General features: G+C 58.1%; 48 protein-coding genes and 1 tRNA gene. 23 read left to right on the forward strand and 26 right to left on the reverse strand.

The window, feature by feature from the left end; genetic code table 11:
- Window positions 1–137: 137 nt before the first annotated feature.
- The 6 genes from IM299_RS15585 to IM299_RS15610 all read left to right on the forward strand — a co-directional run bounded on the left by IM299_RS15585 (window position 138) and on the right by IM299_RS15610 (window position 4,447).
- A tRNA-Arg gene (locus IM299_RS15585) sits at window positions 138–214 on the forward strand.
- 126 nt (window positions 215–340) lie between these two features.
- Window positions 341–907, forward strand: a complete 567-nt coding sequence (gene yqaB / locus IM299_RS15590; protein ID WP_047364386.1) for a fructose-1-phosphate/6-phosphogluconate phosphatase — start codon at window positions 341–343, stop codon at window positions 905–907.
- A complete protein-coding gene (locus tag IM299_RS15595; protein WP_047364384.1) occupies window positions 904–1,332 on the forward strand; it encodes a YqaA family protein in 429 nt (142 codons plus the stop codon). Before yqaB ends, IM299_RS15595 begins: the two co-directional genes overlap by 4 nt.
- Before the next feature lie 83 nt (window positions 1,333–1,415).
- Window positions 1,416–2,960: a glutamate--cysteine ligase gene (gene gshA / locus IM299_RS15600; protein WP_193357777.1), complete on the forward strand. Its 1,545-nt coding sequence runs from the start codon at window positions 1,416–1,418 to the stop codon at window positions 2,958–2,960.
- Window positions 2,961–3,113: 153 nt separating this feature from the next.
- Window positions 3,114–3,629, forward strand: a complete 516-nt coding sequence (gene luxS / locus IM299_RS15605) for an S-ribosylhomocysteine lyase (RefSeq protein ID WP_008499539.1) — start codon at window positions 3,114–3,116, stop codon at window positions 3,627–3,629.
- Window positions 3,630–3,682: 53 nt separating this feature from the next.
- Window positions 3,683–4,447 (forward strand): helix-turn-helix domain-containing protein, encoded by a 765-nt coding sequence (locus IM299_RS15610; RefSeq protein ID WP_060572370.1) that lies wholly within the window; start codon window positions 3,683–3,685, stop codon window positions 4,445–4,447.
- Here IM299_RS15610 and leuA read toward each other — a convergent pair.
- From leuA to IM299_RS15675, 13 genes are all read right to left on the reverse strand, one after another.
- Complete coding sequence (gene leuA, locus IM299_RS15615; protein ID WP_193357778.1) at window positions 4,434–6,089, reverse strand: 2-isopropylmalate synthase; 1,656 nt, start codon at window positions 6,087–6,089, stop codon at window positions 4,434–4,436. The two genes, IM299_RS15610 and leuA, sit on opposite strands and share 14 nt — an antisense overlap.
- 96 nt (window positions 6,090–6,185) lie before the next feature.
- Window positions 6,186–7,733, reverse strand: coding sequence for a multidrug efflux MFS transporter permease subunit EmrB (gene emrB / locus IM299_RS15620; protein WP_028014182.1), 1,548 nt, complete (start codon window positions 7,731–7,733; stop codon window positions 6,186–6,188).
- A gap of 16 nt (window positions 7,734–7,749) precedes the next feature.
- On the reverse strand, window positions 7,750–8,922 hold the full coding sequence (gene emrA, locus IM299_RS15625; protein WP_021241959.1) for a multidrug efflux MFS transporter periplasmic adaptor subunit EmrA: 1,173 nt from the start codon (window positions 8,920–8,922) through the stop codon (window positions 7,750–7,752).
- A gap of 128 nt (window positions 8,923–9,050) precedes the next feature.
- The gene (mprA, locus tag IM299_RS15630) at window positions 9,051–9,581 is read right to left on the reverse strand and encodes a transcriptional repressor MprA (RefSeq protein WP_041911975.1); all 531 of its coding nucleotides are present in this window, start codon (window positions 9,579–9,581) and stop codon (window positions 9,051–9,053) included.
- A gap of 315 nt (window positions 9,582–9,896) precedes the next feature.
- Window positions 9,897–11,081, reverse strand: coding sequence for an MFS transporter (locus IM299_RS15635; RefSeq protein WP_028014180.1), 1,185 nt, complete (start codon window positions 11,079–11,081; stop codon window positions 9,897–9,899).
- Between the two features lie 172 nt (window positions 11,082–11,253).
- Window positions 11,254–12,249 carry a glycine betaine/L-proline ABC transporter substrate-binding protein ProX gene (gene proX, locus IM299_RS15640; RefSeq protein WP_193357779.1) on the reverse strand — a complete coding sequence of 332 codons (996 nt, stop codon included), beginning with the start codon at window positions 12,247–12,249 and terminating at the stop codon, window positions 11,254–11,256.
- A gap of 9 nt (window positions 12,250–12,258) precedes the next feature.
- Window positions 12,259–13,323: a glycine betaine/L-proline ABC transporter permease ProW gene (gene proW, locus IM299_RS15645; RefSeq protein WP_028014178.1), complete on the reverse strand. Its 1,065-nt coding sequence runs from the start codon at window positions 13,321–13,323 to the stop codon at window positions 12,259–12,261.
- A complete protein-coding gene (gene proV, locus IM299_RS15650; RefSeq protein WP_028014177.1) occupies window positions 13,316–14,518 on the reverse strand; it encodes a glycine betaine/L-proline ABC transporter ATP-binding protein ProV in 1,203 nt (400 codons plus the stop codon). Before proV ends, proW begins: the two co-directional genes overlap by 8 nt.
- Before the next feature lie 332 nt (window positions 14,519–14,850).
- Window positions 14,851–15,810 (reverse strand): class 1b ribonucleoside-diphosphate reductase subunit beta, encoded by a 960-nt coding sequence (gene nrdF / locus IM299_RS15655; protein WP_048957989.1) that lies wholly within the window; start codon window positions 15,808–15,810, stop codon window positions 14,851–14,853.
- A gap of 9 nt (window positions 15,811–15,819) precedes the next feature.
- A complete protein-coding gene (nrdE, locus tag IM299_RS15660) occupies window positions 15,820–17,964 on the reverse strand; it encodes a class 1b ribonucleoside-diphosphate reductase subunit alpha (protein ID WP_193357780.1) in 2,145 nt (714 codons plus the stop codon).
- Window positions 17,937–18,347: a class Ib ribonucleoside-diphosphate reductase assembly flavoprotein NrdI gene (gene nrdI, locus IM299_RS15665; RefSeq protein ID WP_041908531.1), complete on the reverse strand. Its 411-nt coding sequence runs from the start codon at window positions 18,345–18,347 to the stop codon at window positions 17,937–17,939. The genes nrdE and nrdI overlap by 28 nt, the downstream gene beginning before the upstream one ends.
- Entirely contained in the window at window positions 18,344–18,583 is a 240-nt protein-coding gene (gene nrdH, locus IM299_RS15670) for a glutaredoxin-like protein NrdH (RefSeq protein ID WP_041908533.1), read from the reverse strand. The genes nrdI and nrdH overlap by 4 nt, the downstream gene beginning before the upstream one ends.
- A 243-nt stretch (window positions 18,584–18,826) precedes the next feature.
- A complete protein-coding gene (locus IM299_RS15675) occupies window positions 18,827–19,153 on the reverse strand; it encodes a DUF883 domain-containing protein (RefSeq protein WP_023308924.1) in 327 nt (108 codons plus the stop codon).
- 160 nt (window positions 19,154–19,313) lie between these two features.
- Between IM299_RS15675 and IM299_RS15680 the strand changes: the two genes are divergently transcribed.
- A complete protein-coding gene (locus IM299_RS15680) occupies window positions 19,314–19,658 on the forward strand; it encodes a DUF2002 family protein (protein WP_023308923.1) in 345 nt (114 codons plus the stop codon).
- A 32-nt stretch (window positions 19,659–19,690) separates the two neighbouring features.
- Here the strand turns inward: IM299_RS15680 and alaE are convergent, their stop codons facing one another.
- The gene (alaE, locus tag IM299_RS15685; protein ID WP_028014172.1) at window positions 19,691–20,140 is read right to left on the reverse strand and encodes an L-alanine exporter AlaE; all 450 of its coding nucleotides are present in this window, start codon (window positions 20,138–20,140) and stop codon (window positions 19,691–19,693) included.
- Window positions 20,141–20,633: 493 nt separating this feature from the next.
- Between alaE and stpA the strand changes: the two genes are divergently transcribed.
- Window positions 20,634–21,038, forward strand: coding sequence for a DNA-binding protein StpA (gene stpA / locus IM299_RS15690; RefSeq protein WP_041908535.1), 405 nt, complete (start codon window positions 20,634–20,636; stop codon window positions 21,036–21,038).
- 38 nt (window positions 21,039–21,076) lie between these two features.
- Here stpA and IM299_RS15695 read toward each other — a convergent pair whose 3' ends face one another.
- Window positions 21,077–21,256 carry a hypothetical protein gene (locus IM299_RS15695; RefSeq protein WP_028014170.1) on the reverse strand — a complete coding sequence of 60 codons (180 nt, stop codon included), beginning with the start codon at window positions 21,254–21,256 and terminating at the stop codon, window positions 21,077–21,079.
- Window positions 21,257–21,335: 79 nt separating this feature from the next.
- Window positions 21,336–21,857, reverse strand: a complete 522-nt coding sequence (locus IM299_RS15700; RefSeq protein WP_193357781.1) for a rhodanese family protein — start codon at window positions 21,855–21,857, stop codon at window positions 21,336–21,338.
- A 179-nt stretch (window positions 21,858–22,036) separates the two neighbouring features.
- Between IM299_RS15700 and IM299_RS15705 the strand changes: the two genes are divergently transcribed.
- Entirely contained in the window at window positions 22,037–22,195 is a 159-nt protein-coding gene (locus IM299_RS15705) for a YqaE/Pmp3 family membrane protein (RefSeq protein ID WP_032644909.1), read from the forward strand.
- Here IM299_RS15705 and IM299_RS15710 read toward each other — a convergent pair.
- Entirely contained in the window at window positions 22,192–23,121 is a 930-nt protein-coding gene (locus IM299_RS15710) for a LysR substrate-binding domain-containing protein (protein ID WP_028014168.1), read from the reverse strand. The two genes, IM299_RS15705 and IM299_RS15710, sit on opposite strands and share 4 nt — an antisense overlap.
- 319 nt (window positions 23,122–23,440) lie before the next feature.
- On the opposite strand from IM299_RS15710, the gene IM299_RS15715 reads away from it, so the two are divergent.
- The 6 genes from IM299_RS15715 (at window position 23,441) to IM299_RS15740 (ending at window position 31,036) form a co-directional block, all read left to right on the forward strand.
- Window positions 23,441–24,046 (forward strand): ankyrin repeat domain-containing protein, encoded by a 606-nt coding sequence (locus tag IM299_RS15715; protein ID WP_041908539.1) that lies wholly within the window; start codon window positions 23,441–23,443, stop codon window positions 24,044–24,046.
- 107 nt (window positions 24,047–24,153) lie between these two features.
- Window positions 24,154–25,695 carry an acyl-CoA synthetase FdrA gene (gene fdrA / locus IM299_RS15720; RefSeq protein ID WP_193357782.1) on the forward strand — a complete coding sequence of 514 codons (1,542 nt, stop codon included), beginning with the start codon at window positions 24,154–24,156 and terminating at the stop codon, window positions 25,693–25,695.
- Window positions 25,695–27,110: a DUF1116 domain-containing protein gene (locus tag IM299_RS15725; protein WP_048959576.1), complete on the forward strand. Its 1,416-nt coding sequence runs from the start codon at window positions 25,695–25,697 to the stop codon at window positions 27,108–27,110. Before fdrA ends, IM299_RS15725 begins: the two co-directional genes overlap by 1 nt.
- An 11-nt stretch (window positions 27,111–27,121) precedes the next feature.
- Window positions 27,122–28,702: a xanthine permease gene (locus tag IM299_RS15730; protein WP_193357783.1), complete on the forward strand. Its 1,581-nt coding sequence runs from the start codon at window positions 27,122–27,124 to the stop codon at window positions 28,700–28,702.
- Entirely contained in the window at window positions 28,699–29,655 is a 957-nt protein-coding gene (locus IM299_RS15735) for a carbamate kinase family protein (protein ID WP_193357784.1), read from the forward strand. Before IM299_RS15730 ends, IM299_RS15735 begins: the two co-directional genes overlap by 4 nt.
- A gap of 1 nt (window position 29,656) precedes the next feature.
- Window positions 29,657–31,036, forward strand: coding sequence for an amidohydrolase family protein (locus IM299_RS15740; protein WP_193357785.1), 1,380 nt, complete (start codon window positions 29,657–29,659; stop codon window positions 31,034–31,036).
- An 18-nt stretch (window positions 31,037–31,054) separates the two neighbouring features.
- Here IM299_RS15740 and IM299_RS15745 read toward each other — a convergent pair whose 3' ends face one another.
- Window positions 31,055–31,975 (reverse strand): LysR substrate-binding domain-containing protein, encoded by a 921-nt coding sequence (locus IM299_RS15745; protein WP_028014161.1) that lies wholly within the window; start codon window positions 31,973–31,975, stop codon window positions 31,055–31,057.
- Between the two features lie 215 nt (window positions 31,976–32,190).
- On the opposite strand from IM299_RS15745, the gene IM299_RS15750 reads away from it, so the two are divergent.
- The 5 genes from IM299_RS15750 to IM299_RS15770 all read left to right on the forward strand — a co-directional run bounded on the left by IM299_RS15750 (window position 32,191) and on the right by IM299_RS15770 (window position 36,973).
- Window positions 32,191–33,522 (forward strand): MFS transporter, encoded by a 1,332-nt coding sequence (locus tag IM299_RS15750; protein WP_193357786.1) that lies wholly within the window; start codon window positions 32,191–32,193, stop codon window positions 33,520–33,522.
- 36 nt (window positions 33,523–33,558) lie between these two features.
- Window positions 33,559–34,308 (forward strand): SDR family NAD(P)-dependent oxidoreductase, encoded by a 750-nt coding sequence (locus IM299_RS15755; protein WP_003862216.1) that lies wholly within the window; start codon window positions 33,559–33,561, stop codon window positions 34,306–34,308.
- 12 nt (window positions 34,309–34,320) lie between these two features.
- The gene (locus tag IM299_RS15760) at window positions 34,321–35,166 is read left to right on the forward strand and encodes a transketolase (protein ID WP_193357787.1); all 846 of its coding nucleotides are present in this window, start codon (window positions 34,321–34,323) and stop codon (window positions 35,164–35,166) included.
- Window positions 35,166–36,164 carry a transketolase family protein gene (locus tag IM299_RS15765; protein ID WP_193357788.1) on the forward strand — a complete coding sequence of 333 codons (999 nt, stop codon included), beginning with the start codon at window positions 35,166–35,168 and terminating at the stop codon, window positions 36,162–36,164. The genes IM299_RS15760 and IM299_RS15765 overlap by 1 nt, the downstream gene beginning before the upstream one ends.
- A 74-nt stretch (window positions 36,165–36,238) precedes the next feature.
- Window positions 36,239–36,973, forward strand: coding sequence for a bifunctional 2-polyprenyl-6-hydroxyphenol methylase/3-demethylubiquinol 3-O-methyltransferase UbiG (locus IM299_RS15770; RefSeq protein WP_059353949.1), 735 nt, complete (start codon window positions 36,239–36,241; stop codon window positions 36,971–36,973).
- Here IM299_RS15770 and IM299_RS15775 read toward each other — a convergent pair.
- The gene (locus IM299_RS15775; protein WP_028014155.1) at window positions 36,967–37,569 is read right to left on the reverse strand and encodes a short chain dehydrogenase; all 603 of its coding nucleotides are present in this window, start codon (window positions 37,567–37,569) and stop codon (window positions 36,967–36,969) included. The two genes, IM299_RS15770 and IM299_RS15775, sit on opposite strands and share 7 nt — an antisense overlap.
- A gap of 97 nt (window positions 37,570–37,666) precedes the next feature.
- On the opposite strand from IM299_RS15775, the gene IM299_RS15780 reads away from it, so the two are divergent.
- Window positions 37,667–38,554 (forward strand): LysR family transcriptional regulator, encoded by an 888-nt coding sequence (locus tag IM299_RS15780; RefSeq protein ID WP_193357789.1) that lies wholly within the window; start codon window positions 37,667–37,669, stop codon window positions 38,552–38,554.
- 20 nt (window positions 38,555–38,574) lie between these two features.
- Window positions 38,575–39,756, forward strand: a complete 1,182-nt coding sequence (locus tag IM299_RS15785) for a PLP-dependent aminotransferase family protein (protein WP_193357790.1) — start codon at window positions 38,575–38,577, stop codon at window positions 39,754–39,756.
- Window positions 39,757–39,801: 45 nt separating this feature from the next.
- Here the strand turns inward: IM299_RS15785 and IM299_RS15790 are convergent, their stop codons facing one another.
- Window positions 39,802–40,221, reverse strand: a complete 420-nt coding sequence (locus IM299_RS15790) for a nuclear transport factor 2 family protein (protein WP_193357791.1) — start codon at window positions 40,219–40,221, stop codon at window positions 39,802–39,804.
- A gap of 96 nt (window positions 40,222–40,317) precedes the next feature.
- Between IM299_RS15790 and IM299_RS15795 the strand changes: the two genes are divergently transcribed.
- Complete coding sequence (locus IM299_RS15795; RefSeq protein ID WP_193357792.1) at window positions 40,318–41,049, forward strand: helix-turn-helix domain-containing protein; 732 nt, start codon at window positions 40,318–40,320, stop codon at window positions 41,047–41,049.
- A 1-nt stretch (window position 41,050) separates the two neighbouring features.
- Here IM299_RS15795 and IM299_RS15800 read toward each other — a convergent pair whose 3' ends face one another.
- The 6 genes from IM299_RS15800 to IM299_RS15825 all read right to left on the reverse strand — a co-directional run bounded on the left by IM299_RS15800 (window position 41,051) and on the right by IM299_RS15825 (window position 56,974).
- A complete protein-coding gene (locus IM299_RS15800; protein WP_047367527.1) occupies window positions 41,051–41,398 on the reverse strand; it encodes a HigA family addiction module antitoxin in 348 nt (115 codons plus the stop codon).
- A 10-nt stretch (window positions 41,399–41,408) separates the two neighbouring features.
- Window positions 41,409–41,708, reverse strand: a complete 300-nt coding sequence (locus IM299_RS15805; protein ID WP_048957972.1) for a type II toxin-antitoxin system RelE/ParE family toxin — start codon at window positions 41,706–41,708, stop codon at window positions 41,409–41,411.
- A 303-nt stretch (window positions 41,709–42,011) separates the two neighbouring features.
- Window positions 42,012–43,181, reverse strand: coding sequence for an HlyD family efflux transporter periplasmic adaptor subunit (locus IM299_RS15810; RefSeq protein WP_088204896.1), 1,170 nt, complete (start codon window positions 43,179–43,181; stop codon window positions 42,012–42,014).
- 10 nt (window positions 43,182–43,191) lie between these two features.
- Window positions 43,192–45,387: a type I secretion system permease/ATPase gene (locus IM299_RS15815; RefSeq protein WP_028014148.1), complete on the reverse strand. Its 2,196-nt coding sequence runs from the start codon at window positions 45,385–45,387 to the stop codon at window positions 43,192–43,194.
- Entirely contained in the window at window positions 45,384–46,787 is a 1,404-nt protein-coding gene (locus IM299_RS15820; protein ID WP_041908566.1) for a TolC family outer membrane protein, read from the reverse strand. The genes IM299_RS15815 and IM299_RS15820 overlap by 4 nt, the downstream gene beginning before the upstream one ends.
- A gap of 80 nt (window positions 46,788–46,867) precedes the next feature.
- Window positions 46,868–56,974: a BapA/Bap/LapF family large adhesin gene (locus IM299_RS15825; RefSeq protein ID WP_193357793.1), complete on the reverse strand. Its 10,107-nt coding sequence runs from the start codon at window positions 56,972–56,974 to the stop codon at window positions 46,868–46,870.
- Window positions 56,975–57,671: the final 697 nt, after the last annotated feature.

Here is a 57,671-nt window from a genome sequence, read left to right on the forward strand (position 1 = left end):
CCGTAGCTCAGCTGGATAGAGTACTCGGCTACGAACCGAGCGGTCGGAGGTTCGAATCCTCCCGGATGCACCATCTATTACTTCATATTGCTTTCGAAGTGATATGAATATCGAGCAGTACAGTAGTAAATCCTGATGCATCCGTAGCTCAGCTGGATAGAGTACTCGGCTACGAACCGAGCGGTCGGAGGTTCGAATCCTCCCGGATGCACCATCTCTTCTAGTGATCCCCTTCGATGTTTAGTTCTTAATCACTCTCATTGTTATCACTTCGCAATCAGCGACAAAAATCCCCTTTTACGATAAAGTAATGCTTTGTTAATCGTTTAGCGAGAGCACGATGTACGCACAGTATGACGGTTTGATCTTCGACATGGACGGCACCCTCCTGGATACCGAACCCACGCATCGTCAGGCCTGGACCGACGTCCTGGGCCGTTACGGTATGCGTTTCGATTTACAGGCGATGATTGCCCTCAACGGATCGCCCACCTGGCGTATCGCACAGGCCGTGATTGAGCTGAATCAGGCCGATCTCGACCCGCATCAGCTCGCGCGTGAAAAAACCGATGCGGTAAAAGCCATACTGTTAGACACCGTGCAGCCTCTACCACTCATTGACGTCGTCAAGGAGTGGCACGGGCGTCGTCCTATGTCTGTCGGCACGGGCAGCGAGAGCGCGATTGCTGAAGCGCTACTCAACCACCTTGGCCTGCGCCACTATTTTTCTGCCGTCGTTGCTGCCGATCATGTTAAGCATCACAAACCCGCACCGGATACCTTCCTGCTCTGCGCAGAATTAATGGGTGTTCCACCCGCAAAATGCGTGGTGTTTGAAGATGCTGATTTTGGCATTCAGGCCGCGCGTGATGCCGGAATGGCGGCGGTGGACGTTCGCTTACTGTGAGTGACGCGCTGTCACTTGCCTCATTATTCGCCAGCAGTTTTTTAAGCTCCACGCTGTTACCGGGCAATTCGGAAGTGGTGCTGGTGGCGATGCTATTGTCCGGCGTAAGTCAGCCCTGGTTGCTGGTCTTAATAGCAACAATGGGTAATAGCCTTGGAGGGCTGACTAACGTTATTCTTGGGCGTTTCTTTCCGCTGCGCGAAAAATCGCGCTGGCAGGAAAAGGCAGTCGGCTGGCTAAAACGCTATGGCGCTGCCACGCTGTTATTAAGCTGGATGCCTGTAATAGGCGATTTACTGTGTCTGCTGGCGGGATGGATGCGCATCTCCTGGGGACCGGTGCTCTTTTTTTTGTGCCTTGGCAAGGCGTTGCGCTATGTTCTCGTGGCGTGGGCAACACTACAGGGTATGACGTGGTGGCACTAATTGGTGGAATGAATACGCGACCTTCAATCGTCAACCATTACAATTATGCTGAGTAACATTACTTTGACAGGCGGGAGGTCAATTTGATCCCGGACGTATCTCAGGCGCTGGCCTGGCTGGAAAACCACCCTCAGGCTCTGAAGGGTATTCAGCGTGGTCTTGAGCGTGAAACGCTGCGCGTTAACGCGGACGGTAGCTTAGCGACGACGGGTCACCCGAAGGCGTTAGGCTCGGCGCTGACACATAAATGGATCACAACCGATTTCGCTGAAGCGCTGCTGGAGTTCATTACGCCGGTGGACGGCGATATTGATCATATGCTGACGATCCTGCGCGACATCCATCGCTACACCGCGCGCAATCTCGGCGATGAGCGTATGTGGCCGCTCAGCATGCCGTGCTATATCGAGCAGGGCCAGGAGATTGAGCTGGCGCAGTACGGCACGTCAAACATTGGTCGGCTGAAAACGCTCTATCGCGAAGGTCTTAAAAATCGCTACGGCGCGCTGATGCAGACGATCTCTGGCGTGCATTACAATTTCTCTTTGCCGATGGCGTTCTGGCAGGCGAAGGGGGGAGAAACGGATAAAGAAGCGATCTCCGCCGGTTATTTCCGTCTGATCCGCAACTATTACCGTTTTGGCTGGGTGATTCCGTATCTGTTTGGCGCGTCGCCTGCCATTTGTTCATCGTTCCTGCAGGGGAAACCGACCACGCTGCCGTTCGAAAAAACCGAGTGCGGCATGTACTATCTCCCGTACGCGACTTCTCTGCGCATGAGCGATCTGGGCTATACCAATAAATCGCAAAGCAATCTCGGTATTACGTTTAACGAATTGCACGAATATGTGGCAGGATTGAAGCGGGCGATTAAAACTCCGTCGGAAGAGTACGCGAAAATCGGCCTCGAAAAAGACGGAAAGCGCCTGCAAATCAACAGCAACGTATTGCAGATTGAAAACGAACTGTATGCGCCAATTCGTCCGAAGCGCGTGACGCGCAGCGGTGAAACGCCGTCGGATGCGCTGCAGCGCGGCGGCATTGAATACATTGAAGTGCGCTCGCTGGACATCAACCCGTTCTCACCGATTGGCGTTGACGAGCAGCAGGTTCGCTTCCTGGATCTGTTTATGGTCTGGTGCGCGCTGGCGGATGCGCCGGAAATGAGTTCAGACGAACTGCTTTGTACGCGCACGAACTGGAACCGCGTGATTCTGGAAGGCCGTAAACCGGGTCTGACGCTGGGTATTGGCTGCGAAACGGCGCAGTTCCCGCTGGCTAAGGTTGGTAAGGATCTGTTCCGTGACCTGAAGCGTGTTGCCCGCACCCTGGACAGCATCGACGGCGGCGACGCGTATCAACAGATTTGCGACCAGCTGGTGGAATGCTTTGATAACCCGGAACTGACGTTCTCTGCGCGCATTTTGCGCACCATGATCGAGCAGGGGATTGGCGGCACGGGGCGTTCACTCTCAGCGGAGTATCGTGAGATGCTGATGCAGGAGCCGTTAGAGATCCTGAGCGAAGCGGATTTTGTCGCGGAGCGCGACGCGTCCCTGGTGCGTCAGAAAGAGGTTGAAGCGGCGGATACGGAGCCGTTTGAGGCGTTTCTGGCGAAGCAGGCTTAAGCAGAAAAGAAAAAGGCCACATCGCTGTGGCCAAAATATACATCTCTGAATTCAGGGATGATGATAACAAATGCGCGTCTTTCATATACTCAGACGTGCATTCTGTAGAAGAGTTCAGTTTATTTTAAAAAAAATCACTATCGGAGGTGACGTATGCCGTTATTAGATAGCTTTACTGTCGACCATACCCGTATGGAAGCACCTGCAGTCCGCGTGGCGAAGACCATGCACACCCCGCACGGCGACACGATCACCGTCTTCGATCTGCGCTTCTGCGTGCCGAATAAAGAAGTGATGCCGGAGAAAGGCATTCACACCCTGGAACACCTGTTCGCCGGTTTCATGCGTGACCACCTGAACGGCAACGGCGTTGAGATCATCGACATCTCTCCGATGGGCTGCCGTACCGGCTTCTACATGAGCCTGATTGGTCAGCCTGAAGAGAAACGCGTCGCCGATGCGTGGAAAGCGGCGATGGAAGACGTGCTGAAAGTGAAAGAGCAGAACCAGATCCCTGAGCTGAACGTTTACCAGTGCGGCACTTACCAGATGCACTCTCTGGAAGAAGCCCAGGAAATTGCCCGTCACATCATCGAGCGTGACGTTCGCGTGAACAGCAATGAAGAGCTGGCCCTGCCAAAAGAAAAACTGCAGGAACTGCACATCTAGTATTGTGCCTGTGGATGCCCGGTGGCGCTTCGCTGGCCGGGCCTACAATCCTCATGACGACAACCACCACCTTCTCCTTTACCCATCGCCCGCTTGTGCCGTTTTCGCATGATTATGCTCATGGCGATAGCGAGCCGTGGCATGAGCACGACTGCGCGCAGTTGCTGCACAGCCTGACGGGCGTCGTGCGGGTCGATACCGCATCCGGCTGCTGGGTAGTGCCGCCCGGGCGCGGCGTCTGGCTACCGGCGGGGACACAGCACTCGCTTCGCATCACCGGCAACGTTGCAGCCCGCACGCTGTTTATCGATCCGCTGGCGCGAGCCGATCTCCCGGCGACCTGTCAGATCGTGCAGATCTCCCCGCTGCTGCGCGAGCTGATCCTCACCTCCCTGACGCTACCGGAGTCGTACTCGCCGGGAAGCCGTGACGAGCGCGTGTATGAGCTCATTCTGGATGAAATTCGCATCATGCCGGTGCTGCCGTTTCACCTGCCGGAACCGGAAAGTGAAGCGTTACGCCAGCTGTGTCGGCAGATCCGTCAGTTACCAGGTGAAAGCTGGAGCGGTCAACAGAGCGCGAGTTTGCTCGGAATGAGCGAGCGTACGCTGAACCGCCATTTTCAGCAGCAGACCGGGTTAAGCTACGGCGAGTGGGTGAGAAGGGCGCGCCTGCTGGAAGCCTTAGTGCGGCTGGCGCAGGGCCAGCCGGTGCTGCGCGTGGCGCTGGATCTGGGATACGGCAGCCACAGCGCCTTTACGGCGATGTTCCGCAGGGCGATGGGTATCTCTCCCAGCGATTACTTTAAGAACGACTGACCGCGTTAAACAGCGCCTGAAGCGACGCGCGCGCCACGTCGCTGTCAATGCCCACGCCCCAGCTGCTGGTGCCGTCCTGGAACAGGCAGCGGATATAGGCCACCGAGCGGCTGTCGCTGCGTTCGCCCAGCGTATGTTCGTGATAATCCTTAATCACAAACGGCGCGTTGACCCAGCGGCTCAGGCCCTGCGCGGCAGCGGAGAGCAGACCGTTGCCCTGACCCTCCAGCTGGCGCGTTCCCCCCTGCGTGACAACGCTTGCCGTCAGCCGCAGCTGGCCGTCCTGCTGGCCGTCGCTGCGGTAGGATTGCAGCGCCAGCTGCGGCGTCGTTACAAGCCCGTAGCGGGTGCGGAAAAGCTGCCACAGTGCGTTCTGCGTCATTTCTTTCCCGTGGCGATCCGTTTCCTGCTGCACGTGCTGGCTAAAATCCTGCTGCAGGGCGCGGGGCAGCTTCAGGCCGTGGTTTTGCTCAATAAGCCAGGCGCTGCCGCTTTTTCCTGACTGGCTGTTCACGCGGATCACCGCTTCGTAGGTGCAGCCTATGTCCTGCGGATCGACGGGCAGATAGGGCATCTCCCAGCGATCGCTAGGCCTGCGGGCATCAAAGCCTTTCTTAATGGCGTCCTGGTGCGAGCCGGAGAAGGCGGTATAGGCCAGCCGTCCTGCCCACGGATGGCGCGGATGGACAGGCAACTGGTTGCAGGTCTCTACCGTTTCGACCACCCGATTCATATCGCTAAAGTCCAGATTGGGACTAATGCCCTGGCTGTAGAGGTTCATCGCCAGCGTTACCAGGCAAACGTTGCCCGTGCGTTCGCCGTTGCCAAAAAGGCAGCCCTCTACGCGGTCGGCCCCGGCCATCACCGCCAGCTCCGCGCTGGCGACGCCCGTTCCGCGGTCGTTATGCGGATGCACGCTGATGCACACGTCGCGGCGGCGGCTGAAGTGGCGACAGAAATACTCGATCTGGTCGGCATAGACGTTCGGCGTACTGACCTCGACGGTAGCGGGTAAATTGATCACCATTGGCCGTTCATCGCATGGCTGCCAGATCTCCGCCACGGCTTCACAAATCTCCAGTGCAAACTCCGGCTCGGTAAAGCAGAAGGTTTCCGGGGAGTACTCGTACTGCCAGCGGGTTTCAGGGTTCTCTTCACAAAGCTGGCGGATAAGCCGCGTGGCGCGGGTGGCCAGCTCGACGATCTGCGCTTTCTCCATACCGAACACCAGGCGGCGGAACAGCGGAGCGGTGGCGTTATACAGGTGGACGGTGGCCTGCTTCGCGCCGCGCAGGGATTCAAAAGTACGATGGATAAGATCTTCCCGCGCCTGTGTTAACACCTGAATCGTGACGTCATCCGGAATGCGGTTCTCTTCGATAAGCTGGCGGACAAAGTTGAAGTCGGTCTGCGAGGCGGACGGGAAGGCGACCTCAATCTCTTTAAATCCGCAGCCCAGCAGCAAATCCCAGAACTGCAGCTTGCGCGCGCTGTCCATCGGCTCGGCAAGCGCCTGGTTGCCGTCGCGTAAGTCTGTCGAAAGCCAGCGCGGCGCGCGGGTGATGGTCTGCTCCGGCCAGCGGCGGTCGGGCAATGAAACGGTGGGATAAGGCTGGTATTTGTCGGCGGGTGTGTTCAGCATGATGCGCTCCTGTTGTCTTTTCACTATCGTGAATTGATTTCAGGAGCGCTGCTTTATCGAAACTGACAATCGCTGTCGCGTTCTGGACAACGCGAATTAGTGCGCCCCTCCGCCGCCGCCACCGGCGCCAAACGGCGGTCTGGCAAACCACACCAGCCCCAGCAGGACGATGAAGATCCCCGCTGATATCCAGAAAATCTCGTTTGCCGAGATAATCAGCCCCTGGTTGGTGATCTGCTGGGCAATCCAGCCGGATGCCTGCTGCTCCGTCATCCCCATGCCCTGAAGCTGACTGTACATCTGCTGGGCATTCGGATTGTACGGGTTCACCGCTTCGGTCAGCTGGGCGTGGTGCATCGATTCACGGTTGGTCCACAGGGTGGTGGTGATCGACGTCCCGATGGAACCCGCTAGCGTACGGGTGAAGTTCGACAGGCTTGATGCCGCCGCCAGACGCTCAGGCGGCAGGCCAGAGAGCGTAATGGTGGTCAGCGGCATAAAGAAGCACGCTACCGCAAAGCCCTGAATGAACTGCGGCCACGCCGAGGCGCCAAAGTCCATTCCCGGCTCAAAGGTATACGCGCGCCAGTAGAAGCACACGGCGTACATAATGAAGCTGAACGTCACCAGCCGACGCATGTCGAGCTTGTGGGCGAAGCGGCCAATAATCGGCGACAGCAGAACCGGGATCACCCCAACGGGCGCTGAGGCCAGACCCGCCCAGGTCGCGGTATAGCCATACACCTCCTGCAACAGCTGCGGCAGCAGAACAATCGCGCCGAAGTAGAGCATATAGGCGAGGCTGATACACAGGCAGCCGATGGTGAAGTTTCGCGATTTGAAGAGCGAGAGATCGACAATCGGGTTGTCGTCCGTCAGCTCCCAGACAATCAGGAAGCTTATCGACACCACCGCGACAATGGTCAGGATGATGATCTCCTGCGAGTTGAACCAGTCGAGCTCTTTACCGCGGTCGAGCATGATTTGCAGACTGCCGATACCCAGGATCAGCAGCGCCAGCCCGATGCTGTCGATACGGCGCTGTTCGGTGCGCGTCTCTCGTCCCCGCAGCGACTGCAGCGTCATCAATACCACGACGGCGCCAATCGGTACGTTGATAAAGAAGATCCAGCCCCAGTGGTAGTTATCGCTGATGTACCCGCCCAGAATCGGTCCGCAGATAGGCGCGACGATAACGGTCATTGACCACAGCGCCAGCGCGACCGAACGCTTTGCTGGGGGGTAGTTGCTCAGCAGCAAACTCTGCGACAGCGGGATCAGCGGCCCGGCGACAATCCCCTGAATGACGCGGAAGAAAATCAGCATCGTCAGGCTGCTGGACATGCCGCACGCCCAGGAGGCAAGAACAAACGCTACCGTGGACCAGAGGAACAGCTTCACCTCACCGACGCGCTTCGCCAGCCAGCCGGTGATAGGGATGGAGATGGCGTTTGCCACCCCAAACGAAGTAATGACCCAGGTCCCCTGGCTCAGCGACGAGCCAAGGTTGCCGGCGATGGTTGGGATCGCCACGTTTGCGATGGTGGAGTCCAGCACCTGCATGAATGTCGCCAGCGACAGCGCAATGGTCATAATGACCAGCTGCGCGCCTTCCAGCGGTTTTTGCGGCTTTTGCTGTTGCATAACGCTCACCTTCGGTTTAACCGGCGTTTGCCTTCACGATGTCATCGATCAGTTTGTTGACCGGATCGAGGCTAATTTCACGGGCGTTACTTTCATAAACCGGGCTGCTACGCACCTGGCTTGCCAGGATCTGACCGTCGCGGTTCGCGGTATCGACCGTCACAAGCGTTGAGAGGCCGATACGCAGCGGGTGATCCGCCAGCTGTTTGGCATCCAGCTCGATACGCACGGGCAGACGCTGAACCACTTTAATCCAGTTACCGGTGGCGTTTTGCGCAGGCAGCAGGGAGAAGGCGCTGCCGGTCCCCATATCCAGACCCACCACTTTCCCGGTGTACTTCACGTCATCGCCGTAGATATCGCTGACCACGGTTGCGGTCTGGCCGATACGCATATGGGCGAGCTGCGTCTCTTTAAAGTTGGCGTCTACCCACAGGTTGTCCGCCGGCACGACCGCCATCAGCGGCGTGGTCGGGCTAATCTGCGCCCCTGGCTGGACGGAACGGCGGGAGACGTAGCCGGTCATCGGGCTGACGATTTTGGTACGCTGCAGGGCAAGCCATGCGTTGCGTACTTCAGTCGCCGCCTGTTGTACGGCGGGCTGGTTTTCGAGGCTGGTGCCGAGCACCATCGCCTGGTTGGCGTTGTACTGTTGAATCGCCACGTCCAGCTGTGCCTGGGCACTGGCAACCGCGTCGCGCGCGTGCTGCAGCTCTTCACGGCCAATCAGGTTAGCGGTGCCGAGCGGTACACGGCGGTTCAGGTCGCTCTGCGCCTGCGCGAGTGCGGTTTTCTGCACGTCGATGTTGGCCTGCAGCTGTTTACTGTTGATCATCAGCTGGCGGGTCTGACGGACGCTGGAGGCCAGCGCGGTCTGGGCTTTCTCAAAGGCCTGCTGGGCGTCGGTTGGATCGAGGGTCACCAACACATCGCCTTTTTGCACAAAGTCGGTATTGTCAGCCCAGACTTTCGTCACGCTGCCCGACACCTGCGCCATAATCTGTACCTGGTTCCCTGCCACGTATGCGTCGTCAGTCTCTTCTGCATGACGCAATACTAAAAACCAATAGATCCCATATGCCACGGCAATAATAATAAAGAGCAAGGTCAACAGAAGAAGGGCACTTTTACGTTTGCCTTTCTTATTGGCCGGTTGCTGCGGGGTAGTGCTCTCCGCATTTGCGCTCATTGTTGTTCTCCACGATCTTCTTATTTTCACATCGGCTGAGCCGACCTGTTGTCAGAAAGGCCAGCAGTGTGACGTGCTGGCCTGTCGGTTTTCTTATATAAATCTGGATTGTTGAGCGTGTCGTCGCGTTAGCGCAGCGCCTCAAGAACAGCGCCTTCTTCATCCATCTGGTCCAGACGGGTGAGCAGCTTGCGAGTGATGTGCTCAAGCTGATCGCGCTCGGAAGTACTGAGGGCAGACCAGAGTTTGTGCAGGCAATTGTGCTGAGGTGGCAGCACCTCACGCAGGAACTGGTGACCTTTATCGGTCAATTGCAGATGCAGGCAGCGGCGATCGTTATCGCTTTCACGGCGCTCAATCCAGCCGCGCTTTTCCAGCTCATCGGCAATACGGGTCGCATTGGTACGGGACGATCCCAGCGCGCAGCTCAGCTCAGAAGGCTGAATGCTATGGTTTTCCTGAGACTCCAGCGTAATCAACGCCATAAACAACGTCTCGTTAATCCCTTGAGCTTTCAGCATTTTATTACGATTTTCCAGCAGCTTACCCTGCATGTGCATGCACAGGCGGGTCAACAGGATTTCCTGATACGGGAAGTCCTCATGACGACTGGCGCGGAATTTAAGCATTTGTTCAATGGGCGTAAACGAACTATCCATTTTGGGCATAACCTCATTAATTACAGCCGATATAGTAACGATGGTGACAAATAATGTAAATGAATTATTTGTGCGGTTATATCCGCCAAACGAATGCCACCATCAAAGAGCGCCGGGTAAGTCCGTGACCCGGTGAGCACAGAAAGCGTAGGGTATAAACCCGCTGAAGAGAGGATGTGGGGACGGGGGTCTGAACTATTCATGCCAATTGTAGATATGTCACCCACATTAAAATTTCTGGGATAAATGATTACGTTTACATTAACAGACTGCCGGGCCCCTTTACACCCTAAGAGGCCCAAAGCAATGTAAAACTTAATGAATTGCTTCCTGACGATGATAGCCGCGCCACCATACAACCAGGTTAAGCGCGGCGACGAGTGCCCCTATCCCGCACACGCCTGACCAGCCGGCATGCTGCCACGCCGACGCTGATATTAACGAACCCGCCGCACCACCAATGAAGTAGCTGGTCATGTATCCGGCCGTGAGGCGGTTACGCGCCTCGGGCTTCACGCGGTAAATCACGGTCTGGTTGGTGATGTGAACACCCTGTACGGTGAGATCGAGCACCAGAATACCGACGATCAGCGCCAGCACCGAGACGTGCCCATACCAGATGGCCGCCCAGGAGAGCAGGAGCAAAATCAGTCCGGCTGTCGTGGTCATGTGCGATTTGCCTTTATCAGCCAGCCCGCCTGCCGGGCGAGCGCCCAGTGCACCGGCAGCACCGGCCAGACCGAACAGACCAATCACCCCTTCGGAATAATTGAACGGCGGTGCGGCCAGCAGAAACGCCATCGACGTCCAGAGAATGCTGAAGTTGGCGAAGGTTAAACACCCCAGCAGAGCGCGGGTGCGCAGCAGTTTATCCTGCGTGAACAGGCTAAACACGGAGGCCAGAAGCTGCGGGTAATTCAGGTGGTTCTCCTGCTTCACCTTCGGCAGCCCGCGCCACAGCGCCAGCGCCATCACCACCATCAATACGCTCGCCACCCAGTAAACGGTGCGCCAGCCGCCGAGGCTTGCCAGCAGCCCGGCAACGGTTCGCGCCAGCAGAATGCCCAGCAGCAGGCCGCTCATGATAGTGCCGACCACTTTGCCGCGTTTTTCCGGCGAGGCGAGCGTTGCGGCGAGAGGCACCAGGATTTGCGCCACGACGGAGAAAAGCCCCGTTAGCGCGGTACCGACGATCATCATCGTCAGCGACTGGCTGCTGGCGGTGATCAGCATGCCGCCTGCCGCCAGAAGCGTCATAGAGACGATAAGCATCCGGCGCTCAAACATATCGCCCAATGGCACCAGGAACAGCAGCCCTGCCGCATAGCCTAGCTGCGCAGCGGTGACGATAAAGCCGGCGGAGCTGGCTGAAAGATCGAAGGCGCGCGCGATAGTATCAAGCAGAGGTTGTGCGTAATAGTTGCTGGCGACTGCCAGACCCGTTGCCACGGACATTAAAAGGATGAGTGCGGGGCTAAGCCCCTGAGATGTTTTTGTCATTAGTTTCAGGAATCGTGAGTTAAGTGATTATTTTTCCGGAAACCATAATAGCTAATGATTGTGAATGTTGGGGGATTGTTATGTGTGGGTTTGTGCGGTTAATCCCCTCACCCTAACCCACACCCCAGAGGGGGGTACGGTCCGGGGTGAGGGGTAAGGTTGTGCTGTGTTTTTACCTCTGCGCCGCAAGCGCCTCTTTCACCCAGCCATCAAACTGCTGCTGGTGGGCTTTGATCCAGCCATCCACGTGGCCTTTGACATCCGCCTCAGAGGATTTGCCCGCATGCATCATCGCATTCTGGGCGTTGATGTCCGCCAGCGGCAGCTTCATCACCGAGAACAGCTTCGCCGCAGCCGGGTTTTTCTCCGCCCAGGCTTTGTTCGCCACGATGTGCATGGTGTTCACCGGGAAGCCATAGTTCATGCCATTCGGCAGTTTGGTGTCGATATCTTTCTGCTCGCCCGGCAGAGAGGAGAACGGCACCTGCAGCCACACCACGTCTTTACCCGGCTTCAGCACGTCGCTCACCCAGTATGGCGTCCAGGTGTAGTAGATCACCGGCTTGCCTTCCTTAAAGCGGGCAATGGTATCGGCCATCATCGCGGAGTAGTTGCCGTGGCTCACGTCGACGGTTTTCGCCAGATCGAAGGCTTTGTTCTGGTGGTTAATCACCGCTTCACAGCCCCAGCCCGGCGAGCAGCCCATCATGTCGGCTTTACCGTCACCGTTGGTGTCGAACAGTCTGGCGATCTTCGGATCTTTCAGCTGCGCAATATTGGTGATGTGATACTGGTCGGCGGTTTTCTTGTCGATCAGATAACCCTGCGCCGCGCCGGTCACGAAGGTGCCTTCGCGATAGAATTTCTTATCGCCACCTGCGGCGGCATACATGTCGTCGTGCAGCGGCTGCCAGTTCACGGCGGTAAAGGTGGCATCACCGGAGGCAATCGAGGTGTAGCCCACGTTGTAATCCACTTCGCTCGGCGTGTTAACCGTGTAGCCGAGCTTCTCCAGCGCGCGGCTGACGAGCAGGGTCTGGAAGCTCTCTTCTGAAATGGTGCTCTGCACCGGCTGCACGGTAATGCCTTTGCCCGGCAGGTCAGCGGCAAACGCGCTGGTGGAGACAAGGGTGGCAAACGCTGTGGCAAAAAGTACGTTATGTCGCATCGTTGTTCCTTATTTTGTAAATGGGCGGGTCAGTAACCCGACAGGGCCGGTGGTGTACCAGCGACGGTTGCCGCGACTGCGTGAATCACGACCGACAGCCTGGGTCAGGCGGTCAAGGATAATGGCGAGGATCACAATCCCGACGCCGCCGACGGTCGCCAGCCCCATGTCGAGACGGCCAATACCGCGCAGCACCATCTGGCCGAGACCGCCAACGGCGATCATCGAGGCGATCACCACCATGGACAGTGCCAGCATCAGCGTCTGGTTAACGCCCGCCATAATGGTCGGCATCGCCAGCGGAAGCTGAACCTTAAACAGCATCTGACGCGGGCTGGCGCCGAACGAGCGCGAGGCCTCAATCAGATCCGCAGGCACCTGGTTAATGCCCAGAATGGTCAGGCGAATAATCGGCGGCAGGGCGAAGATAATGGTCACCACCACGCCCGGCACGTTACCGATGCCAAACAGCATCACGATAGGCACCAGATAGACGAACGCCGGGGTGGTCTGCATCGCATCCAGCAGGGGACGAATAATCTTCGCCGCCCGCGGGCTGCGCGCCAGCCAGATCCCCATCGGCAGGCCGATGACAATGCAAAAGAGCAGGGCGGTCAGCACCAGCGCCAGGGTAATCATCGCCTGAGACCACGCGCCAATCGCGCCGATGGCAATCAGGGAGATCAGCGTGGCGACGCCCATACCCGCGCTACCGAACTGCCACGCGATCAGCGAGAACAGGATTATCGCCACGGGCGCCGGCATGCCCAGCATCAGCTGCTGGAAGCCGTTCAGGATGTAATCCACCGGGATGCGGATCCCCTGGAACACCGGGCGGAAATGGGTAACGACCCAGTCGATCCCCTCTGTCACCCAGCTGTCCAGCGGGATCAGCGTCTTATGGAACGGATCCATAATATTGAAATGCTCTGGCGCAGGCGCGGGTGCGCTGTTGAGCCAGTCCGCCGCGCCGCCGCCGTCGGCAGGTGCGGGCGTGGAACCCCACGCATCGGCAGATTGCGCCGCGCTGTCCGCAGCTTCAGTGGTACCCCATGGGTTTGATTGATCAGCCATTGTTTGCCCCCTCGCGATCTAAAGCCTGTAGCAGCATCCGTTTTGAGATGATGCCAACGTACTGTTGTTCTTCACCGACAACCGGCACGGCGCAAGGCGCCTGACCCACGTGAGAGAGCAACTCGCTGAGCGGCGTTTCGGCATCCACGGCAAGTGGAGCGTCAATCAACGCCGCATCGATTCCCTGGTTTTCGCTCAGGGCGTTTTTCAGAGAGTCGATGGAGACAACGCCGACAAATTTATTGCCGCGTTCAACCAGATAACCGTATTCACGGTCTTCATCCTGCAACAGCTTCAGCGCGGAGCGCGGGCCGAAGCCTGGCGTTTTTCGAATAATGCCGTTTGGCGTTCGTCGGGCAATATCTTTCGCGCTAAATACCTGGCTAATATCCACGCCGCGGAAGAAGGTGCGCACGTAATCATTTGCCGGGTTATTCAGAATTTCATCCGGCGTGCCGACCTGCACCACTTCGCCATTTTGCATAATGGCAATGCGGTCGCCAATACGCATGGCTTCATCGAGATCGTGAGAAATAAAGACAATGGTGCGCTGGTGTTTGGCCTGTAATTTTACCAGCTCATCCTGCATCTCGGTGCGAATTAAAGGATCGAGGGCGGAGAAGGCTTCATCCATTAATAATATGTCTGGATTAATGGCTAACGCGCGGGCTAATCCGACGCGCTGACGCATCCCGCCCGAAAGCTCGTCCGGGTAGGCATGAGCGTAATTTTCCAGCCCAACCTGACGCAAAGCATCCAGGGCTTTTTCCTGACGTTCCTGAGCAGGCGTGCCGGCTAATTCCATACCGAAGGCAGTATTATCGAGCACCGTCATATGCGGCATCAGCGCGAATGACTGAAACACCATTGCGATCTTCTTTCTGCGCACCTCGCGGAGTTCTGCGTCTGAGATTCTGGCGATATCCACGCCGTCAATCAGCACCTGTCCGCGGGTGGGTTCAATCAGGCGATTGAGAAGGCGAACCATAGTGGATTTACCCGAACCGGATAACCCCATGATGACAAAAATCTCGCCTTCTTCAATGGCCAGACTGGCGTCTTTAACGCCAAGCGACAGCCCGGTTTTTTCCAGAATTTGCTCTTTCGAAAGGCCTTTCTCAATATATTTGAATGCGCGCTGCGGGTGCTCGCCAAATATTTTATAAAGATTTTTCACTTCTAATTTAATTGCCATGCAATAGAGAGTGTCCTGTTATTTGTTTATGTCGATATGATTACCATGGTAAATTGTTAACGGGCATAACCCTAACATACTGAGAATCTGAGACAACCCTGAGTTGGCCTGATGCCGGAATTTTGCTGCAAGCGAAACGGCTGAATTTCCCATGAATAAAGGGCTGAGGACGGTTTGAATTTTTCTCAATTTTTTGCTGCTGCGTCGGGAAATTCGCCTGAATCGGAGTGATTCAGGCGAATATGACGGGGAGATTACAGTGTAGTGCCTGGTGAAATAGTGGTGTGGAAATAATGAGATTTATATTTAATTAATGAACGTTAATTCATACATTAAAAATCCCAGTCCTCATCTTCTGTCTCCACCGCTTTACCCATCACGTACGACGATCCGGACCCGGAGAAGAAATCGTGGTTTTCGTCCGCATTGGGCGACAGCGCCGCGAGGATCGCCGGGTTTACCTCCGCCATCTCCGGCGGGAAAAGCGCGTCGTAGCCCAGGTTCATCAGCGCTTTGTTCGCGTTGTAGCAGAGAAACGCCTTCACGTCCTCTTCCCAGCCCGTTCCGGCGTACAGCTCTTCGGTATAGCTCAACTCGTTGTCATACAGATCCATCAGCAAATCGAGGGCGAAACCCTTGAGTTCCTCGCGTTTTTCCAGGCTGACTTTCTCCAGCCCTTTCTGATACTTATAGCCGATGTAATACCCGTGCACCGCCTCGTCACGGATAATGAGGCGAATCAAATCGGCGGTGTTGGTGAGCTTGCCCCGGCTCGACCAGTACATGGGCAGCCAGAAGCCGGAATAGAAGAGGAAGGATTCCAGGAACACGCTGGCGATCTTCTTCTTCAGCGGCTCGTCGGCGCGGTAATACTCCAGCACCAGCTCCGCCTTGCGCTGCAATGACGCGCTCTCTTCGCTCCAGGCGTAGGCCGCGTCCACGTCTTTGGTCTGGCACAGCGTGGAGAAAATCGAGCTGTAGGAGCGGGCATGCACCGCCTCCATAAAGCTGATATTCGACATCACCGCCTCTTCGTGCGGCGTCAGCGCGTCGCTCATCAGCGCGGGGGCACCCACGGTATTCTGAATAGTGTCCAGCAGCGTCAGGCCGGTAAAGACGCGGATCGTCAGCTGCTGTTCGGCGTGGCTCAGCGTCTGCCAGGCTGGAATATCATTGGAGAGCGGCACCTTTTCCGGCAGCCAGAAGTTGCTGGTCAGGCGGTTCCACACCTCCAGGTCTTTATCGTCCTGAATCTTGTTCCAGTTAACGGCACTCACGCGTGACAGTTTCATCCTTTCTCCTTACAGCGCGCAGGACACGCAGCCTTCGATTTCGGTGCCTTCCAGCGCAAGCTGGCGCAGGCGAATGTAGTACAGCGTTTTGATGCCTTTCTTCCAGGCGTAAATCTGCGTTTTGTTGATATCCCGCGTGGTGGCGGTGTCCGGGAAGAAGAGCGTCAGCGACAGCCCCTGGTCCACGTGCTTCGTGGCCTCGGCGTAGGTATCAATGATTTTTTCCGGGCCGATCTCGTACGCGTCCTGGTACAGCGCCAGGTTCTCATTGGTCATAAACGGGGCAGGGTAGTAGACGCGTCCGGTTTTGCCTTCCTTACGAATCTCAATCTTCGACACGATCGGGTGAATGCTCGACGTGGCGTGGTTGATGTAGGAAATCGAACCGGTTGGCGGCACCGCCTGCAGGTTTTGGTTATAAATGCCGTAGCGCATCACGTCGTCGCGCAACTGCTGCCACATCTCGCGCGTCGGCAGGGTAATGCCGGCGCGGTCAAACAGCGCGCGCACTTTTTCGGTTTTCGGCTGCCAGTCGCCTTCCAGATACTGGCTGAAATACGCCCCGCTGGCGTAGCGCGACTGCTCAAAGCCTGCGAACCGCTGGTTGCGCTCGCGCGCCAGCATCATTGAGGTATGCAGCGCATGCCAGGTGACGGTGTAGAAATAGAGATTCGTGAAATCCAGCCCTTCCGGGCTGCCGTAGGCGATGCCTTCCCGTGCCAGATAGCCGTGCAGGTTCATCTGCCCCAGGCCGATGGCGTGCGATGCGGCGTTGCCCGCCTCGATGGACGGCACGCTGCGGATGTGGCTCATGTCGGACACCGCCGTCAGCCCGCGAATGGCGGTCTCCACCGTGCGGCCAAAATCCGGCGAATCCATGGTGTGGGCAATATTGAGCGACCCGAGGTTGCAGGAGATATCTTTGCCGATCTCCGCGTAATCCAGGTTTTCGTCGTAAGCGGAGGCGCTGTTGACCTGCAAAATTTCCGAGCACAGGTTGCTCATATTAATGCGCCCGGAAATCGGGTTGGCGCGGTTTACCGTATCCTCGTACATGATGTACGGATAGCCGGATTCAAACTGAATTTCCGCAAGCGTCTGGAAGAAATCGCGGGCGTTGATGTATTTCTTGCGGATGCGATCGTCTGCAACCAGCTCGTCATAAAGCTCGCTTATCGCCACGTCGCCAAACGCTTTGCCGTAGATCCGCTCCACGTCATACGGCGAGAAGAGCGCCATGTCGGCATTCTCTTTGGCCAGCTTAAACGTGATATCCGGGATCGTCACGCCGAGCGACAGGGTTTTGATGCGGATTTTTTCGTCGGCGTTTTCGCGCTTGGTATCGAGAAAACGCAGGATGTCCGGGTGGTGCGCGTGCAGGTAAACCGCCCCCGCCCCCTGGCGTGCGCCAAGCTGGTTGGCGTAGGAGAAGGCATCTTCCAGCATCTTCATCACCGGGATCACGCCGGAGGATTGGTTTTCGATGCGCTTGATCGGCGCGCCCGCTTCCCGCAGGTTTGAGAGCAGAAACGCCACGCCGCCGCCGCGTTTGGAAAGCTGTAGCGCCGAGTTCACCGCACGGCCAATCGACTCCATATTGTCTTCGATGCGCAGCAGGAAGCAGGAGACCAGCTCGCCGCGCTGGGCTTTACCACAGTTGAGAAACGTCGGCGTGGCGGGCTGGAAGCGGCCGGAGAGGATCTCCTCCGTCAGTCGTTCAGCCAGCGCTTCATCGCCCTGGGCCAGCGTCAGGGCCACCATCACGGTGCGATCTTCAAAGCTTTCCAGGTAGCGTTTGCCGTCGAAGGTTTTCAGGGTGTAGCTGGTGTAATACTTCCATGCGCCAAGAAACGTCTGGAAGCGAAAACCGCTGGCGTGCGCACGTTCAAACAGTCTTACCACGAAGGGACGATCGTAGCGGGCCAGGACGCGCTCCTCGTAGTAGCCCTCGTTAACCAGATAGTCGAGACGTTCATTCTGGCTTGCAAACGTCACGCTGTTGGGCCGCACGTGGGCGGCGAAAAAAGCCTCTACCGCCTCGCGATCTTTGCCAAACTGAATGCGCCCCTCCCGGTCATAGAGGTTAAGCATCGCGTTTAATGCGTGGTAGTCCGGCGTCGCCTGAATTACCCGTTCTGCGGTTGTCGTTGCCAAAATTCGTTCACTCCTTTACGCACGTTTTCTACGTCCTGCTGTGTCCCCATCAGTTCAAAACGATAGAGATACGGCACGCCGCATTTTTGAGAGATGACATCCCCGGCGCGGCCAAAGGCATCGCCAAAATTACGATTGCCCGCCGCGATCACGCCCCGAATCAGTACCCGGTTATGAGGATCGTTCAGAAAGCGGATCACCTGGCGAGGTACTGCTCCTGCCGTACCGCCGCCGCCATAGCTGGGCACCACCAGAATGTAAGGTTCGTCTACCTGAATGCGCTCCCGCTCATTGAGCGGAATACGCACCGCTGGCAGCCCGAGGCGCTCAATAAAGCGCAGCGTGTTTTCTGAGCTGCTGGAGAAGAAGACCAGCCCACTCATGCACGCGTGGCCTGAGCGCTCAGGCGGTTAATCATGTCCGGGCGAAAGCCAGACCAGCTGGTATCACCGGCAACCACCACTGGAAGCTGACGAAATCCCTGTTCGCGCAGGGTATCCGCGGCATCGGGCACCAGGTCGATATTTACCATCTCAAACGCCACGCCGCGGCTCTCCATCGCCCGTTTGGTGGCGTGGCACTGAACACAATCGTTACGAGTGTAAATAATAATGCTCATGATTCGTATTTCCATTTAGAATGAGAAAACGGCGCGAGTTAACGCGTCATAGAGTGTGTGTCTTTCTTAAGGGAATACTAGATGTAGTTGAGAAAAGATTCAACCATACAAGATATGGGAAATTCAGATTAATATTGCCCTGGTGATGAGCACAGCGGGGCAGGGCGGGCTGTACGGGTTTTTCAGGCTTACAGGCATAAAAAAGCCCCGGCGCCTGAGGCTACCGGGGTTGAGAATGCGGGCTTACTTACGCAGGCTGAGCAGGGCTCCGACAAAAATGCCGACCGCCGCGACGGTTCCCAGCGTGCACAGTGGTTTTTCACGTACGAAGGTCGTAGCACAGCTTGCCATGTCGCAGGCCGCCTGCGTAGCGCGTGAACGTCCGTTCATACGGGCACGGGTTTCACGGAGCAGAGACTGAGCCTTACGTTTCGCAGCATCTGCTTCATCCTTCGCATCGGATCCCCAGGATTTCAGCACTTCCTCAAGCGTGTCCGCTAATTGGCTGACATCATTACGAATATCCTGCGCGTCGTCGTTAATATCGTTTCGGTTCGGTCTGTTAAACATACGATCCTCCGTAATTTTGTGTTCCCGTTTAGTTTAGTTCAGAAATTTAATATCTGAAGCGCGTCACGCGTTATCCGCCAGTTTATGGACTATTCTGAAAGCCCTGCTAATGCTGATTACTGTAAGGTTGCCGGGCAGGAAAAGATAACGAGGAAAAGATATGTATTTACGACCTGACGAGGTGGCACGCGTTCTTGAAAAAGAGGGATTCACCATGGATGAGGTGACGCCAAAAGCGTATGGATATCGCCGCGGCGAGAATTATGTTTATGTTAATCGTGAAGCCAGGATGGGACGTACCGCTCTCATTATTCACCCGACGCTGAAAGACAGAAGTCTGTCATTTGCTGAGCCTGCCTCGGATATTAAAACCTGCGACCACTATCAGCAATTTCCGCTCTATTTAGGCGGTGAACGGCATGAGCATTATGGTATTCCGCACGGTTTCAGTTCGCGTATGGCGCTGGAGCGGTTTCTGAAGGGACTGTTTGGCGACGTACAGTAAATCTGCGACTGGCTTTCGCCAGTCGCTTCACATTACGCTTTTACCTGGCCATACTGGCTGACCTTAAACAGGCGGCGGCAGTAGTCGAGGAAATAGCCGTATACCGCACCCATCAGCATTGATACCACGATATTCGAACTGACCGCTGCGGCGATCTGGTGCCAGTCCGCGCCCACTGTCAGGAGAATAGCCACGTAGACCGGCGACTGGAACGTGACGTACGCCAGCACGTCGGCAAGATTTTTCATCCAGCCCGCCGGGCTGATGCGGCGCGCGAAACGCATAACGGCATCGCGGTATAGCCCGTAAGGCCATGCGATAATAATATTGACCGGGATCGCCACCAGACGAGAAGAAAGTGACTGCTCGAAGGTCATTCCGGAGAGGAATATTTCAATCAGCATGTTCACAACGGAACAGTAGACAACCATCGCGAAAGTATCCGCCACCGCGTGGCGCAGGCGAGATTGCGGCGAGAACATGTCTGAACTCCTTGAGAAGAACGCAGTGGAATCGGTTTTCCTTCAGCGGCTAGTGCTTTAGGTTGGTTTGTTTGAGGTGTATAGCGTATATCTCTGTGTTTGAACTAACAACTAGTGATTAATTTTTATTTACTCGCCTTTTGTCCACAAAATTCTCTAAAATTGGTTGTTTTTTATCCGGTTCGTTATAATCTGTCTCATCAAATATTTTACTGATATAAATCATCGGCTTAGGTGTTTTGCTTTTGACGCAGAAATCCACTCCCCTGATAAGAGCGCAGTATGCTGTGATTTGGATTAAAGTTGACCATTTATATTGATTCGGTGATTAGATCTACGTGTTTCCCGCCAATGCTATGCGCTATTATTAACGGCGATATTTAAATATATTTACATTTATGCCCGTTTGGACCTTTGGGTAGATATTTCAACTGAAATGAATTATTCTTGGGGCGATTTATCTATTTACCCCAAAGAAAAGGTTTTCAATAATATGTCTTTGACGTTACAGAATCTTAATAATATCCGAACCCTGCGCGCGATGGCGCGAGAATTAACCCTGGACGTTCTTGAGGAAATGCTGGAAAAGGTCAGGGTCGTTACTGAAGAAAAACGCAATGAGCTGGCGGAATTAGAGCAGCAGCGCGCTGAACAGCAGGAAAAAATTAATACCCTGCTGGAACTGATGAAAGCCGATGGTATTTCTCCGACTGACCTGCTGGGTTCAGAACTGGCGCAGGCGGGTAAACCGACTAAAAAGCGTAAACCGCGTGAAGCGAAATATCGCTTTATTGACCAGAACGGTGAAGAAAAAACGTGGACCGGCCAGGGCCGCACGCCGAAGCCTATTGCCAGCGCGCTGGCAGAGGGTAAATCACTGGATGATTTTCTGATCTAATACGTGGACCGGGCGGAACAAGCCGCCCGGTTGTCTGTTCAGCAGACGCCGAAATCACCTTCTTCGGTATACGGCGCCAAATCGGCCGCTTTCAGCGTATATTTCTCGCCTTGTTCATTGCTGGCCTGTACCGCCACCACGTTTTCACCGTTCACTTCGAGCACTTTCAGCTTTGGGCCGCCTTTAAGCGGTTGCACATAATCACCGACAGAAAACATATAACCTCCTCATCGTTTTAGCGATCTTCACCTTAGCCGACGTCTGATGCCGGGTACAGCGTAATTCATTGATTACTGCTTATGAGGTATGACGGTTCCATGGCATCACTTTCAGCAACCGTGCCATACCGCAAAAACCAGTCACACCGGCGAACAGCAGCCCGGCACCGACGAAACCGCTCAGCAGGAAAAAGCCGCTGGAAACGCTATAACCCAGCACCACGCCGCAGAGGATCAGCAGCCCGGCGGCAATTTGTACCTGCCGCATCAGCGGGAGCGGCTGGGATTTATCTTCAACGGTCAGCAGCCCGGCCTGCTTCCAGCCCTGAATGCCCCCCTCAACCACGAAGGCCTGAGTCGGCAATGCTGCCTGCGCAAGTCGCGCAGCATTGTTTGATGTCCGTGTCCCGGACTGACAGTGGAAAATCACCGTTTCACCTGGGGCAGCATTGAGCCCACCGGGTAAAGAATCCAGCGGTATGGAGCGTGCTGCCGGAATATGCTCGCGGGCATACTCATCGGGATCGCGAATATCAATCAGTTTTGCGCCTTCTTTAATAAGCGCGTTCGCCTGCTGTGGCGAAATAAGAGAAAGAGACATGGTGTTTCCTTACGGTCAATTTATGAGTAGTAGAACATTTAAGGAAGGGCTTAAGCCAGTGTAAAGAGGGTAAAGGCAGGTAAAAGCGCGAGAGACGAATGGCAGTAACCCGTAAACTGGCTATGCTTAGAGAAATGTCTCTTTTTAATTTTCAATTGGTTAGCTTGCACGGAGTGATTATGGGTTTTTGGCGCGTTGTTTTTACGATTATTCTCCCGCCGCTGGGCGTGCTGCTTGGCAAGGGACTGGGCTGGGCGTTTATTCTGAACATCCTTCTGACCATCCTGGGTTACTTCCCGGGCCTTATCCACGCGTTTTGGGTGCAGACGAAAAACTAAGCACGCCACAGTAAATCACTGTATATACCGGTTAATACGCCTTCCGGGCCAAACTGCTGTTTGATCCAGCGCGTCACCTGGCCGGTCGCCGCATGCTGCGTGGCGAGCAGCATGCGCGAGTCCTGACGCGGATTGTTAATACGCCGCGTGATGAGCAGACCGTCTTCCATCGCTTCTCTTGCCATGTATTCCGGCAAAAAGCCAATCCCTTCCCCCAGAATCTGGCACTGGCACTTGGTGTTGAAATCCGGCACCAGAATCGCCTCCTGCCCGTGCAGCAGCCAGCCGACCTTCTTGTTGATGGTATGCGCGGTATCTTCCACCATGATGTTGGGGTATAGGCGCAACTGGCTCTCCGCTATCGGTTCGGGAACAAAGGCGAGGGGATGTTCCGGCGCGATGGCAAACACCCAGCGAATGGCGCCAATTTCGGTGTAATCAATCCCGCCGCCGTCCAGCAGCGTATCCGGCGCGCCAATCGCGATGTTGGCCTGATTGTTGATGATCGAATCCCAGACGCCGTTATACACCTCGGTCGTCACCGTGATCTGGCAGGTGGGAAACTGCTTTTTCAGCACCTGCAGCAAACGCGCGGTATGGCGCGGCGTATACAAGAGCTGATTAATGCAGATGCGTACTCGCGCCTCGATGCCCTGCGAAATGGTATCAATCCCGCGCTTGATGGCGTGGAAATCGTTCAGCAGGTCGGTGGCCTTACGGTAAAAATAAAACCCGGACTCCGTCAACTCGATGCTGCGCGTGTTGCGCACAAACAGCACCACATCCAGCCCGGTCTCCATGCGCTTAATGGTGTAGCTAATGGCGGAGGTCGTCACACCCAGCTCGGCGGCGGCTTTGCTGAAGCTGCCGAAGCGTGCCGCGGTGGTGAAGGCCAGCAGGTTCTCTTCGGTAAAGATGGAATTCATATCTCAGCATCCTCAGCCATCAGTTTTGAACATATTTTAACAGCGCCGTTACATCATATTTGAAGTGTGTCACAGTTCTGACTATTTACGCGGGGCCACGTCCTGCAAGGCTTTTACAGCCATAAGGATAATGCTGCCTGAGGCGTTAAAAAGCGGTAAACCATAAGAAAAAGGTTGCACAGACGCACGTTTTAGCCTGACTGTTGAATTTAACTCAACAATGAATTGCGTGTCGATGAATCATTTTTAAGCGGATTCTTTTGTGACCAGGCTGTTGCTATTCTCAGGTCATCAGAAGTGAAACATTGGGAGACTGAATATGTCTGCAAACGCACTCGTTACGGAATTTCTGCTGGCGGCAGAAGAGGGCAACATCGACGCGCTAAAAGCCTGCCTGGATAACGGCGTGGATATTAACGCCACCAACCGCCAGAAAAGAACCGCCATTATTATTGCCAGCCTGAAAAAGCATTATGCCTGCGTGGAATTTTTAATTGCCGCCGGCGCGGATATTGATAAACAGGACCAGACCTGTTTTAACCCCTTCTTGATAAGCTGCCTGACTAATGATTTAACCCTGCTGCGCATCGTTCTTCCGGCGAATCCGGATCTCGACCGTCTGACGCGCTTCGGCGGCGTGGGCATTACCCCTGCCAGTGAAAAAGGCCACGTTGAAATCGTGCGCGAGCTGCTGGAAAAAACCGATATTAACGTCAACCACACTAATTTTGTCGGCTGGACGCCGTTGCTGGAAGCCATCGTGCTGAATGACGGCGGCGCAAAGCAGCAGGAAATAGTGAAACTGCTGCTGGATCACGGCGCGAATCCGCACATGACCGATAAATACGGCAAAACCCCGCTCGAACTGGCGCGGGAAAAAGGCTTCGATGCAATAGCCGATCTGCTGCTGGCGGCGGGCGCATAACGCATTCGGCCAGCCACGTCCGGCTGGCCGTTAATTCAAACAGTATTTTTACCGACGTGCATTCTGCGCGACGGCGGCCCCCTTTTATCCGTATTCAGGAGAAAACAATGCCAACCAAAATCGTCATAAAAAAGAATACGTATTTCGATTCGGTTTCCTTAATGTCGGTTTCCACCAAAGCCAATAAACTGCCGGGCGTCGAACAGGCGTTTGTGGCAATGGCGACGGAAATGAATAAAGGCGTTCTGAAAAATCTCGGGCTGCTCACGCCGGAATTAGCGGAAGCCAAAAATGGCGACCTGATGATCGTGATTAAAGGTGACGCGGCGAACGATGAAACGCTGGCGGAAATAGAAGCTTTATTTACCCATAAAGCGAGCAGCGGCACCCATGAAGCACGCTACGCGACGATTGCCAGCGCCAAGACCCATCGCCCGGACAGCAACCTGGCGGTCATTTCCGTCAACGGCACCTTTGCCGCCCGCGAAGCGCGTCAGGCGCTGGAAAACGATCTTAACGTCATGCTCTTTTCCGATAACGTGTCGCTCGACGACGAGCTGGCGCTGAAGCAGCTGGCGCATGAGAAAGGGCTGCTGATGATGGGGCCTGACTGCGGAACCGCCATCATCAACGGTGCGGGGCTGTGCTTCGCCAACGCGGTGCGTCGCGGGCCGATTGGGATTGTTGGCGCCTCCGGCACCGGCAGCCAGGAGCTGAGCGTGCGCATTCACGAGTTCGGCGGCGGCGTGTCGCAGCTGATCGGCACCGGCGGGCGCGATCTCAGCGAGAAAATCGGCGGCCTGATGATGCTCGACGCCATCGACATGCTTGAGGCGGATGAGGGCACCCGGGTGATTGCGCTCATCTCCAAACCAGCGGCTCCTGCCGTGGCAGAAAAAGTGCTGGCCCGCGCCAGAGCCTGCCGCAAGCCGGTGGTTGTTTGCTTCCTCGGCCGCAGCGAACCGCCCGCCGATGAAGACGGCCTGCAGTTTGCGCGTGGCACCAAAGAAGCGGCGCTGAAGGCGGTGCTGCTTACCGGCATTAAAAAAGAGTCCCTGGATCTGCATCCGCTCAACTGGCCTTTGATTGAAGAGGTGCGCGCCCGCCTGACCCCACAGCAGAAGTACATTCGCGGCCTGTTCTGCGGCGGCACCCTGTGCGACGAAGCGATGTTTGCCGCGCTGGAGAAGTTCGACGATGTCTGGAGCAATATCCAGCCCGATCCGGCTAAGCGCCTGAAGGACATCAGCGTCAGCCAGGCCCACACCTTCCTGGACTTCGGTGACGACGACTTCACCAACGGCAAACCGCACCCAATGATCGACCCGACCAACCGCATCAGCCGCCTGCTACAGGAGGCGCGCGATCCGCAGGTGGGCGTCATCGTGATGGACTTCGTGCTGGGTTTCGGCGCGCACGAGGATCCGGTAGGGGTGATGATCGAGGCGATCAAAGAGGCGCAGGCCATCGCGAAGGCCGATAACCGTCCGCTGGAGATCCTCGGCTACGTGCTCGGCACCGACCAGGATCCGCAGTCGCTGGCGCAGCAGTGCCAGCGGCTGACCGACGCAGGCGTCATCTGGGCCAGCAGCAGCACCAACACCGGATTACTGGCACGCGAATTTGTCTGCAAAGGGGAGAACGCATAATGACCACTTTATTCAACCAGCCGCTTAACGTCATTAACGTCGGCATTGCGATGTTCAGCGACGACCTCAAAAAGCAGCACGTTCCCGTGACCCAGCTCGACTGGACGCCGCCGGGGCAGGGCAACATGCAGGTGGTAGAAGCGCTCGACCAGCTGGCGGAAAAACCGCTGGCGGAGAAGATCGCCGCCGCGAACAAAATCGCCCTTGAGCGCATCATCCAGTCTCACCCGGTGCTGGTGGGCTATGACCAGGCAATTAACGTAGTGCCGGGCATGACCCGCACCACCATTCTGCACGCCGGTCCGCCCGTCGCATGGGAAAACATGTGCGGCGCGATGAAGGGTGCGGTTACCGGGGCGCTGGTATTTGAAGGGCTGGCGACGGATCTGGAGGATGCCGCAAGGCTGGCGGCTTCAGGGGAGATCACCTTCTCGCCGTGCCACGAGCACGACTGCGTGGGCTCCATGGCGGGCGTCACCTCCGCGTCAATGTTTATGCACATTGTTGAGAACAAAACCTACGGCAACCGCGCCTTCACCAACCTCAGCGAGCAGATGGCGAAGATCCTGCGCATGGGGGCTAACGACCAGAGCGTGATCGACCGCCTGAACTGGATGCGCGACGTGCTCGGCCCGATGCTGCGCGACGCGATGAATATCATCGGCGAAATCGACCTGCGCCTGATGCTGGCCCAGGCGCTGCACATGGGCGACGAGTGCCACAACCGCAACAACGCCGGCACCACGCTTCTTATTCAGGCGCTGACGCCGGGGCTGATTCAGGCGGGCTATCCGGTGGAGCAGCAGCGTGAGGTGTTCGAGTTTGTCGCCAGCAGCGACTACTTCTCCGGCCCGACGTGGATGGCGATGTGTAAAGCCGCGCTGGATGCCGCTCACGGCATTGAATATAGCACCGTGGTTACCACCATGGCGCGCAACGGCTACGAGTTCGGCCTGCGCGTTTCCGGCCTGCCGGGGCAGTGGTTCACCGGCCCGGCGCAGCAGGTGATTGGCCCGATGTTCGCGGGCTACAAGCCGGAAGACTCCGGACTGGATATTGGCGACAGCGCCATCACCGAAACCTACGGCATCGGCGGCTTTGCGATGGCGACGGCACCGGCCATCGTTGCGCTGGTGGGCGGCACGGTGGAGGAAGCCATCGACTTCTCGCGCCAGATGCGCGAAATCACCCTCGGCGAGAACCCGAACGTCACCATTCCGCTGCTGTCGTTTATGGGCATTCCAACCGCCATCGACATCACCAGAGTGGCGGGCAGCGGCATTCTACCGGTGATCAACACCGCCATTGCCCATAAAGACGCGGGTATCGGCATGATTGGGGCGGGCATCGTTCACCCGCCGTTTAGCTGTTTTGAAAAGGCGCTGTTGACCTTCCGCGATCGCTACGTTTTATAAGGTATGCATCCATGAAAAACATGAAACTGGAGTGGAAAAGAGGTGACTGGGCGGCCTATTTCGGGTTGATGACCAACAACCTGACTAATTTGCTGACCATGATGGGGTTGCTCATTTTTGTCGTCGGCATCCCGAAGGAGATTGTTTATGGACGCATCGCGCCGGCCTTCGGGCTGGCGGTGCTGGTAGCGAGTTTATGCTACACATGGTTTGGTCTGCAAATGGCGCGCGCCACCGGACGTACGGACGTCACCGCGCTGCCGTCCGGCCCGAGCGCACCCTCGATTTTTACCGTGACCTTCCTGGTCCTGATGCCCGTCTACCAGCAAACCGGGGATGCGGATTTCGCGATTCAGATTGGCCTGGTGTGGTGCTTTGTGGAAGCAATGATCCTCGCGGGCGGCTCGTTCCTGGGTGAGACCATTCGCAAGATGATCCCGCGTACCGTGCTGCTGTCGTGCCTGTCCGGTCTTGGCCTGCTGCTGCTGGCGATGAACCCGATGTTGCAGGCGTTCGAAGCGCCCACCGTGTCGTTCATCGTTCTGCTGCTGATCTTCATTAACTGGTTCGGTAAAAAGCCGATTTTCGCCAAAATCCCGACCGGCCTGCTGCTGCTGATTGCCGGAACGGCGCTGGCGTGGATTTCCGGACTGCAAAGCCCGGATGCCATTAAGGCGTCCATGTCATCCTTCGGCTTTAACCCGCCGGAAGTGCACGTGGACAGCTTTATGCAGGGCCTGCCGCACGCGCTGCCTTATCTGGCGTCCGCCGTACCGCTGGGTCTGGCGAACTACATCTTTGACCTGGAGAACATCGAAAGCGCCCACGCGGCGGGGGATGAGTACCCGACCCGCAAGGTGATGCTGGCGAACGGCCTGGCTTCCATGCTCGGCTGCCTGATGGGAAACCCGTTCCCGGTCACGGTCTACGTGGGCCATCCCGGCTGGAAGGCGATGGGGGCGAGCATCGGCTACACGCTGGCGTCCGGCGTGACCATGTTCATCGTGCCGCTGTTCGGGCTGGGGGCCTTTATGCTCGCCATCATACCGATGACCGCTATCGTGCCGATTCTGGTGTTTATCGGCGTTGTCACCGCCAACCAGGTGGTGCGGGAAACGCCGAAAGTGGAGGTGCCCGTCATCTTTATCTGCCTGTTCCCGTGGATCGCTAACTGGGCGCTGACCATGATGAACAGCGTGATGAGCGCGGCGGGAACCAGCGCGGCGAAAATTGGCACCGACGTGCTGCACAGCAAAGGGATCTACTACGAGGGGCTGATGCACCTCGGCAACGGCGCGCCGCTCGCCAGCATGCTCTGGGGCTGTATCGCTATCTTCGCCATCATCAACAAACCGCTGCGCGGGGCCGCCGCCGCCGCAGGAGGCGCGCTGCTGGCGCTGTTTGGCGTGATCCACGCGCCAGTGGTGGGCTTTGCCGAGGGCAGTTCCCTGATGTTCGTCACGGCCTACCTGATGATGGGCGGCATGTTTGTGGTGAAGCATGTGCTGGATACCTCTGTTAATCCCCCTCTCCCTGTGGGAGAGGGCCGGGGTGAGGGCACCAGAACGCACCTTCTAAAGGAAACAAAATGAAAGAGCTTATGGTCGTCGCCATCGGCGGCAACAGCATTATCAAAGACAACGCCAGCCAGTCGATTGAACATCAGGCGCAGGCGGTCAAAGCGGTGGCCGAGTCGGTGCTTGAAATGCTGGCCTCCGACTATGACATCGTCCTCACCCACGGCAACGGCCCGCAGGTGGGGCTGGATCTGCGCCGCGCCGAGATCGCTCACGAGCGGGAAGGGCTGCCGCTGACCCCGCTGGCAAACTGCGTGGCGGATACCCAGGGCGGCATCGGCTACCTGATCCAGCAGGCGCTCAACAACCGCCTGGCGGCGCGTGGCGAGCAAAAGGCGGTCACGGTCGTCACCCAGGTGGAGGTGGATAAAAACGATCCCGGCTTTACGCACCCGACAAAACCGATCGGCGCGTTCTTCAGCGAGGCGCAGCGCGACGAGCTACAGCTCGCGCACCCGGACTGGCATTTTGTCGAGGATTCAGGCCGGGGCTATCGCCGCGTGGTGGCCTCGCCCCAGCCGCTGCGCATCGTCGAGGCGGATGCGATTAAGGCGCTAACGCAGAAAGGTTTTGTGGTCATCGGCGCGGGCGGCGGAGGCATTCCCGTGGTGCGCAGCGAGCAGGGGGATTATCAGAGCGTCGATGCGGTTATCGATAAAGATCTTTCCACCGCGCTGCTGGCCCGCGAGATCCGCGCCGACGTGCTGGTGATAACCACCGGCGTGGAGAAAGTCTGCGTTAACTTCGGCAAGCCAGACCAGCAGGCGCTGGACACCGTCAATGTAGCGCAGATGACGCGCTACATGGATGAAGGACACTTTCCGGCGGGCAGCATGCTGCCCAAAATCGTCGCCTCGCTGGCATTTTTACGCCACGGCGGCAGGCGGGTGATCATCACCTCGCCGGACTGCCTGCCCGCGGCGCTGCGCGGTGAAACGGGTACCCACATTGTTAATGAAGGAAGATAAGATGAGTGAAAACAAAAGCCGCCGCGAGTTTATCAGCCAGAGCGGCAAAATGGTCACCGCCTGCGCGCTGTTTGGCGCCACCGGCTCCGTCGCGTATGCTGCCGACACTGCAAAGGCAACCTGCGAGACGGGGAAACCGATGAAGATCATCGCGAAACATTACTATCTGGACAACGTGCTGCTGGAGGCCGGGTTCAACGTCGAGGGCAGCGTGGCGACGAGCACCCGCACCGAGCTGAAAACGCTGGAGATCAAAGACGTGAAAATTGTCGCCCTGCGCGATAACGGGAGCCACGCCGACGCCGCGCTGCCGCACTACGACGCGGGTAAAAAGCTGATGCTTCCGGCGATGCGCGACATGCACATTCACCTGGATAAAACCTTCTACGGCGGCCCGTGGCGCTCCCTGAACCGTCCGGCGGGCACCACCATTCAGGACATGATCCGCCTGGAGCAGAAGCTGCTGCCGGAGTTACAGCCCTACACGCAAGAACGCGCCGAAAAGCTGATCGACCTGATCCAGTCCAAAGGGTCCACCATCGCCCGCAGTCACTGCAATATTGAGCCGGTTTCCGGCCTGAAAAACCTGGAAAATTTGCAGGCGGTGCTGGCGCGCCGCAGCGCAGGTTTTGACTGCGAAATCGTTGCCTTCCCGCAGCACGGCCTGCTGCTCTCCAACGCTGAAAAGCTGATGCGCGAGGCTATGCAGGCGGGGGCGCACTACGTAGGCGGGCTGGACCCAACCAGCGTTGACGGCGCGATGGAGAAATCGCTCGATACCATGTTCCAGATTGCGCTGGATTACGACAAAGGGGTGGATATTCACCTCCATGAAACCAGCCCCGCGGGCGTGGCGGCGGTGAACTACATGGTGGAAACCGTGGAGAAAACGCCGGAGCTGAAGGGGAAGCTGACCATCAGCCACGCCTTCGCGCTGGCGACGCTCAACGAGCAGCAGGTGGATGAGATTGCCACCCGCATGGCGGCGCAGCAGGTGACCATCGCCTCCACCGTGCCGATTGGCACCCTGCACATGCCGCTGAAGCAGCTGCGGGAGAAGGGCGTGTTTGTTATGACCGGCACCGACAGCGTGATCGACCACTGGTCGCCGTACGGTCTGGGTGACATGCTGGAGAAAGCCAATCTGTACGCCCAGCTCTATATTCGCCCGAACGAGCAGACGCTCTCCCGCGCGCTCGGCATCGCCACCGGCGACGTGCTGCCGCTGAACGATAAAGGTGAACGCGTATGGCCGAAAGCGCAGGACGACGCCAGCTTTGTGCTGGTGGACGCCTCCTGTTCCGCCGAGGCGGTGGCGCGCATTTCTCCGCGGACCGCGACGTTCCACAAGGGGAATCTCGTCTGGGGCACGGTCGCCTGACGCCACGATGGGGTATCGCTACAGGTGATACCCCGACAATCGCAACTCCCGATCAATCCACTCGACGAACTGCTGGATCTTCCACGCGCGTTCGTTCATGTGCGGCATTACCAAATGATGCGCGTTAATGGCGATTCCCATCTCATCCGGCAGCACCTGTACCAGCGAGCCATCCTTCAGGTGATCGGTAGCCATCATTTTGCTCTCCAGAATAAACCCCAGCCCCATGCGCGCCGCTTCAAAGCTCATGTAGGAACGGTCGAAGCTGAGGCTGAAATTGAGCCAGGGCCTGTCGATATTGTGCCAGGCGAACCATTTTTCCCAGTTCACCAGAGTGCTGGTGGAGGAGATAAGCGACTGTTGCAGCAGATCGGCGGGCGTGCTGATGGGATGCTCTTCTGCATAGCCCGGCGAGGCCAATACTACCAGCGTGTCGTTTTTAATGGTCATCACCCGGTAAGCATCCCAGTCCGGAATACCATGACGGATATCAATGTCGATATTATCTCTGGCGAACTGCAGGTTCTCATAGGAGCAGGTGAGATTGATGGTGATATCAGGATATTCGGCGCGGAATCTGCCCAGACGGCGCAACAGCCATGACAGTCCGAAGGTGGGGGAAGAGTGCACGCGAAGCACAGCATTGTCTTTTTCTTTCACGATCTGATCGGTGGCGCGCCCAATGGCGCTCATCGCCGCCGAGACCTCCCGCAGATATTTTTCTCCCGTCGGGGTGAGTTGAACCCCTTTGCCGCTGCGGATAAATAATTTCTTGCCCAGCCACGATTCCAGCGACGCGATCTGGTGGCTTACCGCCGAAGGCGTGACGTTGAGCTGTTCCGCCGCCTGATGGATGCTCAGGGCGTTAGCAACGGCGATAAACGCCTGCAAATTTCTGAGCGAGGGCAGCGATAACGTCTGGCGATCCTGCGCGGACATGGTCTACTCCTTACACGATAATTGATAAAAAACATAACATTGAGACTGCGAGCGGGCAATTTTATCCCGATGTTATTTTTTTGAGCTGTATCGCGAATCAAATTTATCTCAGCAATAAATGAGCTTTATTGAATGGCGTTTCATGGGTGAGCCGATATATTGACGTTGAACGCAATAATAAAACGACTCACGGTGTTCGAATAATGAGGTAAGTTATGTCTCGTATAGAACAAGCTGTCCCCTACATAAAGACTAAAAAAACCAATTACCGTTTCGTTGTGCTGGCATTAATTTTTATTGTTTATGCCATTAACTATGCTGACCGAACAAATATTGGTGCGGTACTGCCGTTTATCATTGACGAATTTCATATCAATAATTTCGAAGCCGGTGCCATCGCCAGCATGTTTTTTTTGGGATACGCCCTGAGCCAAATTCCTGCGGGCTTTTTTATTGCCAAAAAGGGAATTCGCGGCATGGTGGCACTGTCGATATTCGGCTTCTCTGCCTTTACCTGGCTGATGGGCACCGCAACCTCGGTTCTGGGCCTGAAGTGTATCCGCCTGGGGCTGGGGTTAACAGAGGGGCCGTGCCCGGTCGGGCTGGCCTCCACCATCAATAACTGGTTTCCGCCAAAGGAGAAGGCCACGGCCACGGGCGTCTACATCGCCGCCACCATGTTCGCGCCCATCCTCGTGCCGCCGCTGGCCGTGTGGATCGCCATGACCTGGGGCTGGCGCTGGGTCTTCTTCTCCTTTGCGATCCCAGGATTGGTCATTGCCGTCCTGTGGTATCTGCTGGTACGCACGAAGCCGTCCGAGAGCGCATTCGTCTCTAAAGCGGAGCTGGAGACCATTACCGCCGGTCAGGAGACGCCGGACGCCAGACGTGAAAACATCGTGATTTCACCGGGCTTTGCACGCCTCGATCGGCTGATCCGCGTGCGGGAGTTAGCCCCGGTAAGCACGGTGAAAGGGCTGTTTACCTCGAAGAATATTCTCGGCGACTGCCTGGCCTATTTTATGATGGTCAGCGTGCTGTACGGACTGTTGACGTGGATCCCGCTCTATCTGGTGAAAGAGAAAGGCTTTACGTTTATGAGCATGGGGCTGGTCGCCAGCATGCCGTGCATCGGTGGATTTATCGGTGCGATTTTTGGCGGCTACGTCTCAGACAAACTGCTCGGCCGCCGACGTAAACCGACCATGATGTTTACCGCCATCAGCACCGTTTTAATGATGGTCATTATGCTGAATATTCCACAAAGCACCGTGGCGGTTTGCGTCGGACTATTTTTTGTCGGTCTCTGTCTGAATATTGGCTGGCCCGCTTTTACAGCTTATGGCATGGCTGTTGCGGACAGTAAAACCTATCCCATTGCCGCGTCCATCATCAATAGCGGCGGTAATCTCGGCGGATTTGTTTCCCCGATGCTGGCAGGTTATCTGCTGGATAAAACAGGTAGTTTTAGTTCCGTGTTTATTTATTTCGGTATTTGCGCAGCCATTGGCTTAATTATGATTATGCTGCTGGAAGAGCCGAAATAAATCATTAAATCTCTCTTGTCCGAATGGAGTAAATATATGCTACTGAAAAATAAAGTCGCCGTTATTACCGGCGCGGCTTCCGTACGCGGTTTGGGTTTCGCTACGGCGAAATTATATGCCGAACAGGGTGCGAAAGTGGTGATTATCGATTTAAACGCTGAAGCCAGCCGGGCTGCCGCCGCGAGCCTGGGCGACGAACATCTGGGCCTTGCGGCGAACGTCAGCAATGAATTACAGGTTAATGCCGCCATTGAGCAGGTGCTGGGGAAATACGGGCGCATCGATATTCTGGTGAATAACGCCGGCATTACTCAGCCGATCAAGCTGATGGATATCAAACGCGAAAATTACGATGCGGTGCTTGACGTCAGCCTGCGCGGCACGCTGCTAATGTCCCAGGCGGTTATTCCCACTATGCGCGCGCAAAAGTCGGGCAGCATCGTCTGCATTTCATCGGTATCGGCCCAGCGCGGCGGCGGCATCTTCGGCGGCCCACACTACAGCGCTGCAAAAGCGGGTGTGCTGGGACTGGCAAAAGCCATGGCGCGTGAGCTGGGGCCCGACAACGTGCGGGTAAACTGCATCACGCCGGGTCTTATCCAGACGGACATCACCGCAGGCAAGCTGAGCGATGAGATGAAAACGTCCATTCTGGCGGGCATTCCACTTAACCGCCTCGGAGACGCGCAGGATATTGCCCGCGCCGCGCTGTTCCTCGGCAGCGATCTCTCTTCTTACTCCACCGGTATCACGCTCGACGTGAACGGCGGGATGCTGATCCATTAAGGAGATACGACGATGACGGATACCACAGTTCAACAGGTTGCCGCCGCGGCCTGGCGCATTCGCCGCTACGCGCTGCGCATGGGCGAAGTGCAGGGGCAGGGCTACATCGGGCAGGCGCTGGGCTATGCCGATGTGCTGGCCACCGCGTTTACCCACGGAATGAACCTAAAGCCGGGCGAGCCGGAGTGGGAAGAGCGCGACCGTTTTCTGCTCTCCCATGGTCATTACGCCATTGCCTGTTATGCGGCACTCATTGAAGCGGGGATCATCCCCGAGGAGGAGCTGGAGACCTACGGCGCGGACGACAGCCGCCTGCCGATGTCCGGTATGGCAACCTACACGCCAGGTATGGAGATCTCCGGCGGTTCGCTGGGGCAGGGCTTAAGCATTGGCGTTGGCATGGCGCTGGGGCTGAAGCACAAGCAGAGCGCGGCATGGGTCGTTAACTCCATGTCGGACGGCGAGCTGGACGAAGGGTCAACCTGGGAAGCGGCGATGTCGGCGGCACATCACGGCCTGTCGAACCTGATCGTGCTGGTGGACATTAACCGCCAGCAGGCGGATGGCAACTCGCACGCGATCCTCGGCTTTGAGCCGCTGGAGGATAAATGGACCTCCTTCGGCTGGTACGTGCAGCGCGTGAACGGCAACGATGTTCCTGCGCTGGTGACGGCGTTTGATAACGCCAAACGCTACCCGGAAAACCAGCCGCGCGTCATTTTGTGCGACACGCTGATGGGCAAGGGCGTGCCGTTCCTCGAAAAGCGTGACAAGAACCATTTTATTCGCGTGGATGCTGACGAGTGGCAAAAGGCACTCGCCGTGCTGGATGCCAACAAACCTGAAGGAGTGCTGTAATGAGCCAGACCACGGAGAAAAAACCGCGTTTAACCACGTCGGCGATGATTGCCTCTATCGCGGAAGAGGGCCAGGAGACGCGCGCCGCACCGTTCGGTCACGCGCTGGTGAAGCTGGCGGAACAGCGACCGGAGATCGTCGGCATGACGGCGGATCTGTCGAAGTACACCGATCTACACATTTTTGCCCAGGCCTACCCGGAACGCTTCTTCCAGATGGGCATGGCCGAACAGCTGTTAATGGGGGCCGCGGGTGGCATGGCGAAAGAGGGCTTTATTCCTTTCGCCACCACCTATGCCGTCTTCGCCACCCGCCGCGCCTACGATTTTATCCATCAGGTGATTGCTGAAGAGCGTCTCAACGTGAAGATCTGCGCGGCGCTGCCGGGGCTCACCACCGGCTATGGGCCGAGCCACCAGGCGACGGAAGATATTGCGATTATGCGCGGTATTCCGGGCATGACGATTATCGATCCCTGTGACGCAATCGACACGGAACAGGCGGTGCCGGCGATGGCAGCGCACGATGGCCCTGTCTATATGCGCCTGCTGCGCGGCAAGGTGCCGGTGGTGCTGGACCAGTACAACTACCAGTTTAAGATTGGCAAAGCTGCGCTGCTGGAAGAGGGGAGCGATGTCCTGATCGTCGCCTCAGGCCTGATGACCATGCGTGCGCTGGAGGCGGCGAAGCAACTGCGTAAGGATAACGTCAGCGTGGCGGTGCTGCACTCGCCCACCATTAAGCCGCTGGACGAAGAGACGATCCTGGCGCAGGCCGCGAAGCCGGGACGGCTGGTCATCGTGGCGGAAAACCACAGCAGCGTAGGCGGGTTGTGCGAAGCCGTCGCGTCGCTGTTGATGCGCAACCGCGTGAACGTGGATTTCGATACCGTCGCGCTGCCGGACGCGTTCCTTGATGCGGGCGCGTTGCCCACCCTCCATGACCGCTACGGGATCTCAACCACAGCCATGGTGGAGAAAATCCGGCGCAGGCTGTGATTTATCAGACGGATACGTTGCCAACGGGCGAGGGGTGCTTTACCCTCGCCTCTGTTGCGATAAAGGAGTCCGTCATGGCACAAAACATCTACGACAACCCGGCGTTTTTTGAAGGCTACGCTCAGCTTCCGCGTTCGGTGCACGGGCTGGACGGTGCGCCTGAGTGGCCTGCGCTCAAAGCAATGCTGCCTGATTTAACCGGCAAAGCGGTTATCGATCTCGGCTGCGGCTACGGCTGGTTCTGCCGCGCGGCGCGCGCGCTGGGCGCTAGCGACGTTACGGGCGTCGATATCTCAGAAAAAATGCTTGCCCGCGCGGCTGAACTGACGGATGACGTGCAGATTCACTATCAGCGTAGCGATCTGGAATCTCTTCAGCTTCGCGAAAACAGTCTCGATCTGGTCTACAGCTCGCTGGCGCTACACTACCTGCCGGAGCTGGACACGCTATTCGCCAACGTTCAGCGCGCGCTAAAACCGGGTGGCAGCCTGGTCTTCTCGATGGAGCACCCAATTTACACCTGCGCCACCCGTCAGGGCTGGCTGACCGACGACAGCGGCGAGCGGTTCTGGGGCGTGAACCATTATCAGGACGAAAGCCAGCGCGTCAGCAACTGGCTGGCGGATGGAGTGATTAAATACCACCGAACGCTGGGCACCACGCTTAACGCGCTGATAAAGGCCGGGTTAACGATAAGTGAAGTCAATGAGTGGGGACCAACGCAGGCGCAGATTGACGCCTGGCCTGCATTGTCCGAAGAGGCGGAGCGCCCGATGCTGGTGCTGATGTCCGCCCGTAAGGCTCAGTAACCTACCTTATACACCCGCCCGCTCTGCACCCCTTCCACGCTGCGGCGGTAGGCCTGGGCCACGGTCGCGGCGGGAACGCTTTCAAAGCCAGGGAAGAACCCGTCATATGCTTCGGCGGATTCCGTCAGTACCGTTGGACTAATCAGGTTAATGCGGATCCCGCGCGGCAGTTCGCAGGCTGCCGCGCGGACAAACCCTTCCAGCGCCGCATTGACCGTGGTGGCATTCACGCCCTGCGCAATCGGCTCGTGCGCCACAATCCCGCTTATCAGCGTAATCGAGCCGCCTTCGTTCAGATAATGCTGGCCGGTCAGCGCCAGACGCACCTGCCCGAGCAGCTTGTCCTGCAGGCCCTGGTTGAAGTCGCTGTCCTTCATGGTCGCGAGCGGGCCAAAGTAGAGACCACCGCTGGCGGAGACAATCGCATCCACCGGGCCGATTTTCTCAAACAGCGCCTGCACGCTCGCCTGCGAGGTGATATCCACCTGGTAGTCGCCCCGCGTGCGACCCACGCGGATGACCTCGTGACGACGGCTTAACTCTTCGGTTACGGCACGACCGACCGTACCGCTGGCACCAATAATGACGATTTTCATATCCGACTCCTCATGTTGTGAGCCCTCATTCTTTAATAAATAAAAAGTCAGATAAACTGGGCTAAAGTTAGATGATTACTAACCAGGGGTTTGGAATATGGATAAGCTTCGCGGCATGGAGACGTTTATCGCGGTGGTAGAGAGCGGCAGCTTCACCGGCGCGGCGGCGCGGCTGGAGATGTCGGCGGTGATGGTCGGGAAATATATTGCGCTGCTCGAATCTCAGCTCGGCACGCGGCTGCTGGAGCGCAATACCCGTCGCCAGAGCCTGACCGACGCCGGACGCGTTTATTTCGAAGAGGCCAGGCGCGTGCTGGAGCAGGTCTCGATTGCCGAAAGCGCGGTTGAACGGCTGCGCGCGGCGCCCGCCGGCACCCTGCGCGTCACCGCCCCCACGTCGTTTGGCGGCTGCGCGATCGCCCCTCTGACGGCCACATTTTTGCAGCGCTACCCGGAAGTGCGTATCGAACTGGATCTCACCAACCGGATGGTCGATCTGGTGGAAGAGGGGGTCGATCTGGCCATTCGCATTGGCGATATCCGCAATGACGATCTGGTGGCGAAATATCTGTGTCCCTACAACATGGTGATCTGCGCCGCACCGGATTATCTGGCGCGACACGGCACGCCGCAGACGCCCGCCGATCTGGTGGATCATCTGTGCCTGTCGCACACGGTGTGGACCGCGCGCAACGAGTGGCGGCTGCCGGGTGCGGAAGGGGAGGTGCGCTGGAAGCGGGATGCGATCTTAAGATGCAACGACGGCTACGGCTTACGCATGGCGGCGCGAGCCGGGGCAGGGCTGCTGCTGCAACCGGAAGTGCTGGTGGCGGAAGAGCTGGCAAGCGGCAGGCTGGTGCGTGTGCTTAAGCCGTTCACGCCCGCGCCGAGGCCGGTGCATTTACTGTGGCGTCAGGATTTGCGTCCCCTCCCTAAGCTAACGGAATTTATTGCTCATATTCTGCTAAGATTGGGCACAATATAAAAAAAGAAGGTAATCAAAGAATGTCTGCAAACAAACTCGCCAGCAGCGCGCAGGGCCTGCAATCATCTGCCATCCGTGAATTATTAAAACATAGCAAAATGGCGGGCGTGATTTCGCTGGGCGGTGGTATTCCCAATCCGGACCTGTTCGATCGCGAAGGGCTTAAAATTGCCGCCGATGCTGTGTTGTCACAGAATTTTGGCGAGGCGTTCCAGTATGGCCTGACGGAAGGCGTACCGGGGCTGCGCGAAGAAATTAAACGCATCTGCGAGGGGCGCGGCATCGCCTGTAAGGCCGATGACGTGGTCATTACTTCCGGCTCTCAACAATCTCTGGACGTGCTGGCGCGTGCGTTAATTAATCCGGGCGATACGGTTGTCGTTGAACGTCCTACCTATCTCGCCGCGCTGCAGGTCTTTGGCCTGGCACAGGCGAATTTTGAATCCGTCGGCACCGACGGCGACGGCATGAAGGTCGATGAACTTGAAGCCCTGGTGGCAAAGAAAACCATCAAGGCGGTTTATATCGTTCCAACCTTTGGTAACCCTGGCGGCGTAACGCTTTCCGAAGCGCGCCGTAAACAGCTGGTGGAATTATCAAAGCGCTATGATTTCGTGATTATCGAAGACGATCCGTACAGCGAAATTAACTACACCGACGACGTATTCCGCCCGCTGATTGCCCATGCGAAAGATATCGGCAATGAAGAGAACGTGGTCTACACCTCCACCTTCTCTAAAATCCTCGCGCCGGGAACCCGCGTGGGCTGGGTGCTGGTGCCGGAATGGCTGAAGCGCGCGGTGGTGAACCTCAAGCAAACCACCGATCTGCATACCAGCACGCTGTCCCAGCTGATGACCTACGAGTACCTGAAAACCGGGCGTCTGGCGAACCAGATTAAAATGATCCGCGAGGCCTATCGCCAGAAATACCAGACGTTTGCAACGGAACTGGAAGCCGAGCTGGGCGATGTGATGTCATTCCACAAGCCGAAGGGCGGGATGTTCCTGTGGGCAAAAATGAACAACGGCATGAATACGACGAAATGGCTGGAAAAAACCTTAAGCAACGGCGTGGTGTTTGTACCGGGCGAGTTCTTCTACTGCAACGAACCGGACCCGACAACGCTGCGCATGTCATTCGTCACCCCAACGGATGAGCAGCTTAAAGAAGCGGTTCGACGCCTGAAAATCTCCCTGTAGCAGAGCGCGCATAACGGCAGTTGCCGTTGTGCGCGCAGGGTGAGCTTATTGCGTGGCGTGGGCGAGCGCGCGGTCTGAAGCATCGCCGCCGATCGTCTGCGTCACTTCATGGATACGACAGATTTTCCCCTCGCGCAGTGTGGCAAACATATACACCTCTAATTCCGCCTGGCGACCATCTGGATATGTCACCGTAACCCAGTGCCGGTCTGCTAAAAGATTCTCGTGACAGGCCAGCTCTTCTACCCTGAATGCGATCGCGCGGATCTGCGAGCGGACGTGGTTCAGGTGCTGCACAAAACCCCGAAAATCAAGCGCGTGACCATCCGTGTACTGCTGGTAATCGGGCGTGAATACCTCTGCGGGATCTAATTCGCCTTTGAACAAGCGGCTTAACAGGCACGCCATTTTTTCGCGCTGTAGGGTATTGTCAGGCTGGGCTATCACGGTTGTGATGATGCTCATGTTGGCTCCTTGTGAGTTGAGCCACCATTATCCTTGACAGTCGACGGCGTAGTTTCTGTAATACGTCGATGAATAACGATTTTCGGCCAGGATAAGATGATCGGTACAGAGACGCTCCGCCATCCCGGCGGTTACCGCACCGCGTGGCACAGCCATCCCACCGGACAACTCTGGCGTATTGCAACGGGGCTGCTGGTGATTGAGACCCAACAGGGGCGTTCGGTTGTACCGGCAAACCATATTGGCTGGATCCCGCCGGGCCAGCAGCACGCCGCCTTTTCTGAAAGCGCGATAGAAGGCTGCGCTATCTATCTTGACCCTGCGTGCTGTGCAATGCTTCCCGATGCCCCCGCGCTGTTCGAGCCCGACGATCTCACTCATGCACTGTTTTCCCGCTTAAGCGTTGCAGAAAACGAGTACGATCCGCGAAAGCTCACCCTGCTGCTGGATGAGCTTGCCCTGACGCCTCAGGTGCACTTTTATCTGCCCGTACCGACGGATCCGCGTCTGAAGAACGTGGTCAGCCACTTGCTGCAGTGTGTCGATGATAATCAAACGGTCAAGAGCCATGCCAGCCATGCCGGGATGAGCGTGCGTACGTTTAACCGTCGATTTAGCGCCCAGACGGGAATGAACTTCGTCAACTGGCGGCAGCTGGCGCGCGTCATGCAGGCAATGGAGTGGCTGGCGGCGGGGAAGCCGGTGGGATGGATTGCGCTGTCCTGCGGCTACAGCAGCGTCAGCGCATTTATTGAGGTTTTCAGAATGTGGACCGGTAAAACGCCGGGGCAGTGGGGGATTAAAGGTGGCGCTGAAGAGTCGGTTTGATTCAGGCCACATCCGGCTGGCCTGATTTCCTTTTTGCCATGATTTCTGCAATCGTTTTTATACGGCTCAGCTCCTCCTGAGTCCGGGAATTGGTTTGCGCTTCCCAGACGTCGACGTTTAGCTGCAGGTTCAACCAGAATTCAATGGTGGTATCGAATGCCTTGGCCAGTCTGATTGCCATATCGGCCGTCAGTTTACGATTATTATTAACGAGAGCGCTGATGGTGTTACGGTGCACGTTAAGCATTTCCGCGAGATCGCTAATTTTCAGATTGAGCGGCTCAAGATATTCATACTGCAACACATCGCCCGGCGTGGTGGGTTTGCGTAGAGCCTGTTGAAGAGTCATAGGTAATGCCTCATTTGTATGGCGTGTACTTGTGCGGAGAGAGGTAGAGATCGTCTGCTTTGCCCTCTGACCACCTGAATACCAACCTGTATTGCCTGTTAACGCGAATCGCAGAGTACCCTGCAAGCGGGGGATTCAGCGATTCATACATATTGCCTGGCGGGGATCTCAGCTCCCGGTGCGAGGTGGCAGCGTTGATCATATCCAGCTTCCTCGCTAAGGCTGATTCAAGGCTTGAAGGGATCACATTGCTTGATTTCCCGTACAGAAAAAAATCCTTAAGCCATTGATCACGAAAATGATTAATCATAGCGCTTATGAGCTCCACTCCATGAAGCTATGTGGATAGTAATGCACTCTTGCACAGTGCGCAAGTGCGTTTCGATTGGCGGCTATGTTACCCTGATGCAGGCTGAAGGAAAGCGGAAGGCGTCATTAAAAGCGGTTTCTTCGATGCGGATTCCAGAAAAGGGGGATTGTGGTGTGGGTGCGGCATGATGCCCTCTCCCACAGGGCTGAAGAATCCCCACAAATTAATGCGAGCAGCGAATCATCCCCTCGCCCCTTTGGGGAGAGGGTGAAGGGGAAGATCGTAGCCGCTGCCCGGCGAAGTCTATCGCTCCCTCAGCGCCTCCTTCGCCCGGTTAAACGGCTTGATCAGATAATCCAGTACCGTTTTCTCTCCGGTCTTGATGTCCACTGTGGCAATCATCCCCGGCACGATCGAGAAATGCCTGCCCGCCTTATTCACCAGGTAATCCTGGCTGGTGCGGATAAACACGCGGTAGTAGAACACCTCCGGCTTGGCCTCGTCCTGGATAGTGTCCGGGGATATGGTCTCCACCACCCCGTGCAGCCCGCCGTAGATGGCGTAATCGTAGGCGGTGATCTTCACCAGCGCCTCCTGGTTCGGGTGGATAAAGGCGATATCGCGCGGCGAGAGGCGGGTTTCAATCAGCAGATGATCGTCCACCGGCACAATCTCCATCAGTTCGCCGTTGGGCGGGATCACGCCGCCGATGGTGGTGACTTTGATATTTTTCACGATCCCGCGCACCGGGGATTTTACCGTCAGGCGGGTGACGGAATCCTCGCGGCCTTTGAGGATCGCCGAGACCATATCCACCTCGGCGTTGGCCTTGGATAGCGCCTCGCGCGCCTGAACGTAATACTGGGAACGCACGTCGGTGAGCTTCAGCTCCAGGTCGCTTTTCTGTCGCTGCAGGCGGAGCACTTCCACGTGGCTGGCGGCACCGGTTTTTACCAGCCGCTGGGTGATCGCCAGCTCTTTGTTTGCGAGATCTAACGCTGAACGCAGTTCACGCTGCGTGTCCTCCAGCTGCGCGCGGCGCGAATTGTAGAGCCGCGTTTCGGCGGCGGTCAGTTCGGTCCATTTCTCCAGCGAAGGCGGGAACTTCAGCGGTAGATCGTTCACCTCGGCGTACAGACGGGCGCTGGAGGCAAGCGACGCGCGGTAGCGCGCCGCGCTTTCGCCGACGTTCGATTCGGAACGCGTTGGATCCAGCCGCGCCAGCACCTGTCCGGCCTGCACCTGATCGCCCTCGTGAACGTTCAGCTCGGTGAGGATCCCCCCATCCAGCGACTGCAGCACCTGCTCGCGCGAGCTGGGGATCACTTTTCCGGTTCCCGTTGAGACTTCATCCAGCATCCCAAACCACGCCCAGACGCCCAGCGCCACAAACATCAGCAGCGAGAAGATCACAATCCGCCGCGCGCCGGTATAGCCGCTTTCGGAGTCGAGCGCATTATCCAGATCGTCCATTGCGGCCACGTCACGCTGACTGATTTTCATTTTTCCACTCCCGTCCGGTTGCTGCCTGCTGCTGTTGCTGCATGCGGCTGTTGTTCAGCGCCTGCGCTTTTGGCGCGTCCATGACCAGCATCCCATCTTTCAGCACGACCACGCGCTCCACCAGCTCCAGCACCGGCACGCGGTGGGTGGCGACAACCAGCGTCCGGTTGCCGAGCCACGCCCCCAGGCGCTGGATAAATTCCCGCTCGGTGTGCTCGTCAAGGGAAGCGGTCGGCTCGTCCATCAGCACGATATTCGGATCGCGCAGCAGCATCCGCGCCAGCAGAATCGACTGCCGCTGCCCGCCGGACAATCCCACGCCGTTCTCCATAATCGGGTAGTCCAGCCCCTTTGGCAGCTTCTGCACAAAGCTGGCCGCGCCGCACATCTCCAGCACCTCGAAGATCTCTTCGTCGGTGGCGCGCGGCATGCCGAGGGTGATGTTCTCGCGCAGGGTGCCGTAAAACAGCCGCGCGTTCTGGGTCATAAAGCCAACGTTTCGCCGCACGTCGGCCACGTCCAGATGCGGCAGGCTGAGGTTGTCGAGCCGCAACTCGCCGGCCGCCAGATCCATGCCGCCCGCCATCGCCTGCAGGAGAGTGGATTTGCCCGCGCCGTTACGCCCGAGGATCGCCACTTTCTCGCCCGGCCTGATCTCCAGACGGTTAATGCGCAGCGCCATGCGCGGATCTTCCGGCTGATAGCGGAACTGCGCCTGCTCGAAAAGATAGTGTCCGCGCAGCACGTCCTGGCGGATCGGCGTCTCTTCACGCTGATTTTCAGTAGGAAGCTGCATAATACTGTCCAGCCCCTCTTTGGCGGCTTTCACCTGCTGCCAGCGGGCGAGTACGCCGCACAGCGTCGCCATCGGGGCGATCATCCGCGAGGCCAGCATTGAGGCTGCTACCACCGAGCCGGTGGTCAGCGTGCCGTCAATCACCATCGGCGCGCCAACCACGATCACGGCGGCGTAAACCAGGCTCTGAACGGTCATCCCCCAGCTGATCAGGTTCTGGGTCAGCTCGCGGGTGCGCAGGCCGGATTCCGCGGTGATCTGGATATAGCTGTTCCACTGCTGCAAAAAGCGGTTCTCCGCCTGCATCAGCTTGATGTCCTCCAGCCCCTGCACGCTCTCCACCAGAACCGCGTTGCGCAGGGTGGATTCATGCGCCGACTGCTTCGCCAGCTCCGCCAGCTTCTTTTGCAACAGCAGGCCCGGCAGCACCATGATCACTGCCGCCACCGGGGCGATCCACGCCAGCTGCGGGGCGATGATCGCCAGCACCACCACAAACAGGAAGAAGAAGGGCAGATCGACAATCGTCGAGATGGTGGAAGAGGTGACCATCTCGCGGATCTGCTCCAGCTCGCGCAGCTGGGAGATAAAGCTGCCGGTGGAGCGCGGAATGGCGCTGTGGCGCAGCCGTAACGCGTGGCCGAACACGCGATCCGAGACGCGCAGATCCGAGCGTTTGCCCAGCAGATCCATAATGTGCCCGCGCGCGACGCGCAGCACAAAGCCAAACAGGGTGGCGATCAGCACCCCGATGGTCAGCACGTAGAGCGTCGGGTAGGACTGGGCGGGGATCACCCGGTCATACACCTGCATGGAAAAGACAATGCCGGAGAGGGAGAGCACATTGATAAACAGCGCCGCCAGCATCACCCAGCTGTAGGGACGCAGGTCGCGCATCACCAGCCGGTAGAGCCAGTCCGGACGGTACTTTGAGATGTAGGCGTCCACGCGGCTGTCTTTCAGCGCGGCCAGCGGACGCAGGGCGATAACGTGGCGGATGGCGGGCAGCATTGCGCTCATCGACAGGCGGTTGGTGTATGTCTTGTCGTCGAAAAAGCTGACCTCGAGCGTATCTTCTCCGTCGAAATTCTCGATCACGCCGATTTTTCCGTCGTTCAGCGCCACCACCACCGGCAGACGCCAGCTGTTGATCGACTGCTGATCGGCCGTCAGCAGCTGGAACGTCAGCCCGGCTTCACGGGCAAGCTGAGTCAGTGCGGGCACCATCGGTTTGCCTTTCAGCCACGGCGCGCCCGCGACGAGCGAGCCTGGCGAACAGGCAACGCGGTAGCGCGTGGCGACAAAGCCAAACGCCTGAGCCCACTGCTCCAGCGCCTCATCCGTCATCGTTTCCCCCTGCGGGATGTCGCGTTGCTTCATGGCTGGATCTCCACGGTCTGGATGGTGCGGTTATCAAGATCGAACGCATGACGCAATTGCCCGGTGTTATAGAGGCAGTTGAGCTGCAGCTGATGCAGCTGACCGAGGGTCTGCTGCTGGGTAAAGCGCGCCTGATAGACCTCCTGCTCGGCGTTGAGCACGTCCAGCAGCGGGCGCGAGCCGAGATCGAGATACTGCTGCTGGTAAAGCTCGCGGGTGCGGGCGCTGAGCGCCTCCTGGCGGCCCTGAATTTGCAGCGTGCTTTGCAGGCTCATGACCTGGCTGCGGGCCTCCAGCAGCTTCTGGCGGACATCGAGGCGCGTGCGCTGAATGGTCGACTGCGCCGCTTCCACCGCGTGACCGGCGGCGTTGCGTCGGGCGGTGAGTCCGCCGCCCTGATAGAGCGGCATCTGGACTTTCACCCAGGCGGAATATTGGGTGCGGTCCCGCGTTTCGTTACCCGCGTAGCGATCGTTCAGGTAGTGACGAACTTCCGGCTCCAGCGAGACGGTTGGCGTCATCTGCGCGTCGGCGTAGTCAAGGTTAGCCTGAGCGACGTTCGCCTGTGCCCAGGCGGCGAGGACCGCAGGCACCAGACGATCGTCCGGCTCAGCGATATCGCAGCTGCGGGCCAGCTTCTGCGGAAAGTCATTGCTGATATCGTTCAGGCTGTTCCAGCCGAGAAAGCTCATCAGCGTGGCGCGGGCGCTGTCGAGGCTGGCCTGATACTGCATCAGCTGGGCGCGCGCCCCTTCAATGCGCGCGTCGGTCTGCACCACGTCAGACAGGGAAGTGGCCCCTTCGTCGTTACGCTGGCGGGTCAGGGTGCCTATTGATGAGAGGGCGTCAAGCTGCTCTTTGGCGGTGTCGACCATCTGCTGCCAGGTTTGCACCTGCACCATGGCGATAGCGGTATCGTGGGCGATGGTGTCGATGCTGACCAGCACGTTGGCCTGCTGCTGGGCGACCCCGGCGTTTTCGGCCCGCACCTGGCTTGCCACTTTGCCGAAGTCGTAGAGCATCTGTGAAAGAGAGAGCACCAGCGACGGCGTAAAGCCGTTCTGGTCGCCGTCGTGGGAATACCCGTTGTCCATGCCGGCGTTGATTTGCGGATAGTATTTCGATTTGGCGACGTCGACCTCTTCATTCTGTTCGTAGAGTTTGCCCACGGCTTCAGCGATCGCCGGGTGCCAGGTGACGGCGCGATTAACGGCCTCGCCAAGCTGTAGTGAACCGGGAGCGGCTTTGCCTGCCACCGGGGCGACGCGGCCATTCAGTGAGGGGAGTTCCTGCGTTTCGCGGAGCTGTCCGGTATTGATGGTTGCCGCCGGGTTTGCCGCGATGGCGGGTACAGATATCAGGCAGCACGAGAGCCACCAGTAAGGCATCTTTATTCCCATGTCTTGTCCCTAATAAATAAGTACAGCTTTATTATTTATGCCCGGGCGCTGTGCGCCCGGGTCATGTCCTGCAGGTGCTATCAGGTAATGATGTGTTGCTGGTTCACAAGCTCGTCGTACGTGGTCTGCACGTTATCAAGCGTAACGAGTGCAGTATTAGTGTAGGTGCTCCCTGCGCCGTCACGGTCGATGGAGATCACAGTGTTGCTACCGCTTTGCGTGACATTGATATAATTCCCCAGCGAGGCGGTATTACCGTCCCAGCCCACCAGCAGATCGCCAATGTCGATCTTGTCTCCCTGCGCCAGGGAGAAGTTCGTCCAGTGGTCGCCGCCGGCGCTGGTGATGTTGCCCCCCGTCGCGTTGCCCGCCGTGCTGTTCAGCACCTGATAAATCAGCGTGTCGCCGTAGGCCGTACCGCTAATCACATCGTTATGCTCCGAACTGATAAATTTCGGCGCCATGTTGATGGTCAGCGACGCGGTGTCGGTGGTGCCGTTGGCATCGGTCAGGGTGTAGTTAAAGACCTCCTTCGTGGTAATGGTAGAGAGCGATATCCCCGGGTTGAGCGTATAGGTGTAACTCCCGTCTGCGGCAATCGCCAGCGTGCCGTAGTGACCCGTGATGCTCGACTGCGTGCTGCCGGTGTAGGGATCCAGCGTAGTGGTAATGCCGTCGTAGCCGGTAATGCTCACGCGGGTATCCACCGAGTGCAGTTGATCCATCGTCCCTGCGGAACCGGTGCCGTCGAAAATGTTGCCGTCAACGGTGTGGGTGCCCGTGGCGTCGAACTGCGACAGCGAGTAGCTTGTGCCGGTGACGCTTGGGGTGATGGTGATATTTCCTACTCCCAGCGGCCCCATTCTGCCGGTATAGCTCAGGGTGTAGGTCCCCGCCTCCAGGTCGAGACCCGTCAGGTTGACCGTTGCCGTGCCGCCCAGCAGCAGCCCGCCGTTGAACGAGCCGGTTCTGACGGTGGTGGCGCCGTTGGTCAGCGTCCAGTCAACCGTCAACCCTGTAAGCGTCAGCAACGAGGCGACGTTAAACGACAGCACCACGTTGTGCAGCGCGGTATTGGCATCCACCACGAAGGTGCCGGAGCCGGAGCCCTGGGTTGAAGCGAGCAGCGCGGCGTTCCAGCTCGCCGACCCGACGGTTGTATCCGAGTACGCGGCGGTGTGGTGTACCGACGTCACGTCCATCGCGGTGCTGACATCATTCACCGCATTCATCGGCTGCGCGGTTGGGGTGATGTTGAGCGAAGCCGTGTCTTTCGTGCCGTCCGGCGCGGTAATGGTGTAGACGAAGGTATCCGGGGTGCTGATGTGGTCAACGCCGACGCCGCTATTCAGGGTGTAGGTGTACTCCCCGGCCGCGTTGATGCTCAGCGTGCCGTACTCGCCGGTAATGTTCGTCAGACCGCTGCTGTTCACCGCTACGCCGTTAACCTCCGTCACCAGCGTGCCGACTGGCGCAATATCATCTGACAGAACGTCCCCGGTAGTGCTCGCGCTGACGCTCGCCACGCTGTAGACATGATCCTGCAGCACGTCCAGCGTGTAGGCCGTCAGGGCGGTGATCCCCGCAGCCGTATTCAGCAGGAACAGGTACTCACCGGCCGGCAGTTGCAGCGTCAGCTGAGGCGAGGTGCCGCCCAACAGCGGCGCGCGCAGCCAGCCTGGTTCAACGCGCATCTGCTCGAAGGTCTGGGTCGCGTTGTTGAACTTGTAGACGTACAGATCAAACACCGACGCCAGCGCCACGCCGCCCACGGAGGCCTGGATGGTCATGGTGCGGGTAGTGCCTTCCTCCACGTTATAGATGATAGGATTGGTCATATCGTCCAGCAGGTTCAGCCCCAGCGTGTTGCCGAGATTGATCCCCACCAGGGTAAAGCCGCCCTGGGACGACGTACCGTTGTCAATCGCGTTGACGGTGGTATCGAAGGTCAGCGAGTTCGTATCGTCAACCGCGACAATACCGCTGGTGGCGGTACCGGTGCCCAGCGACAGCACCAGATTCGCCGACGCGCTGACGCCGTTATGCGTGATGGTGTAGCTGAAGCTCTCCGTCCGGCCAATCACCGATGCGCTGGTGTTGGTCAGATCGTAGGTGTAACTGCCGTCGCGGTTAATGGTCAGCGTACCGTACTGACCCTGGATCACCGTGCCGTCGGCAGTGACGCTGGTGGTGACACCCTGGGCGTTGGTGACGGCCGTGACCGTTGCCCCTGCCGGAGCGTTATCGCTGCCTGCGGTTGGGTCAACGTCGGTGATCACGTTACCGCCGAGGCTGGTGTCGCCCGTAACGGTGCCCGGCCCGGTCTCTTTCACTGCCACGTCGAGGCTGGTGTAGGAGCCGGTTGCCAGCAGGTTGGTGTTATAGCTCAGCACGCGGTAGTTGCCGTCCGCCAGCCCGGTCAGGTTCAACGACACGCCGGTTGCCCCCAGGGTCAGCAGGTCGGCAAACTGCGGCTGTCCGGTATCGACTACGGTAGTCCAGGTGTTGTTAACGGTGTCAAAGCGCTGAACCACCAGCTCAAGGGTGTTGAGCAGAGAGAGCACCGCGCCCGTGGCGTTGGCGTTCACGACGATATCCGCGCTGCCGCCGCTGCCCACGGTGAAGTTGACCTGAGCGGTGTCATTACCGAGCAGCGTCAGGACGTTGCCCACGGCACCGACCAGCAGGAAGCCGTAGTCGCTGTACTGGCTGTTGGTGACGGTGGCCGTGGTGCTGAGATCCAGCTCTTCGACATTATTGCTGGCGGAGAGCGGCACCACTGGCGCGAGCGCCGAGCCGGGCTGCGAGATATTGCCCGCCGCGTCGGTGGCGGTGATTTGCAGCGTCTGGCCTTCAGTCTGTTTGTTTACGAAGGTGTAGCTGTACGTGCCGTTGCTGCCCGCTGTGGTCGTGACCGTCGAGCCGTCCGTGAGTCGGATGGTGACGGTACTGCCTGCTTCAGCATTCCCGGTTAATACGCTACCGTCGGCGTTGAAGGTTCCGGTTGGGGCCGTTGGCGCGGTCAGATCGACGATAATCGTCGTCACGGCCGATGCCGGGCTGGTGTTGCCTGCGGCATCGGTGGCCGTGGCGGTGAAGTTGTGGGTGCCCTGCGTCAGCGTGGTGGTTTCCGGCAGCGTCCAGTTGCCATTGCCGTCGGCGGTGACGGTGCCCACCAGCGTGATGCCATCGTAGATCCGTACCGTTGCATTCGCTTCGGCGGTCCCGCTCAGCGCCGGACGCGTGTCGTTGGTCGGGTTGGTGCCGGTTACCGGGCCGATGACGCTACCGACATCATCAATTACCGAGCTGATGACCGGCGCTGCCGGGGCAAGGGTATCGACGTTAATCGTGTACCCGGCGGTTGGCGCGCTGGCATTGCCCGTCGCATCGGTGGCGGTAAAGGTCAACGTATGCGGGCCGTTGCCCAGCGCCGGAGAAGGCGTATAGCTCCACGCCCCGCCGGTGGCGATCACGCTGCCGATCTGCACGCCGTTATCGAAGATTTTCACCGTAGAACCCGCTTCCGCCGTACCGCTGAGGGTTGGCTGCGCGTCGTTGGTTATTCCTCCGTTCGCGACTGGCGTTGCCGCATTGCCGACGTCATCCAGAATGCTGTTGAGCACCGGCAGCGCTGGCGGCGCGGTGTCAATCGTCAGACTGAAGCTTGCGGACGACGCGCTGGTGTTGCCTGCGGCATCCGTAGCCTGCGCGGTGAAGCTGTGCGCCCCCTCTGTCAGCGTGGTATTGAGTAAGATACTCCAGCTGCCGCTGCCGTCTGCGGTGCCCGTCCCGACCAGCGTGGTTCCCTCATAGATATTCACGGTGGCAAACGGTTCGCTGGTTCCGACCAGCCGCGGTACGGTGTCGTCGGTCGTCTGCCCGGACGTGATTGGCCCGGTAATGCTCCCCACATCGTCAATCGCCTGGCTGATAACCGGCGCGGTGGGTGCCGTGCTATCGACAACCAGCGTAAAGCCTGGCGAGGCGGGGCTGATGTTCCCTGCGGCATCGGTGACCGTGGCGGTCCAGGTGTGGCTGCCAGCCGCCAGCGGCGTGGACGGCGTAAAGCTCCATGCACCGGTACCGTCAGCCAGCGCGGTGCCGACAGGCTGCCCGTTTTCATAGATAGTGACCGTGGCGTTGGCCGTCGCGGTGCCGCTCAGCGTTGGCGTGGTGTCGTCGGTGCTTTGCCCGGAAGTGAGCGGGGTTTGAATACTGCCCACGTTATCTGCCGCCGCTGAAATGACCGGCGCAGACGGCACGCCCGTATCCACCGTCAGGTTAAACGGTGCCGTTGCAGTACCCACGTTGCCCGCCGCGTCGGTGGCGTTGAAGGTAATGGCATGCGGTCCGTCGATCAGATCGGTACCCGGCGTGAAGGTCCAGCTGCCCTGGGCATTGACCACGGCGGTGCCAATTTCGTTGCCATCAACAATCACGTGCACCGTAGAACCCACGTCGCCCGTACCGTTGAAGGTCGGACGCGCGTCGTTAGTGCTGTTACCCGACGTGAGCGTCCCCGTGGTCGGTGCGACATCGTCAATCACGCTGGTCACCACCGGCACGCCGGGGCCTGCGGTATCGACGGTGAAGGCGAAGACCGACGAGTTCGCTGAGGCGTTGCCCGCGGCATCCGTTGCGTACGCGCGCAGGGAGTAGCTGCCGTCGTTCAGCGGCGTGGTCGGGGTGAAGGACCAGTTACCGTTTACGTCGACGGTCGTCGTACCCAACTGCGTACCGTTATTCATGATGTAGATGGTGCTGCCTGCCTCTCCGGTGCCGCTAATCGTTGGGGTGTTGTCGTTGGTCGCCTGCCCGCTGGTGAGGTTGCCCGTGACGCCGCCAGGGACGTTATCACTTACCGTATCCAGCGTTGGAACCGTCGGCGCCGTGAGGTCAACCACCACGCTCCACGGGGCGGAGACCAGGCTCAGGTTACCCTGCGGATCGGTTGCCTGAACCGTGAACGCGTGTGGCCCTTCGACAAGCGCGGTCTCTGGCGTAAAGCTCCACGCGCCGGTGTCATCAGCCGTAACCACGGCAATCTGGGTAGCGCCATCGAAAATGGTCACGATGCTGTTTGCGTCCGCTGTCCCCGAAAGGGTTGGCGTGGCGTCGTTCGTTTCGCTGCCGCTCGCTACCGGGGTGGCGGTATTGCCCACATTATCCGTTACGCTGGTGATGACCGGCGTGGTGGAAATGGAATCCACCACGATGGTGAAGTCCGCCGAAGGACCGCTCTGATTTCCCGCCGGATCGGTCTCGCGGATGGTCAGAACATTACTGCCTTCTGGCAGGGCGGGCGTGGTGTAGCTCCAGGTGCCGGTATTACCAACCACCACGCTGTCCAGCAGCACGCCGTTGTTATAGATGGAGATGGTATCACCCACCGCGCCGGTGCCGGTGAGGGTCGGCTGGCTGTCGTTGGTGGCCTGGCCGCTGGTCAGCGGACCGGTGACAGGGCCCACGTCGTCAATGACCGAGCCAATAGTTGGCGTGCCCGGCGCGGTCAGATCGACGGTTACGCTGGCCGCCGGAGAGCGGCCGCTGGTGGCACCGTTGAGGGTCGCAGTCACCTCAAAGGTGTGCAGCCCCTCGCCAAGCGCGGCCGGCGTATAGCTCCAGTTGCCGCTGCCGTCGGCGGTCACCGTTGTTAATGGCGTCGTGCTACCGTCCTGATAGATAGTAATCACGCTGCCCGCTTCGGCCGTACCGGTAAGCGTTGGCGTGGTGTCGTTGGTGGTTTTGCCTTTCACATCGCCGGTGACCGGGTCCACGTCATCGACAATAGCCGTAATGACGGGTACCTGCGGCAGCTCAAGCGGCGAGTCGGTGACGATAAAAGGCACGTCAGCGCTGGCATTTCCTGCGGCGTCCGTGGCGGTCACGGTCAGCGTGGTTGGATCCAGCTGCGCCGGGCTCAGCGCAATGGAGAAGCTGCCGTCGCTGCCGACAACGCCGGTACCAATGACCGTGCCACCGCTGTCTTTCACGGTAATGGTGCTTCCCTCTTCACCGGTACCGGTCAGCGGTGTCCCTTCATCAGCCAGGAGCATGTTGCCCGGATCGGCCGGGGCGACGGTATCGACCGTCACGCTCAGCGGTGCTGAACTGCCAGAGAGGTTACCCGCCGGATCGCTGGAAGAGACGGTGAAGGTATATGTAGCATCCGGCAGCGTCGCGTCGGCAGTCCAGCTCCAGGTGCCATCCGGCTGCACTGTTACCGTCACGGCAGATGGCGTGCCGTCTACGGAAACGATCACGGTAGTTCCCGGCTCACCGGTCCCGGTAAGGGTTGGCGTGCCGTCCTGAGTATACAGCTGGTTGTTGGACAGCTGGCTGTCAGCAACGGCGCTAATGACGGGGATTTCCGGCGCAAGGGTATCGAGCGTGACGGAAACGACCGGGCTCGGCGCGCTGACGTTACCCGCGGCATCGACTCCCGCAACGGTGATGTTCAGCAGGCCGTCCTGCTGTGGTGGCAGGACAAAGCTCCATTCTCCGTTAACGACATCGACACTTCCTACCTCAACGCCGTTGTTGTAAACGATGACCGTGTCGCCAGTCGTGCCGGTACCTCCGACGGTTGGCGTCGCATCGGTGATTAAGCCCCCATTCGGCTGGCCCCCGACGGCGTCAAATACCGGGACATCCGGTGCTAAGGTATCCACGGTAATCGTAATCGCTGGCGACGGGTCAGAGACGTTGCCCGCCTCATCGGTGGCGGTGGCGGTATAGACGTGGCTGCCTTCCCCAATATTACTGTCAGGACGCCAGCTCCAGTTGCCGTTGCTGTCTACCGTCACGGTGCCCACGATGGTCGGTGTGCCGTTAACGGTATCAGTGATGTTGATAACGTCATTCGCCGTACCGGTGCCGCTCAGGACCGGGCGCGGATCGTTGGTGGTTCCGCCATCGGGAACGGGGCCGGTTATCTGGCTGACGCTGTCGGTAATCACCGGTGCTGCTGGTGTTGTTGGCGCATCGGTATCAATGGTGATGGTGACCGGCTGCGACGGGGCGCTTTCGTTGCCCGTGCCGTCCATATTGGTGACGGTCAGGGTAATGTCATAGGTGCCGTTAGGCAGCGGGGTAGCTGGCGTCCAGGTCCAGTTGCCGGTGCCGTCCACGAGCACATCATCAAGCTTGACCCCACCGTTGTAGATGGTCACGGTATCGCCCGGATTGCCGGTGCCGCTCAGGGTCGGCGTGGTGTCGCGGGTGGTTTCTCCCGGGTTCAGCGGCGTTTCTGTGCCGTCAGGATTGACGGTGATTGCCGGGATCTCCGGCGTGGCTGGCGGAACGGTATCTACCGTCAGTTCAAACGGCGTTGAGATGGTGGTATTGCCCGCGGCATCTGTGGCATGCACCGTCAGCGTATGCGGGCCGTCGGTGAGCGGGATAACGGGGGTAAAGCTCCAGCCGCCGCTGCCGTCGAGGGTCGCGGTGCCGAGCAGGGTGGTACCGTCATAAACGGTAATCACCGCATCTGCCGGCGCGGTGCCGCTCAGGGTCGGCGTGGTGTCGTCGGTGGTGTCGCCGCTGGTAAGCGGCCCGTTAACGCCGCCCACGTCATCGGTTACGGTGGCGATGGTGGCCGCCGCTGGCGGTGTGGTATCGACGGTCAGGGTGAAGCCGCCTGACGGCTGGCTGGTATTACCCGCTCCATCGGTGGTGACGGCGGTAAAGGTATAGGTGCCGTTAACAAGCGGTGTGGTTGGGGTATAGGTCCACGTGCCGCTGCTGTCGATCACAATTGTCGTGAGATCGACGCCGTCCTGGCGGATGGTGACGGTTGAGCCCGGCTCCGCGGTGCCGTTGAGCGTCGGCGTGGTGTCATTGGTGCTGTCGCCAGAGTTGAGCGCGCCGAGGCGCTCTGGCACGTCATCCACCACCTGGGTAATGACCGGCGCATCAGGAGCAACGCTGTCAATGATGATGCCCCAGCTGTTGGAAACGTCGCTAATGTTGCCCGCCGCGTCAGTTGCGACGGCGGTCAGGGTATGTTGACCCTCAGCGATCGGGGTGTCCGGAGTAAAGCTCCACGCGCCGAGGCCATCGGCGACGGTGGTTCCAATATCAACCCCATCCACGCGGATGGTGACTGTGGCGTTGGCCGCGGCGGTACCGCTGAGCGTCGGGGTTGAATCATTGGTGGTCTCATTGAGGTCGAGCGAGCCGGTTCGTCCGGGCACATCGTCAACGACCTGCGTAATCACCGGGGCGGCCGGTGCCGTCCCGTCGACGATAATGGTCCACGCGTTCGATTGTCCGCTCGGGTTACCGGCGGCATCCGTCGCCGTTGCCGTCAGCACATACGTCCCATCGGCCAGCGGTGAGGGCGGCGTAAAGCTCCACAGGCCGGATGAGGGGACGGCCACCGTGCCGATGATATCGCTGCCGTTGAAAATCGTGATGGTCGAACCGGGTTCGCCCGTGCCGTTCAGGGTCGGTGCCCGGTCGTTGGTCAGCCCATTCTGGTCCACGGGACCGGTTGTGTTCAGCACGTCGTCAATCACCGACACGATAACCGGGGCCTGCGGAGGGGTGATATCCGGCGCTGCTGCGGAGGTTGCTGGCCCCGTGTTGCCCGCAGCGTCGGTGGCGTCTGCGGTCAGGATTTCGCCGTTGAGCTTAGGCGGGGTCAGCGTCAGGCTAAAGTTGCCCTCGCTGTCGGCCACTGGGGTGCCAAGGATAGCGTCGCCTTCACGGATGGTTACCGTGCTGCCAGGCTCCGCGGTGCCGGTGATGGTGCCGCCATCATTCGATACGACGAGGTCGCCGGGGGCCAGCGGCGGCGTGGTGTCGACGGTGAAAGTGATAGGCTCTGATGGCGCGCTCTGGTTTCCGGCTGCATCGGTTTCAACGACGGTTATCGTGTGCGTCCCGTCCGGGAGCGGGCCGTCTGGCGTGACGCTCCAGGTGCCGTTCGGCAGCACTGGCGTGGTTTTTATGGCGACACCGTTATCGTAGATAGTGATTGTGCCACCGGGCTCGCCCGTTCCCGCCAGGATCGGCTTTGACGCATCGGTAGGCGTGCCTGCGGTTATGGTCCCTCTGATCGCACCCGTGTCGTCGGTCAGCACAATCGCGGTCGGCGCGGTCGGCGGGGTAAGATCCACGGTGAGGGTAAATACCGGTGAGGCCGGTCCGAGGTTGCCGGCGGCGTCGGTTGCCCGCACGGTAATCTGGTGGGTGCTTTCAGTCAGATCGGTTGACGGGGTAAATGTCCAGGTGCCGTTGCTGGCGACGAGCGCCGTGCCAATGGCGACTCCGCCGTCATAGATGGTTACGGTGGAGCCCGCCTCCGCAGTGCCGCTGAGCTGCGGACGTGGATCGTTGGTGCTGCCGCCGTTTGTGACCGACCCCGTTTGAGGATCAATATCGTCCGTCACGCTGCCGATCGTTGGGGCATCGGGTGCGGTGAGATCCGGCGCCGTAATCGTTGTGCCCTGGCTGGTATTCCCGGCCGCATCCGTCGCGGTGGCGGTCACCTGTTCGCCGTTGGTCAGCGGAGTGCCGAGAGACACGGTAAAGTTGCCGTCACTGCCGGTTTTTCCGGTGCCAAGGACGTTGCCGTACGCATCTTTCAGCGTGATGGTACTGCCGGGCTCGGCGGTACCGGTGACGCTTTTACCGTCCGACGAGAACTGAAGGCTGGAGGGTGCATTCGGCGGTGTTGTATCCGGGTTGGTAGGATCGACTGGCGTACCGGGGTTAGGGTTAGGATTGTTGTTATTCCCATCATCGTCATCCCCGCCGCCGCCACTGGAGCTTGCCACCGCCGCGATGGCGCCAGCCGCGACAATGCCGCCCAGCGCCCACGGCCAGATGGCGGCACCACCTGCATCACTCCCGGATGCGGCCAGCAAGGCGTCCGTGGACGCGATGGATTCGTACGTGGCGGCTCCGGTGGGATCTTCAATCCACCATAACGCACCGTCACTCTCCTGGAGCACCAGCTGGCTCACGCCCTGCGCGTCGGTGACATAGAAGTTTTTAAGGGTGATCACTTCCCCTGAGTGCAGTGTCACCACCAGATCGTTACCACTTCGCGCGAAGTGGGAGACATCGGCTCGCTCTACATGAAGCTCAACGATAGAGGAATGGCTCAGCGTAACCTGTGTGCCTTCCGTAGTCGTTTCCACGCCAGTGAGTTTTGATATAACAGAGATTTGGCTCATTTAGGTATTACTCCAGCAGAGTTATCGTGAACGACGAGCAAGACGAGCCATCTCTGGAGAAGGTAAAGGGCGCCCCCGGCGGAGTTACTGTTTATTAAACAGCACTCACCGTCTTTTTTAGAGCGAACGATGCCCGCCAGGACTCAGAGTGGCAACATCAGAGCGAATGTAATTACTTATCAGACAGAATGTTTGCTATGCGTATTTTGTGCCTTATAAAACCCTGTAATTAATAGAGGATTTGGTTTTGAGGATATAAAAATGATATAGCCAGAAAACGGTGAATGTGCAAATTAAGCTTTCGTAAATAAAGGGGTAAGTCGTAAGAAGGGCATTAATTTATTGATGAGGTTTATGTATTTATTTTATTATTAGATTGTTTTTATTGGTTTTTTTCTGAGTGCAGTATGCTTTTTATTTATGTTTTAGAAGTGGTTTAATAATTGGTAGTGACGTTTTTGAATGCAATTAAAAATGTTATTATTTAAAGCTGCTTAATCATGGTTTAAGTTAGGATAACATTTTTGATGTAGGATATATTATATTAATAGGGATTTAAAATATATTCTTATGTGGTGTTGGAATTATGCTACTGCGAACAGGAAATATAATAACCTGCTGTATTTTCAATACGGTCATTCATTTACCTGATACTGATGGCGAAAAAAATGACCACAGAGATGGGCATCCGGACATT

Source organism: Enterobacter cloacae complex sp. P47BA, assembly GCF_014930485.1.
GTDB lineage: Bacteria > Pseudomonadota > Gammaproteobacteria > Enterobacterales > Enterobacteriaceae > Enterobacter > Enterobacter bugandensis.

Excerpts from the sequence above, each read along its gene's own strand:
- IM299_RS15695 (WP_028014170.1), bottom strand. The coding sequence starts at position 21,256 with ATGTTTTCTGTCGGTGATTATGTGCAACCGCTTAAAGGCGGCCCAAAG.
- fdrA (WP_193357782.1), top strand. The coding sequence starts at position 24,154 with ATGCCAACCAAAATCGTCATAAAAAAGAATACGTATTTCGATTCGGTT.
- leuA (WP_193357778.1), bottom strand. The coding sequence starts at position 6,089 with ATGCTGAACACACCCGCCGACAAATACCAGCCTTATCCCACCGTTTCA.
- IM299_RS15745 (WP_028014161.1), bottom strand. The coding sequence starts at position 31,975 with ATGTCCGCGCAGGATCGCCAGACGTTATCGCTGCCCTCGCTCAGAAAT.
- IM299_RS15765 (WP_193357788.1), top strand. The coding sequence starts at position 35,166 with ATGAGCCAGACCACGGAGAAAAAACCGCGTTTAACCACGTCGGCGATG.
- IM299_RS15795 (WP_193357792.1), top strand. The coding sequence starts at position 40,318 with ATGATCGGTACAGAGACGCTCCGCCATCCCGGCGGTTACCGCACCGCG.
- IM299_RS15820 (WP_041908566.1), bottom strand. The coding sequence starts at position 46,787 with ATGGGAATAAAGATGCCTTACTGGTGGCTCTCGTGCTGCCTGATATCT.
- IM299_RS15705 (WP_032644909.1), top strand. The coding sequence starts at position 22,037 with ATGGGTTTTTGGCGCGTTGTTTTTACGATTATTCTCCCGCCGCTGGGC.
- IM299_RS15735 (WP_193357784.1), top strand. The coding sequence starts at position 28,699 with ATGAAAGAGCTTATGGTCGTCGCCATCGGCGGCAACAGCATTATCAAA.
- IM299_RS15755 (WP_003862216.1), top strand. The coding sequence starts at position 33,559 with ATGCTACTGAAAAATAAAGTCGCCGTTATTACCGGCGCGGCTTCCGTA.
- IM299_RS15775 (WP_028014155.1), bottom strand. The coding sequence starts at position 37,569 with ATGAAAATCGTCATTATTGGTGCCAGCGGTACGGTCGGTCGTGCCGTA.
- IM299_RS15675 (WP_023308924.1), bottom strand. The coding sequence starts at position 19,153 with ATGTTTAACAGACCGAACCGAAACGATATTAACGACGACGCGCAGGAT.
- stpA (WP_041908535.1), top strand. The coding sequence starts at position 20,634 with ATGTCTTTGACGTTACAGAATCTTAATAATATCCGAACCCTGCGCGCG.
- alaE (WP_028014172.1), bottom strand. The coding sequence starts at position 20,140 with ATGTTCTCGCCGCAATCTCGCCTGCGCCACGCGGTGGCGGATACTTTC.
- IM299_RS15780 (WP_193357789.1), top strand. The coding sequence starts at position 37,667 with ATGGATAAGCTTCGCGGCATGGAGACGTTTATCGCGGTGGTAGAGAGC.
- IM299_RS15800 (WP_047367527.1), bottom strand. The coding sequence starts at position 41,398 with ATGACTCTTCAACAGGCTCTACGCAAACCCACCACGCCGGGCGATGTG.
- nrdF (WP_048957989.1), bottom strand. The coding sequence starts at position 15,810 with ATGAAACTGTCACGCGTGAGTGCCGTTAACTGGAACAAGATTCAGGAC.
- emrB (WP_028014182.1), bottom strand. The coding sequence starts at position 7,733 with ATGCAACAGCAAAAGCCGCAAAAACCGCTGGAAGGCGCGCAGCTGGTC.
- IM299_RS15700 (WP_193357781.1), bottom strand. The coding sequence starts at position 21,857 with ATGTCTCTTTCTCTTATTTCGCCACAGCAGGCGAACGCGCTTATTAAA.
- IM299_RS15730 (WP_193357783.1), top strand. The coding sequence starts at position 27,122 with ATGAAAAACATGAAACTGGAGTGGAAAAGAGGTGACTGGGCGGCCTAT.
- proW (WP_028014178.1), bottom strand. The coding sequence starts at position 13,323 with ATGGCTGATCAATCAAACCCATGGGGTACCACTGAAGCTGCGGACAGC.
- IM299_RS15760 (WP_193357787.1), top strand. The coding sequence starts at position 34,321 with ATGACGGATACCACAGTTCAACAGGTTGCCGCCGCGGCCTGGCGCATT.
- IM299_RS15740 (WP_193357785.1), top strand. The coding sequence starts at position 29,657 with ATGAGTGAAAACAAAAGCCGCCGCGAGTTTATCAGCCAGAGCGGCAAA.
- IM299_RS15715 (WP_041908539.1), top strand. The coding sequence starts at position 23,441 with ATGTCTGCAAACGCACTCGTTACGGAATTTCTGCTGGCGGCAGAAGAG.
- IM299_RS15810 (WP_088204896.1), bottom strand. The coding sequence starts at position 43,181 with ATGGACGATCTGGATAATGCGCTCGACTCCGAAAGCGGCTATACCGGC.
- IM299_RS15790 (WP_193357791.1), bottom strand. The coding sequence starts at position 40,221 with ATGAGCATCATCACAACCGTGATAGCCCAGCCTGACAATACCCTACAG.
- luxS (WP_008499539.1), top strand. The coding sequence starts at position 3,114 with ATGCCGTTATTAGATAGCTTTACTGTCGACCATACCCGTATGGAAGCA.
- IM299_RS15610 (WP_060572370.1), top strand. The coding sequence starts at position 3,683 with ATGACGACAACCACCACCTTCTCCTTTACCCATCGCCCGCTTGTGCCG.
- IM299_RS15815 (WP_028014148.1), bottom strand. The coding sequence starts at position 45,387 with ATGAAGCAACGCGACATCCCGCAGGGGGAAACGATGACGGATGAGGCG.
- nrdI (WP_041908531.1), bottom strand. The coding sequence starts at position 18,347 with ATGAGTGGGCTGGTCTTCTTCTCCAGCAGCTCAGAAAACACGCTGCGC.
- IM299_RS15825 (WP_193357793.1), bottom strand. The coding sequence starts at position 56,974 with ATGAGCCAAATCTCTGTTATATCAAAACTCACTGGCGTGGAAACGACT.
- proX (WP_193357779.1), bottom strand. The coding sequence starts at position 12,249 with ATGCGACATAACGTACTTTTTGCCACAGCGTTTGCCACCCTTGTCTCC.
- IM299_RS15710 (WP_028014168.1), bottom strand. The coding sequence starts at position 23,121 with ATGAATTCCATCTTTACCGAAGAGAACCTGCTGGCCTTCACCACCGCG.
- IM299_RS15785 (WP_193357790.1), top strand. The coding sequence starts at position 38,575 with ATGTCTGCAAACAAACTCGCCAGCAGCGCGCAGGGCCTGCAATCATCT.
- mprA (WP_041911975.1), bottom strand. The coding sequence starts at position 9,581 with ATGGATAGTTCGTTTACGCCCATTGAACAAATGCTTAAATTCCGCGCC.
- IM299_RS15725 (WP_048959576.1), top strand. The coding sequence starts at position 25,695 with ATGACCACTTTATTCAACCAGCCGCTTAACGTCATTAACGTCGGCATT.
- IM299_RS15635 (WP_028014180.1), bottom strand. The coding sequence starts at position 11,081 with ATGACAAAAACATCTCAGGGGCTTAGCCCCGCACTCATCCTTTTAATG.
- emrA (WP_021241959.1), bottom strand. The coding sequence starts at position 8,922 with ATGAGCGCAAATGCGGAGAGCACTACCCCGCAGCAACCGGCCAATAAG.
- IM299_RS15770 (WP_059353949.1), top strand. The coding sequence starts at position 36,239 with ATGGCACAAAACATCTACGACAACCCGGCGTTTTTTGAAGGCTACGCT.
- proV (WP_028014177.1), bottom strand. The coding sequence starts at position 14,518 with ATGGCAATTAAATTAGAAGTGAAAAATCTTTATAAAATATTTGGCGAG.
- IM299_RS15750 (WP_193357786.1), top strand. The coding sequence starts at position 32,191 with ATGTCTCGTATAGAACAAGCTGTCCCCTACATAAAGACTAAAAAAACC.
- yqaB (WP_047364386.1), top strand. The coding sequence starts at position 341 with ATGTACGCACAGTATGACGGTTTGATCTTCGACATGGACGGCACCCTC.
- nrdH (WP_041908533.1), bottom strand. The coding sequence starts at position 18,583 with ATGAGCATTATTATTTACACTCGTAACGATTGTGTTCAGTGCCACGCC.
- IM299_RS15680 (WP_023308923.1), top strand. The coding sequence starts at position 19,314 with ATGTATTTACGACCTGACGAGGTGGCACGCGTTCTTGAAAAAGAGGGA.
- IM299_RS15805 (WP_048957972.1), bottom strand. The coding sequence starts at position 41,708 with ATGATTAATCATTTTCGTGATCAATGGCTTAAGGATTTTTTTCTGTAC.